Raw genomic sequence first — 40,533 nt, 5'->3', positions numbered from 1 at the left:
ATTTAAAAGCGGGGGCGCGTTGCGCCCCTTTCGCGACACAAGGCCGCTCCTACGCCGACCGCGTAACGTACTGTTAGGAGCGGCCTTGCCGGGGCGCCGGACCGGTCGGAAAGGGCCGCAACGCGGCCCCAGCAATCTCCCTGCAAAACCCCAAATGCAAATACCGACCCACACCACCGCTCGTTTATGATATTAAGTCTCATTCATGACTTACATGTCCATCTGCCCATGCCCTCTGTAGATTCCGCCCAACTCACCCAGTTATATGAGCAGCAGCACCGCTGGTTACGCCGCTGGCTGAGCCTGCAGCTGGACTGCTCGCACCGCGCCGCTGACCTTATGCAAGATACCTTCATGCGTCTGCTCACCAGCCGTGAAGCATTCGAGATTCGTCAGCCGCGCCCATTTCTGGCCAAGGTCGCGCGCAGTGTGCTGTCGAACCATTACCGCCGCGCGCGCCTGGAAAAAGCCTACCTTGAGACCTTGCAGGCAGACCCAGAGCTGATCGGGCCGGACCTGGCAACACAGCTGATTCTGTTCGAGACGCTGGTACAGCTGGATGAAGCCCTGGCTGAGCTGGCAATACCGGTCAGGCAAGCCTTTCTCTGGTCGCAACTGGACGGCATGTCCCATGCTGATATTGCCGAGCGCCTGCAGATATCGATAGCCACGGTCAAACGCCATATCGTGAAAGCTGGAGCTCGTTGCCTGTTGATCGCTTCCCCCGCGACGGGCTGGCAATGAGCCGAACCGGGATGGCCGCACCAGGCCTCGAGACGCCCTTGTCACTTGAAGTCTGCGAGCAGGCCATGCAGTGGTGGCTGGAAATGCAGGACACCCCTGTCGACGCCCCCACCCTGAGCGCCTTCGAGCATTGGCGCAGCACCAGCCACGCACATGAAGTCGCCTGGCAACGCGCTCAAGCGCTTGCCGCCAAGATGGGTGAGTTTCGCCACGCAGGGGATGTGACGCTGGCCAAGCGAGCGCTATTGGCACCTGCTGGCAACGCTATCAACAGACGTCGGGCCATCACCGGTATGGCACTGTTACTGGTCGCTGGCTGCGGCGCCTGGAGTACCCGCAATACCGCGCTGGTGCAACAACTCCGGGCCGACTACAGCACCGGCATCGGCGAGCAGCAGCGAGTAACCCTGAGCAGTCAGCTTGAGGTAGTGCTCAACACCCGCAGCGCGCTCAACGCCCGTCGTATTGATCATCGATGGCATATCGATCTGCTCGATGGTGAAGTGCTTATCGACACCAGCGCCCCTGTGCCACTGCTGTTGCGCATTGAGCAATTAAACGCCAGCACGACCCGCGCGCGCTTCAGCGCCAGGCTGATGACCAATGGCACAACGCAACTGGCGGTATTGAACGGCACTCTGCAAATCGCCTCGCCCTACACGACAGCAACTGTCGAGCTGAAAGAGGGAGAGCAGGCGCGGTTCGGCCCACGGGCGATGCTTGAACGGCAAACCCTGCAGCCGTCTATTGCAGCCTGGTCGCAGGGCATGATCGTCGCCCATGGCCAAGCACTCCAAGCCTTCCTCAACGAGCTTGCACGTTACCGGCGGGGCCACCTGGGCTGCGATCCATCTTTGGCCAAACTGCCAGTATGGGGAACCTACCCCCTGGCCGACAGTGAGCAGATCATCGAAGCGGTAGCGACGACGCTCAACCTGGATGTCCAGCGCTTCACCAGGCTATGGGTCAACCTGCGCGCGCCTGCAAACAATGTCTGACTATTTTTCATTTCGATGAGCTGTTTCGATTTCTGGCGAGACTCATAGGCCAGAGATCCGCATTTACAGGAAACGGCCCGTCATGCACTACAGCAATCGATCGTCCCTCCACGCACCCTCGACAGTTTGCGCGCTGCGCCCACTTGCCCTGGCCTGCAGCGCTCTGATGCCCTGCTGGGCCATTGCTGCCGACACTACCGTGCGCCATTACGATATCCCGGCCGCACCGCTGGCGACTGCCCTTAATCAATTGGGGCAACAGGCGCAATTGCTGCTGTCGTTTCCTGAAGAGTTGGCAAGCGGCCAGACCAGCTCGCCCGTGCAAGGTGAATACACAGCTGAAAGCGCCTTGCAGACCCTGCTGCAGGGTACGCAGGTAGTGGTCGTCCGCCAGGCCGACGGCCGCTATTTGTTCATGCGCGCCAGCGACTCTTCGTCGATCCAGCTGCAACCCACGTCCATTTCCGGCATGGCGCTGGGCCTGACCACCGAAGGCACCGGGGCCTACACTACCGGCGCCACGACCACTGCGACCAAGCTGCCGCTGACCCTGCGCGAGACGCCGCAGTCGGTCACCGTCGTGACTCGCCAGCAGATCGACGATCACGGCGCCCTGGATATTGGCGACGTTCTACGCAACACACCGGGCGTCTCCCGCCAGGCTTACGACAGTGAGCGCATGGAGTACTCGGCCCGTGGTTTTGCCATCACCAACTATCAGTACGACGGCATCAACACCATCTACGACGGTGTCTATGACGAAGGCACCACCCATGTCGACATGGCGACAATCGACCGCGTTGAAGTCATCAAGGGTGCCACTGGCCTGATGACCGGCTCCGGCGACCCGTCAGCCACCGTCAACCTGGTACGCAAAAAGCCCACCCACGACTTCAAGGCATCGCTGAGTGCCAGTGCCGGCAGCTGGGATAACTACCGCAGCGAGGCGGATCTTTCCGGGCCCCTTGACCCCGATGGCAACGTTCGTGGCCGTCTGGTCGCAGCGTATCAAGACCGCAAGTCGTATCAGGATCATTACTCGCAGAAGAAAAATGTCTTCTACGGCGTGCTCGAGGCCGACCTGTCGCCCGACACCACCGTCACCTTCGGCATCGACCAGCAACAGGTGACCCCTCGTGGTTCGACCTGGACCGGCAACCCGGTGTATTACGCCGACGGCAGCCGCACCGATTTCTCCCGTAGTTTCAACCCAGGTGCAGATTGGAGCCGGCGCGATTTCGATTCGCTGACCTACTTCGCCAACCTGGAGCAGACACTGGTCAACGACTGGAAGCTCAAAGTCAGCCTCGAGCAGCGCACCACTGACCACGACACCCGTCTGGCGTCGGCCAGCGGTGGTAATCCAGACCCCGTCACCGGCGAAGGCATGTTCCTCTACTGGGGACGCTGGGAAGGGCATCGAGTGCAGAACTCAGCCGACATCAACGTTTCTGGCCCCTTCACCCTGGGTGGGCGGGAGCATGAGTTGGTGGCCGGGTTCGCCGCATCGCACTCGCGCCAGACCGGCGCTACCTACGACAGCTCGGCATTCAGCATGGTACCGGGCAGCATCTTCAAGTGGGACGGCCATCTCCCCAAGCAAGACTTTCCAAAAAACGGCAAGTACCAGCGCACTCAGAGCCAGAATGGCGTCTACCTGGCAACTCGCCTGCGCCCGACCGATGATCTGTCAGTTATCCTCGGCGGCCGCGTGAGTACCTTCAAGTACAACGAAAACTACAGCTACAACGCCAACAGCAGCCTTGACGACACGCAGTCGGCCTACCAGCAGCACGGCGTGGTGACACCCTACGCCGGGGTGATCTACGACCTCGACGACGTGTACTCGGTGTATGCCAGCTACACCTCGATCTATCAGCCACAGGTCGCCAAGGACGCCAATGGCTCGACCCTCGATCCGGTTCAGGGCAACAGCTACGAAACCGGCCTGAAAGCGGCCTATCTCGACGGCAGACTCAATGCCAGCCTGGCGTTGTTCCGCATCGAGCAGGACAATGTCGCCGAGTCCATCGGCACCAACCCGGTCACCAACGAGGGCATCTACCGCGCCATCGATGGTGCAACCACCAAGGGTGTCGAACTGGAGCTGGCCGGCGAGCTGACGACAGGCTGGAACCTGTCTGCTGGCTATACCTACGCCCGTACCCGGGATGCCGACCAGCAACGCATCTACGGCTATCCACTGACCACCACCAAGCCTGAACATGTCGTACGGCTGTTCACCAGCTATCGCCTGCCTGGTGTGCTGGAGGACGTTACCGTTGGCGGCGGCATCAGCTACCAAAGCGGCTTCTACGGGCAGATCTACAGCAGCACCGTCGGCGACTACACCCGCATCAAGCAGGGCGGCATGACCCTGGTGGACCTGATGACCCGCTATCAGTACAACGAGCACCTCAGCTTCACCGTCAACGCCAACAACGTGTTCGACAAGCGTTACCTCAGCGGCCTGGGCAACTTTGACACCAGCTATTACGGCGAGCCGCGCAACCTCATGCTCAGCACCAAGTGGGATTTTTGAGCGGCAGGGTGTTGCGTGAGCGTTGAGGTGGTGGAAGGGGCGAAGACGGCGGCGAAGCGAGCCGTAAAACGGGGGGCAACAAATGTTCCGGCATGAGTGATAATCAAAGTATTACAGGCAATGATTCCTATTTGCTACAGTGTCGTGGCCCATCTCTCCCACCACGACCAGCAGGTCCGCTCATGCCTATTCAACATTTCTCCCGCAGAAACGCGTTCAGTTCAATGTGGCTGCCCATTGGGCTGTTCGCGAGCATGACAGCGCCATTCGCCTTGGCGCAGACCACGCTGGAGAGCCCACAGCCGGCAAGCGCCAGCCCCGGCGCCGTGCTGGAACTTGAGGAAACCGCGATCTCGGCAAGCGCCGACGCCTCGCGCGAAGGTCTGGTACTCGAGTACGAGGGCGGTCAGGTAGCCCGCGGCGGGCGTGTAGGCATCCTTGGCAACAAGGACTACATGAGTACGCCATTCACCTCCACGTCCTATACCAATCAGCTGATTCAGGATCAGCAAGCGCAAAGTGTCGCCGACATTCTGCAGAACGACCCTTCTGTGCGCGTCGCCCGCGGTTTCGGCAACTTCCAGGAACTGTACGTAATGCGCGGCTTCCCGCTGTATTCAGACGACATCGCCTACAACGGCTTGTACGGGCTGCTGCCACGCCAGTATGTCGCTGCTGAGTTCATCGAACGGGTGGAAGTATTCCGCGGTGCCAACGCCTTTCTCAACGGTGCAGCGCCGGGTGGCACCGGGATCGGCGGTGCGATCAACATTCTGCCCAAGCGCGCACCCAATGAGCCGCTCACTCGCCTGACTGTGGGGGCCGAGAACAGGGGCTTTGGTACCGTTTCGGCGGACGTGGCACGACGCTTTGGCGAGGAAGATCGCTTTGGCGTGCGCGTCAACGTCGCCAAGCGTGGCGGCGAGACCGCTGTTGAAGAACAGGACCGTAGCCTGGACATGTTCGCTCTGGGCCTGGACTATCAAGGGGAGCGCCTGCGCTTGTCCGCTGATGTAGGCCATCAATACCATTTCATCGACAACCCACTGCCCAGCGTCACGCCGACCGGCAGGGTGCCCAGCCCGCCCGATGCCGACAAAAACTATGGGCAGTCGTGGACCTATTCCAAAGAGAAGCAGACGTTCGGTACCTTTCGTGCGGAGTACGACCTGAGCGACACCGTTACCACCTGGGCGGCCATTGGTATGCGCAAAGGCGAGGAGAAGAACGTACTCGCCAACCCTTCTTCCAACGCCGCGGGTGTAACCACTTCCAACCGTTTCGACAACTACCGCGAAGAAACCATCACCACCGGCGAAGTAGGCATGCGCTTCAACCTGCAGACCGGCCCGGTGTCCCATCAATGGGTAGTGTCGGGGTCGATGTTCGACAGCAAGGATCGAAACGCATGGGCGGGCAACTTCGGCGGGTTTGCTGGTGATCTTTACAACCCCGTTGACTTCGCGAAACCGGATAATGTGAGCTTCAGCGGTTCCATGTCCGATCCACACATCACCGCCCGCACGCACACCCAAAGCCTGGCCATCGCCGACACGCTGGGCTTCTTCGATGATCAATTGCTGGTCACGCTTGGTGCTCGCCGTCAGGGTATGGACGTAACGGGCTATGACTACAACAGCGGTGATAAAACGTCGAAGTACAACCGCTATGAGACCACCCCGGTTGCAGGCGCGGTGTATCAGTTCAACGAGCAGTTCTCGATCTATGCCAACTACATCGAAGGCTTGACCAAAGGCGACACGGCCGGCGCCACCACAACCCTGCCAGACGGCTCCACTGCTCCGGTTCTGAACGCTGGTGAGTCGCTTGCCCCCTATGTTGCCAAACAGACCGAGCTCGGCCTGAAATACGACGGCGGTACCCTTGGTGGCAGCCTGGCAGTGTTCGAGACGCGCAAGCCGGTAGGCATTGTCGAGAACCAGGTGTTCAAAGACGGCGGCGAGCAACGCAACCGCGGTGTCGAGTTGTCGCTGTTTGGCGAACCAACCCAAGGTGTCCGCCTGCTAGGTGGTGTAACGCTGCTGGACGCAGAGCTGAGCAAAACTCAGTACGGCGAAAACGATGGCAATGATCCTATCGGCGTGCCGAAGGTTCAAGCCAACATCGGCGGCGAATGGGACGTGCCCGGTGTAGAAGGTCTGACCCTTACAAGCCGCGTTATCTATACCAGCAGTCAGTACGTAAACAATGCCAACAGTCTCGAGATCCCTTCCTGGACCAGGCTTGACCTAGGTGCGCGATATGGCTTCAAGCTCGATGACAAGGACGTGACCTTGCGCGCACGGCTGGATAACGTGGCAGGTCGCGACTACTGGGCTTCAACGGGCGGCTACCCAGGCTCGAACTATCTGGTCCTGGGCGCACCACGTACGCTTTCGGTCAGCGCTTCGGTGGATTTCTGATCATTCAGTGAGCTGGCAGCTTTTGCCACGCCGGTAGTTCCTGCTGTAAAAAATGCCCCGCTTGGATATCACTCTTCCAGAGTAAATACCCAAGCGGGGTATTTTCGCTAAACAGTGGAAGCAGACAACTGATTCCTTGATCGATGAGAAGAAGTCAGTGCTCATGCGCGTGTTCTCAGGGGTGAATCCGGATCGCCTGTGCCTTCCCCCATTGTGGAATGAGTGTTTCCCTACTAATATTGTTAATAATTCCTATTCGTAAGCGTTTGCGATGTCTTATCCAACTGACCTAGCTGCTGCGCCTTACAGCGTTGCAAGTTTGTATGCCGCCCATCACGGCTGGATACAGCGCTGGCTGGCACGAAAACTCGGCAATTTCAGTGACGCCGCAGAACTCGCCCACGATGTGTTTGTGCGCTTGTTACGCCAGCCTCGCGAGTTTGACAGCGACGAACATGCGCGTGCTTATCTGGGCACTCTGTCGCGCAATGTGTGCGTGGATTTCTTCCGGCGCAAGCAGGTTGAGCAGGCCTGGCTGGAGGCATTGGCCAGTCGGCCCGAGGAATTCGCGCCTTGCGAAGAACACCGCGCCCTGGTGCTGGAAGCGCTGATGCATCTGCAGGCCATGCTTGATCGCCTGCCGGCCAAAGTGTCGCAAGCGTTTTGCCTGGCTCAGATCGAAGGGCTGAACTACCGCGAAATCGCCCTGCGCATTGGCGTCAGCGAGCGCACCGTTACCAACTACATCGCCCAGGCCATGTTCCAGTGCATGGTGCTGGAAGCTGAGCTGGACGGCGCCCTTTCATGAGCAGCAATCGTGGCAGCCTTGACCGTGCCACCCTGCAACAAGCCGCCGACTGGTTCGCGCGGCTGAGCGCTGAGCCCAATGCCTTGCCGCTGCAGGAGGCATGGCGCCAGTGGCATGCCCACAGTGAGCTCAATCGCCTGGCCTGGCGTTACGTCGAACGGGTAGGGCAGCGCTTTGCGCCGCTGCAGGAAGATATCCCCGCTGCCAGCCGAACGCTGGAAACGTTACGCCAGTCCCAGCGCTCGCGCCGGCAGGCACTGCGCGGCTTGTCGGTATTGCTGGGGTGCGCCGTTCTGGGCTGGGGCAGTTGGCAGCAGCGTTGGCTGCCCGGACGCTGGAGCAGCGACTTCTCTACCGACACCTCGCCTCTGGGCGAGCAGGTTCTGGCCGATGGCACCCGCTTGTGGCTCAACAGCGGCACGGCACTGGATGTGAACTTCAGCAACGACCAGCGCGAGCTCAAGCTTTATCGTGGCGAAGTCCTGATCAACACCGGCAACGACCGGCGCCCTTTCGTAGTGGATACCCCGCAAGGACAGCTACGTCCGATCGGCACGCGCTTCAGCGTACGCGAACAAGGCGATCGGACCTTGCTCAACGTCTATCAAGGCAGCGTCCAGGCAAGCTGTGCCGATAGCCAGCAAACCCGCATCGTGCCAGCAGGGCAGGGCATAAGCTTCGACCGTCGCAGCCTGTCCGCGCTACAGCCTGCCCAGCCAGGGCGCGAAGCGTGGATAAACGGGGTGCTGATGGCCAACGACATGCGCCTGGGCGACTTCATCGATGAGTTGGCCAGCTACCGCCAGGGCCATCTCGGGATCGACCCGCAGGTCTCCAACCTGCGCGTGATGGGGCTCTACCCGTTGCACGACACCGATCAGGTGCTGGCAATGCTCGAGCAGGTCCTACCCGTGCGCATCGAGCGCCGATTTGCCTGGTGGGTGACGGTGGTTGCGCGTTGATATTTTTTGCCAGCCTGCTTCCGGTTTTGAATTTTCATTCGAATTAGAGAGGGACCACGGCTTGATGCCGCCTTCGACCGGAACTGTTTATGCTCACTTTCCTGCGCAACTCACCACAATCCCTGAGGTTGACCTTCACGTTGGCCTTGGCCCTACCGGCCAGCCTGAGCGTGACATCACTGGCGACCGCTGCTGACCAGGCAAGCACGCTGCGCTTGGATCTGGCCGCCGGCGCCCTCGGCGAGCAACTCAACCAGCTCGCCGCCCAGAGCGGGATCTACCTGGCCGGCGATGCTGCGCTGGTCGCCGGCAAGAGCGGCCCGGCGCTGCATGGCAGCTACACCGTGGACCAGGCTTTGCAGGCCTTGTTGGCAGGCAGTGAGTTGAGCGTGGTGCAGACCGGCGAGCGCCGTTATCAGCTGCAGCCAACGGTGGCCGGCGCTCTGGAACTGGGCGCCATATCGATTTCCGGCATGGCGCCGGGGGCGACCAGCGAAGGTTCGGGCTTGTACACCGCACTTTCATCGAGCAGCTCGACGCGGCTGAACCTGACGCAGAAGGAAACCCCGCAGTCGGTCACCGTGATAACCCGACAACGGCTCGATGATCAGAAACTCGCCAACCTGACCGAAGTGCTCGAAGCGACCCCCGGCATCACTGTACTGCGGGTCGGCGTAGGGGCCGAGAACGATACCTACTGGTCCCGCGGTTTCCAGATCAACAACTTCGAAATCGACGGTGTGCCCACGTCTTCGCGGCTGGATGTCACCACCCAGAACACCGCGATGTACGACCGTGTGGAAGTGGTGCGTGGCGCCACTGGCCTGATCAGCGGCTCGGGTACGCCGTCGGCGACCATCAACCTGATCCGCAAACGCCCCACTGCGGATGTTCAGGCCAGCATCACCGGCGAAGCCGGCAGCTGGGATCGCTACGGCACAGGCTTTGACGTTTCCGGCCCGCTCAACGACAGCGGCAACGTCCGTGGGCGTCTGGTGGTGGACTACAAGACGCAGAATTCCTGGGTCGACCGGGTCGATAACGACTCGCAGCTGGTCTACGCCATCACCGAGTTCGACCTCAGCGATGCAACCATGCTCACCGCAGGTTTCAGCTACATCAACAACCAGGTCAATGACCCGCTGCGCACCGGCTTTCAGATGTTCTACAGCAACGGCAACCGCACCGACTTCAGTCGTTCGGCCAACAGCGCGCCGGACTGGGCATATAATGACCGCAAACAAACCAACGTCTTCACCTCCATCGAACATCAGTTCGACAATGGCTGGAGCGGCAAGGTCGAGATCAGTCACACCGAGAACCAGTTCGACGAGCTGATCAATTACATGAACGGCGATATCGACCAGGCCTCCGGCGCGGGCGCTTACCTGTACCCGAATCGCTGGTCCGGCACGCCGCGGCAGAACAACCTCGATGCCTACCTCACCGGCCCGTTCAACCTGCTTGGCCGCGAGCATGAACTGATTGCCGGTGTGACCATGTCCCAGTACCACGAAAACACCCCGAGCCACGGTGGCTGGTTCGGCCCGTGGACCGGCTACGATGGCACCGTGCCGAATATCTACCACTGGAACGGCAGCGGCGCCAATCGCCCCGACACCACCACCGTGGGCAAGACCCACATCGAGGAAAACCAGTACGCGGCCTACCTCACCTCGCGCCTGCACGTGACTGACGACACAGCGGTCATCCTGGGCGGCCGGGTTACCGACTGGAAGCGCAGCAACGAGGTGCTCAGCTACAGCGATGCCACGCAGAATGCCGAGAGCACCGAAACCCGCAATGGCGTCTTCCTGCCTTACGCCGGTGTCGTATATGACCTGAACAGCACCTGGTCGGTGTACGCCAGCTACACCAAGATCTTCAACCCGCAGGCCTATGGCATCAAGGATGCGAACAACAAACCGCTCGATCCGCAGGAGGGCACTGGCTACGAAGTCGGCGTCAAAGGCAGCTTCAATGAGGACCGGCTCAACGCCAGCCTGGCGCTGTTCAAGATCGATCAGGACAACCTCGCGGTGTATGTTCGCGCGCCGGATGTGTACCGGGCAGAACAAGGCACGACCACCAAAGGCGTCGAACTGGAGCTCAACGGTGAACTGAGCGAAGGCTGGCAGTCCTCCGCCGGCTACGCCTACAGCGTCAGCACCAACGCCGAAGACCAGCGCATCGTCACCACCAGCCCACGGCACAGCTTGAAGACCTTCACCACGTACCGCCTCGGCGGTGTACTGGACAAGCTCACCGTGGGTGGCGGCGTCAACTGGCAGAGCAAGACCGGCATGGACCTGCGCACGTTCGAGCAAGGCAGCTACGCCCTGACCAACCTGATGGCCCGCTACGACATCAGCAAAAATCTCAGCGCCACGCTCAACGTCAACAACGTCTTCGATCGGTCTTACTACGCCTACGCCGACAGCTGGAGCGTGTATGGCGCGCCGCGTAACTTCATGGCGAGCTTCAAGTACAGCTTCTGATTTTCAAACCGTGTCGGTGCAGACGACCGCTCCAGTCTTCGCCGCTTCGGCAATGGCCTCAGTGACGATCAGGTTTCTGAGGCCATCGCGCACTGTGACCAACGGCGCTTCTAGCCCCTGAATAACCCGGCAGAAGTGCTCGAGCTGAAGCTCCAGTGGATCCCGACGATCAACATCGGCGGTCGCCGTTTGAAAAGGCTTGAACCAGGAGCGGTCCTCCGCGCGGGCATAGTATTTGAGGCGCATTGTCGGCACCGCAAGCGACCCGTTCTTGCCGCTGATGACGTAGCAGTCTTCATCGGCGTAGGAGGCGTAGTTCGCGTTCTCCTGGGACGTCTGCTCCCAACTGCGCGCACACCCCGCAGAGTCAGATAGCAGAAACGAGCCGAGGGCTCCGTTGGCAAAGCGCAGGCCGATACACACCGTGTCTTCGACTGGAAAGTTTCGCGCGGCACTCGATTGCATGGCCTGGACAGCAACGATCTCTCCGCACAGCGAACGCAGGTTGCCGATCTCGTGAATCATGTTGATCAGGATCGGGCCGCCACCTTCCTGGCGGCGCCATACGGCCGCGTCGAAGTAGTCATCCGGCTTGTAGAACAGTGCGCTGCCCTGCACGGCAACAATGTCGCCGAGCACGCCTTCGCCGATGATCTCCCGTGCCTTGGCCAGCACAGGGCTGTGTGCGCGATGATGCCCGACCAACAAACGCGCACCCTTTGCGGTTGCCGCAGCGAGCAGACGCTCACCCTCTGCAACGCTGTGGGCGACGGGTTTTTCGATCAATGCGGCAACGCCTGCGTCGACGCATTGCAAAGCCTGCGCTACATGCAGCGCATTGGGCGTGGCAAGGATCACGCCGTCCGGTTTGATGTTGTCGAACAAAGCCGCCAGATCAGCGTATTGAGGAACGCCAAGCGCGGTCAGGTAATCGTCCGGAATCGTCATCGGGTCAACAACGGCAACCAGCTCACAAGACAGGCTCGCTTGCACGAGTTCGATATGGCGGCGACCGATCATGCCGACGCCGGCCACCGCAATTCTGATTCTGGACATGATTTGATCTTCACAGGATTTGTTTTTGTGTTCCTGACGGGCAGCGCTGGCTCATCAGGTGCTGTTAGGATCCAGCCTACTATCGCCGGCGAAGGTCATAATGGGCTCAAATGGAATATCAGAATTCTCAATTACTGAACAATGACCCATTCCTGCGTGACCTTCTGCTCTTCACCGCCATCGCCCGGTGCTCGAGCTTCGTCAGCGCAGGGGCTGAGTTGGGTATCTCGCCAGCGCACGTCAGCAAGCGCATCGTGACACTCGAGCAAAGCCTCAACTGCAAGCTGTTCAACCGCACGACCCGCCGCGTCACAATCACCCGTGAGGGCGAGGCGATGCTGGCCTGGGCCAAACAAATTCTGGAAAACGTCCATGGCATGCTTGAGACCTCCCACGGCGACAGGGTCGAGCCCAGAGGCCTCCTGCGGATCAGCACCAGTCAACGACTGGGCCGTTTCCACGTGGCACCCATTCTCGGCCTGCTGCGCAAACTCTACCCAAAACTCGAGGTCTGGATCGAGTTGATGGACAGGCGCACGGACCTGATCGGTGAACAGTTCGATATCGATATTCGAGTAGGCGAGGTGACCGAGCAGCATCTGATTGCCCACAAGATCGCCAACAGCCAGAGGATTCTGTGCGCCGCCCCGAGCTATGTGGCGGAGCGAGGCCATCCCGTTTCGTTAGCAGACCTTGCGCAGCACGACTGCCTGCTGCTGCGCGACAGGGACAGTAGTTTTGGTTTGTGGCGACTAGAGGGGCCAAGTGGCATGGAGACCGTCAAGGTGACCGGGCCTATGGCATCAAACAACAGCGACATCGTGCGCGAGTGGGCGCATGAGGGGCTAGGCATCATCATGGCCTCCACATGGGACGTCGCCCCCAGTTTCGCCGAGGGCAAGCTCATGCGACTGCTGCCTGCTTGGCATCAGGTTGCGGATATTTCCGCGGTCACGACGGTGCGTGCTTCGCAGTCGGAAAAGATCAGGGTGTGCCTTGAGTTTCTGACCGAGCAGTTGACGGCTGGTGCTTATGCGCTTGGGGGCATAACTGACTGAGCACCACAGCAAAGAGCACCGATTTGCTGGAGAAAACGCTCAAACTGTAGAAACTAAAAAGCCCGCAATCAGCGGGCTTCAGGGATGTTACATAGACGCTGGTAGTCGTCTACTTGTTGCGTTTGGTGCCCCGAGGGAGACTCGAACTCCCACTCCTTTCGAAAACGGATTTTGAATCCGCCGCGTCTACCAATTCCGCCATCAGGGCTTGTCGGGCGGCAGTATAGAGAGGCTCCGCGGGTCGGTCAATCGGCTTTCATGGAGAATTTTCACAGGTTGGGCTAAACTTTGCGGCCCTGTCGAACCGAACACAATCATGCGCGTCGCCGATTTTTCCTTCGAACTCCCCGATTCCCTGATCGCCCGCCACCCACTGGCCGAGCGCCATGGCAGCCGACTGCTGGTTCTTGATGGACCGAGCGGCGCGCTGGCTCATCAGCAATTCACCGACCTGCTCGAACACTTACGTCCAGGTGACCTGATGGTGTTCAACAACACCCGGGTGATCCCGGCGCGGTTGTTTGGCCAAAAAGCCTCCGGCGGCAAGCTCGAAGTGCTGGTCGAGCGCGTGCTCGACAGCCACCGGGTGCTGGCCCATGTGCGTGCAAGCAAGGCGCCCAAGGTCGGTACGCAGTTGCTCATCGACGGTGGTGGCGAGGCCGAGATGGTCGCCCGTCACGACACGCTGTTCGAGCTGCGCTTCAACGAAGAAGTGCTGCCGCTGCTCGATCGCGTTGGCCATATGCCGCTGCCGCCGTATATCGATCGCCCGGACGAGGGCGCCGACCGTGAGCGCTATCAGACTGTTTATGCCGAGCGCGCAGGTGCCGTTGCGGCGCCAACTGCGGGCCTGCACTTCGACCAGCCGCTGCTCGAGAAAATCGCAGCCAAGGGCGTCGAGAGCGCGTTCGTTACCTTGCATGTGGGCGCCGGCACCTTCCAGCCGGTGCGGGTCGACAAGATCGAAGACCACCATATGCACAAGGAATGGCTCGAAGTCAGCCAGGAGGTAGTCGATGCCGTGGCCGCCTGCCGTGCGCGTGGCGGCCGTGTGGTTGCTGTCGGTACCACCAGCGTGCGCTCGCTGGAGAGCGCTGCGCGTGATGGCCAGCTCAAGGCGTTCAGCGGCGATACCGACATCTTTATCTTCCCGGGCCGGCCGTTCCACGTGGTCGATGCCCTGGTCACCAACTTCCATCTGCCGGAGTCCACGCTGCTGATGCTGGTCTCGGCCTTCGCCGGTTACCCCGAGACCATGGCGGCCTATGCCGCTGCGGTCGAACATGGCTACCGCTTCTTCAGTTACGGTGATGCGATGTTCATCACCCGCAATCCGGCGCCGCGCGGCCCCGAGGATCAAGCATGAGTCGCACCTGTCGTATGTCCTTCGAACTGCTGGCCACCGACGGCAAGGCCCGTCGTGGCCGCCTGACCTTCCCCCGTGGCACGGTCGAGACCCCGGCGTTCATGCCAGTGGGCACCTATGGCACGGTCAAGGGCATGCTGCCGCGTGACATCGAGGCCACCGGCGCCGAGATCATTCTCGGCAACACCTTCCACCTGTGGCTGCGCCCGGGCACCGAAGTGATCAAAAAGCACAACGGCCTGCACGACTTCATGCAGTGGAAAGGCCCGATCCTGACCGACTCCGGTGGCTTCCAGGTGTTCAGCCTGGGCGCCATGCGCAAGATCAAGGAAGAGGGCGTGACCTTCGCCTCGCCAGTCGATGGTTCCAAGGTGTTCATGGGCCCGGAAGAGTCGATGCAGGTCCAGCGTGATCTGGGCTCGGACATCGTCATGATCTTCGACGAGTGCACGCCGTACCCGGCCGAGCATGACGTCGCGCGCACCTCGATGGAGCTGTCGCTGCGCTGGGCACAGCGCTCCAAGAACGCCCACGGCGACAACACCGCGGCGCTGTTCGGCATCGTTCAGGGCGGTATGTATCAAGACCTGCGGGAACGCTCGCTGGAGGCGCTGGTCAACATCGACTTCGATGGCCTGGCGATTGGTGGCCTGTCGGTCGGTGAGCCGAAGCACGAGATGATCAAGGTGCTCGATTACCTGCCGGCAATGATGCCCGCTGACAAACCTCGTTACCTTATGGGGGTAGGCAAACCCGAGGATCTTGTGGAGGGTGTGCGCCGCGGCGTCGACATGTTCGACTGCGTGATGCCGACGCGCAATGCGCGCAACGGCCATCTGTTCATCGACACCGGGGTGATCAAGATCCGCAACGCGTTCCATCGCCATGATGATTCGCCGCTGGATCCGACCTGCGATTGCTATACCTGCAGCAACTTCTCGCGCGCCTATCTGCACCACCTGGACAAGTGCGGCGAAATGTTGAGCAGCATGTTGAATACAATCCATAACTTGCGTCATTACCAGCGCCTGATGGCCGGTTTACGCGAGGCTATTCAACAAGGTAAATTGGCCGCCTTTGTCGACGCCTTCTATGCCAAACGCGGGCTTGCTGTGCCGCCTTTGGACTGACTGACTGTAACCGTTTGCCAACCCAACACGTTGCAACATAACAACTGGAGTGTCACATGAGCTTTTTGATCCCCGCCGCCTACGCGGACGCCGCAGCCCCTGCCGCCGGCCCTATGGGTGGTGGTTTCGAATGGATTTTCCTGGTCGGCTTCCTGGTCATCTTCTACCTGATGATCTGGCGTCCACAGGCCAAGCGCGCCAAAGAGCAGAAGAACCTGCTGGGCAACTTGCAGAAAGGTGACGAAGTTGTCACCAACGGCGGCATCGCCGGCAAGATCGTCAAGGTTTCCGATGACTTCGTGGTACTGGAAGTGTCCGACACCGTCGAGATGAAGTTCCAGAAGGGCGCCGTGGCTGCGACCCTGCCTAAAGGTACGCTCAAGGCTATCTGAGGTACCGGTTTTACTTTTTCCAGTCGGGGCGCGCAAAGCGCCCCGCGTCTTGAACGGGCGGCGTGATGCTGAACAAATATCCTCTGTGGAAATACGCACTGATCGTGCTGGTGCTGGCGATCGGTTTCATTTATTCCGCTCCCAACCTCTATCCGGATGATCCGGCTGTACAGATCAGTGGTGCCAGCTCGGCGCTGCAGGTCAACCAGGCCGACCTCGATCGCGTCAACAAGGCGCTGACCGAGGCGGGTATCGCCGTGAAGGGCACTAGCCTGGGCGAGAAGGGCAGTGGCTTGGTACGCCTGACCGACCAGGAAGACCAACTGCCAGCCAAGGATGTGGTGCGCAAGGCCCTGGGCGATGATTACGTCGTGGCCCTGAACCTGGCTCAGACTACTCCGCAGTGGCTGCGTAACCTGGGTGCAAGCCCGATGAAGCTCGGTCTGGACCTGTCCGGTGGTGTGCACTTCCTGCTCGAAGTGGACATGGACAAGGCCATGAGCGCGCGCATGAAGGTCTACGAAGGCGAAGTGAAGACCCTGTTGCGCAAAGAGCGCATCCGCTACCGCAGCCTGCCTCAGCAGGATGGCGGCATTGTGCTGGGCTTCTCTGACGACGCCACCCGCGAACAGGCCCGTGCCCTGATTCGCAAGAGCTTCACCGATTTCGACCTGACCACCACCGAGCGCAATGAGCTCGCCGTGCTGCGTCTGGCGCTGACCCCGGCCAAGGTTGCCGAGATCCGCGAATATTCGATCAAGCAAAACCTGACCACCGTGCGTAACCGGGTCAACGAACTGGGTGTGGCCGAGCCGCTGGTGCAGCGTCAGGGCGCCAACCGTATCGTGGTCGAGCTGCCCGGCGTGCAGGACACTGCCGAAGCCAAGCGCATCCTCGGCAAGACCGCCAACCTCGAGTTCCGCTTCGGTGCCGAACCAGGTGCCTCCAAGGCCACTACCGAGGTCTTCGAATTCCGTGACGGCGGCCGTTCGGCGCCGGTCGAGCGTGGTTTGATCATCACCGGTGACCAGGTCACCGACGCCCAGGCCAGCTTCGACGAGCAAGGCCGTCCGCAGGTCAACATCCGTCTCGATGGTCATGGCGGCGAGTTGATGAGCCGCGCGACCCGCAGCAACGTCGGCCGCAGCATGGCAGTGATCTTCATCGAGCAGAAGCCGATCACCCGCTACGTCAAGCAGACCGTCGACGGCGTCGAGAAGGAAGTGGCCGTACAGAGCTTCCAGGAAGAGAAAAAGATCATCAGCCTGGCGACCATTCAATCGCCACTGGGCAGCCAGTTCCGCATCACCGGCCTCAATGGCCAGGGTGAATCGTCCGAACTGGCTCTGCTGCTGCGTGCCGGTGGTCTGGCCGCGCCGATGTACTTCGCTGAAGAGCGCACCATTGGTCCAAGCCTGGGTGCCGACAACATCACCAAAGGTGTCGATGCGTCGCTGTGGGGCATGCTGTTCGTGTCCATCTTCATCATCGCCATCTACCGTGGTTTCGGCGTGATCGCGACCGTTGCCCTGACCGGCAACATGATCCTGCTGCTGGCCTTGATGTCGCTGCTGGGTGCCACCCTGACCCTGCCAGGCATCGCCGGTATCGTGCTGACCATGGGTATGGCGGTCGACGCCAACGTGCTGATCTTCTCGCGGATTCGCGAGGAGCTTAAAAACGGCATGTCGGTGCAGCGCGCTATCCACGAAGGCTTCAGCCGTGCCTACACCGCGATCATCGACGCCAACCTGACCAGCCTGCTGGTCGGCGGTATCCTGTTCGCGATGGGCACCGGGCCGGTCAAAGGCTTCGCGGTAACCATGTCCCTCGGGATTTTCACCTCGATGTTCACCGCCGTCATGGTGACCCGCGCAATGGTCAACCTGACCTGCGGCGGGCGTGACATCAAGAAGCTGTGGGTTTGAGGGAATAACCATGAAAACCATCAACTTCATGGGCGTGCGCAACGTTGCGTTCGCCATCACTGTCCTGCTGACCATCCTGGCGTTGTTCAGCTGGTGGCAGAAGGGTTTGAACTTCGGTCTGGACTTCACCGGCGGTACGCTCATCGAGCTGACCTACGAGCGTCCAGCAGACCTCAAGCTGGTCCGCGCCGAGCTCGCTCAGTCGGGCTTCGAGGACGCCATCGTGCAGAGCTTCGGTGCCACGACCGACCTGCTGGTGCGCATGCCGGGCGACGATCCGCAGCTGGGCAGCAAGGTTGCTGCGGCGTTGCAGAAAGTCGGCGGCGACAACCCGGCCACCCTCAAGCGGGTCGAGTTCGTCGGCCCGCAGGTAGGTGAAGAACTGCGTGACCAGGGCGGCCTGGGCATGCTGCTGGCGCTGGGCGGGGTACTCATCTACCTGGCCTTCCGCTTCCAGTGGAAATTCGCCGTGGGCGCGATCATCTCGCTGATCCACGACGTGGTCGTGACCGTGGGTATCCTCTCGTTTTTCCAGATCACCTTCGATTTGACGGTGCTGGCAGCGGTGCTGGCGATTATTGGTTACTCGCTGAACGACACCATCGTTGTATTCGACCGCGTGCGGGAAAACTTCCGCGTCATGCGTAAGGCGTCGCTGATCGAGAATATCAACGTCTCGACCACGCAGACCCTGCTGCGCACCATCGCCACTTCGGTTTCGACCTTGCTGGCCATCGCCGCACTGTTGATCTTCGGGGGTGACAACCTGTTCGGCTTCTCCCTGGCCCTGTTCATCGGGGTCATGGCTGGTACCTACTCGTCGATCTACATCGCCAGCGTGGTACTGATCTGGCTGAACCTGAACAGCGAAGACCTGATTCCACCGGTCAAGGCCGAGGGTGTGGACGAGCGTCCATAACCGCAAGCCGCCGCCGTTTGGCGCCAAGAAAGCCGCGAGTGTTGAACTCGCGGCTTTTTTTTTGCTCCAAGGCTGGACAAGCGCGGGTTATGGCCCGCTGGTACGATCAGGAGGTTCACGTGAATAAATCAATGCTGGTGGGTGCGGTGCTCGGTGCCGTCGGTGTAACTGCCGCAGGCGCAATGGCGACCTACAGCTTGGTGAACAAAGGCCCAGAGGTCGCCGAGGTGACCGACGTGCAGCCGATCAAGCAGCAGGTCAAGACGCCGCGTGAAGTGTGCAAGGACGTGACCGTGACGCGCCAGGCGCCGGTCAAGGATCAACATCAGATCGCCGGTACTGTGGTCGGTGCGCTGGCCGGTGGCCTGCTCGGTAATCAGATTGGCGGCGGCACCGGCAAGAAGATTGCCACCGTGGCTGGCGCGGTCGGCGGCGGCTATGCCGGCAACAAGGTGCAAGAGGGCATGCAAGAGCGTGACACCTACACCACCACCCAGACCCGCTGCAACACCGTGCATGACCTGAGCGAGAAAGTGGTCGGCTACAACGTCACCTATTCGATTGGCGACAAGGTCGGCAAAGTGAAGATGGACCACGAGCCGGGTTCGACCATTCCGCTGGACGAGAATGGCAAGCTGGTGCTGAGCAAGGCTCAGACTGGGCAGTGATCTTTGTAGGGGCGGCCTCGCGGGGACGCCCCCGCAGTCAGGGCGTCACGCAGGGTTCAACCAGTTCTCCTCACGACGCTGGATGGTCAGGCTAAGAGTGCCGCGTCCAGCAGTAGCGTGACAGGCCAGGAAGGCGCCCACGGGGTACATCGCGTGAATCTCCAGCGGATAGCCTTCGTCACTGATCAGATGAACTTCAAGGTCGTCGGGCTGATGTTGCGTGATATCGATCTTGTCGCCCGTCTGTGCATCGACCAGTGACCATAGGGCAGGGTCCCTGGAGGTAATCGGCCTGACTTCGACCTGACGGTCTTGGCCAATGAACACCCCTTCGCCAAAATGCTCGCCACTGCGCAGATAAATCCGATAGCCCTCCTCGAAATGGCGGAAGTAAAACACCCAGGGGGTCGGCGCACTGCCTTGCTGGAAGGTAATTAGGCCCAGCTCTTCACCGTGCGCCCAGTCACCATCGGTGCAGTTGAACATGCCAAGGGTGCGCCTGCCATCAATCCCATAGGCAGGGGTACTGCCCGGGCTGTCCAGTATCACGGGGCCGATGCTGATGCTTTCCAGGGTATTGATTGGGCATCCGTTCGCCATCACAACGGCAGTGAACGAATGTTTAGTGTGATCAGCCATACAATGCATCCGGTTGTAGTAGAGGAGTCGGCAGGCTATTTGGATAACAGCCCACATCCCATCCGGAACAGATTCCGCCAAACCCACTGCCACACTGGCCCCCGTAGGAGCGGCCTTGTGTCGCGAAAGGGCTGCGAAGCGGCCCCGACTTTCTGCGGTGCTACGCAAATCCTGGGGCCGCTACGCAGCCCTTTCGCGACACAAGGCCGCTCCTACGCCGAGCGGTGTAGTTCTTGCGGGCACAAAAAAAGCACCCCGTGGGGTGCTCCTTTTTCACAGCTGACCAGCGATCAACGCTTCAGCGAGTGCGGCACGTGCGGCTGGATGGCAGTCAGCACGGCTTTGAAGCACTTGATATTGCCAGCAACGATGTGGCCTTTCTCGAGGAATTCGTGGCCACCGTTGAAGTCGCTGACCAGGCCGCCAGCTTCCTGCACCAGCAGTACGCCTGCAGCCATGTCCCACTCGGACAGGCCCGACTCCCAGAACGCATCGAAACGACCGGCCGCTACATAGGCCAGGTCAAGGCTGGCGGAACCGGCGCGGCGGATGCCGGCAGTCTGGCCAGTCAGGGCGCGGATCATGCCCAGGTAGTTGTCGAGGTCGGCCATCTGGTTGTCGCGGAACGGGAAGCCAGTACCCAGCAGGGCGCCTTCAAGGCTGGTGCGCGAGCTGACGCGCAGGCGGCGGCCGTTGATCTGGGCGCCACGGCCACGGCTGGCGGTGAACTCTTCCTGGCGAACCGGATCCAGTACCACTGCGTGTTCCAGGCGACCGCGGTATTTGCAGGCGATGCTCACTGCAAAGTGTGGAATGCCACGCAGGAAGTTGGTGGTGCCATCGAGCGGGTCGATGATCCACAGGTAGTCTTTGCCTTCTTCACCGGAACCTGCGTGGAAGCCGGTCTCTTCACCCTGGATCGAGTGGTTCGGGTAAGCCTTGCGCAGAGCATCGACGATTTTCTGCTCGGCAGCGCGGTCAACCTCGGACACGTAGTCCTTGGCGTCCTTTTCGTCCACCTTGATGGTGTCCAGGCGTTCGATGGAGCGGAAAATCAGTTCACTGGCGCTGCGGGCAGCGCGCAGGGCGATAGTCAGCATAGGCTGCATGGTCGGTTCACCTGGAGATGTTAAAGAAGTAAAGCCGGCCATTTTAGCAGAGTTTTTTGACAACGGCAGCGCCGCATTTGCTTTCATGGCGTAACGTCCGTCGGTTCTGTAAGATCGACCGCCCTGATATCTGCCTTTGAGAGCACCCCACCGTGCTGCAAAATATTCGTGTTGTTCTGGTCAATACCAGCCACCCCGGCAACATCGGCGGCGCTGCGCGTGCCATGAAAAACATGGGCTTATCACGCCTGGTGCTGGTCCAGCCGCAGGAGTTTCCGGCAGCTGACGCCAGCGCCCGAGCTTCTGGCGCAGACGACGTGCTCAGTGGCGCACTGGTGGTCGACTCGCTGGAAGAGGCGCTGGTCGGCTGCAGCCTGGCGATCGGCACCAGTGCCCGCGACCGCAGCCTGCCGTGGCCGATGCTGGATCCGCGAGAGTGCGGCGCCAAGTCGGTCGAGCGTGCCGCCATGGGTGAAGAAATCGCCCTGGTGTTCGGTCGCGAACATGCCGGGCTGACCAACGACGAATTGCAGCGATGTCACTTCCACGTGCACATTCCCTCGAACCCTGACTTCAGCTCGCTCAATCTGGCCGCCGCCGTGCAGGTGCTTGGCTACGAGGTGCGCATGGCCTGGCTGGCCGCGCAGGGCGCGCCGTCGATCAACGACAAGGCCGACGCCGTCGAACTGGCGACCCTGGACGAAATGGAACGCTTCTACGACCACCTGGAAAAAACCCTGGTGGACATTGCCTTCCTCGATCCAGACAAACCCAAGCACCTGATGGCGCGCCTGCGTCGTCTGTATGGGCGCAGTTCGGTTGAGCGTACTGAAATGAGCATTTTGCGCGGCATCCTCACCGAGACCCAGAAGGTCGCCCGGGGCGAGTCGCATAAGCGGAAGGATTGAGCAATGTTCGAACGTCTGCGTGAAGATATCCAGAGCGTATTCCATCGTGATCCGGCGGCGCGTAACGCCTTTGAAGTGCTGACCTGCTATCCCGGCATGCACGCGATCTGGCTGCACCGTGCGGGTCATGCCCTGTGGAAGCGTGACCTGAAATGGCTGGCGCGGCTGGTGTCGAACTTCGGCCGCTGGATGACCGGCATCGAAATCCACCCCGGCGCGACCATCGGCCGACGCTTCTTCATTGACCACGGCATGGGTATCGTCATTGGCGAGACCGCCGAAATCGGTGACGACGTCACCCTCTACCAGGGCGTGACCCTCGGTGGGACCAGCTGGAACGCCGGCAAGCGCCACCCGACCCTGGGCAACGGCGTGGTGGTCGGTGCCGGCGCCAAGGTGCTCGGCCCATTCACTGTCGGCGCCGGAGCCAAGATCGGCTCCAATGCCGTGGTCACCAAGGAAGTCCCGCCGGGAGCGACGGCGGTAGGTATTCCTGGGCGCATCATCGTCAAGGTGCAGGAAGACAGCGAGGTCGAAGCCAAGCGCAAGGCCATGGCCGAGAAGATCGGTTTCGACGCCTATGGCGTCAGTGGCGACATGCCTGATCCGGTCGCCCGCGCTATCGGTCAGATGCTCGATCATTTGCAAGCGGTCGACGAGCGTCTGCAGGGCATGTGCGGCGCGTTGACCAAGCTGGGGAGCGACTATCACGGCAAGGCGCTGCCGGCACTGCCCGAGGAAGACTTCGTTGAAGTCACCCCGGTCGAAGCCAGGCAACCGGCGCAGAGCGACACCCAGCCACATTGACAGCGACGATGGCAAGGGCTGCGGGCGTGTGCTCGCGGCCAGTGTCTGCTACACTCGCGCCCGCCCTTCGAGTGCAAACCCGACTAAAGCAGTAGGTCTAATAGTTGACTTAAATGCTCGGGAATCGCATACTTGCTCACATTCTGTAACTCCCGTGGTACCCATACGCCATGCGACTGACTACCAAAGGCCGATACGCAGTGACCGCCATGCTTGACCTGGCGTTGCACGCGCAGCATGGGCCGGTGTCACTGGCCGATATTTCCGAGCGCCAGGGCATCTCCCTCTCTTATCTGGAGCAGCTGTTCGCCAAGCTGCGCCGCAGCAGTCTGGTTTCCAGCGTGCGCGGTCCAGGCGGCGGCTATCAGCTGTCGCGCGGCATGGAAACCATCCAGGTGGCTCAGGTCGTCGACGCGGTCAACGAATCGGTCGACGCTACCCGTTGCCAGGGCCTGGGTGACTGCCATGCCGGTGATACCTGCCTGACCCACCACTTGTGGTGTGATCTCAGCCAGCAGATCCATGAATTCCTCAGTGGCATCAGCCTGGCCGACCTCGTCAAGCGCCGTGAGGTGCAAGAAGTTGCTCATCGCCAGGACCTGCGCCGTGTCGCCGGTCGATCCGCCCAGCTGGACAAGATTGAGACGTCCGCCGTCGACTGACATTGGTCACGAGCGACGCCACCGCCTGATAGGAGATATTCAATGAAGTTGCCGATCTACCTCGATTACTCCGCGACCACGCCGGTCGACCCACGCGTTGCCCAGAAGATGGCCGAATGCCTGCTGGTCGACGGCAACTTTGGTAACCCGGCGTCGCGCTCCCACGTGTTCGGCTGGCGCGCTGAAGAAGCGGTCGAAAACGGCCGTCGCCAGGTGGCCGAGCTGATCAACGCCGACCCGCGTGAGATTGTCTGGACCAGCGGTGCCACCGAGTCCGACAACCTCGCGATCAAAGGTGTCGCGCACTTCTATCAGACCAAGGGCAAGCACATCATCACCTCCAAGATCGAGCACAAAGCCGTGCTCGATACCGCTCGCCAGCTCGAGCGTGAAGGTTTTGAAGTGACCTATCTCGAGCCAGGCGAAGACGGCATCGTCACCCCGGCCATGGTTGAAGCGGTGCTGCGCGACGACACCATTCTGGTCTCGCTGATGCACGTCAACAACGAAGTTGGCTCGATCAACGACATCGCTGCAATCGGTGAACTGACCCGTGCTCGCGGCGTGCTGTTCCACGTTGACGCTGCGCAATCGGCCGGCAAGGTCGAGATCGACGTGCAGAAGCTCAAGGTCGACCTGATGTCGTTCTCGGCGCACAAGGCCTACGGCCCTAAAGGTATCGGCGCGCTGTACGTCAGCCGCAAGCCGCGCGTGCGTCTGGAAGCAATCATTCACGGCGGTGGTCACGAGCGCGGCATGCGTTCCGGCACCCTGCCTACGCACCAGATCGTCGGCATGGGTGAGGCATTTGCCATCGCCAAACAGGAAATGGCCAGCGAGAACGCCCGCATCAAGGCGCTGAGCGACCGCTTCTTCAAGCAGGTTTCCAACCTCGAAGAGCTGTACGTCAACGGTAGCCAGACTGCGCGCGTGCCGCACAACCTGAACCTGAGCTTCAACTACGTTGAAGGCGAGTCGCTGCTGATGGCCCTCAAGGACATCGCGGTGTCGTCCGGTTCGGCCTGCACCTCCGCTTCGCTCGAGCCGTCGTACGTACTGCGCGCCCTGGGCCGCAACGACGAGCTGGCACACAGTTCGATCCGCTTCTCCTTCGGCCGCTTCACCAGCGAAGAAGAAGTCGATTACGCCGCGCAGGAAGTCTGCAAGGCTGTCACCAAGCTGCGCGAACTCTCGCCGCTGTGGGACATGTACAAAGACGGCGTCGATATCTCCAAGATCGAGTGGGCCGCCCACTAAGCAGTCGCCGGCAAGAGCGGCTACCTGATGAGGAAGGAATTGCACCATGGCATACAGTGAAAAGGTCATCGACCACTACGAAAACCCGCGCAACGTCGGCAAGATGGACGCTGAAGACCCGGACGTCGGTACCGGCATGGTCGGCGCGCCGGCTTGCGGTGACGTGATGCGTCTGCAGATCAAGGTCAACGAGCAGGGCGTTATCGAAGACGCCAAGTTCAAGACCTACGGCTGCGGTTCGGCGATCGCTTCCAGCTCCCTCGCCACCGAGTGGATGAAGGGCAAGACCCTGGACGAAGCCGAGACCATCAAGAACACCCAGCTGGCTGAAGAGCTGGCGCTGCCACCGGTCAAGATCCACTGCTCGGTACTCGCCGAGGATGCCATCAAGGCAGCCGTGCGCGATTACAAGCAGAAAAAAGGCTTGATCTGAGTCGTTTGACTGGACGCTAAGGAGTTCTGATGGCTATCAGCATGACAGAAGCCGCCGCCAACCACGTGCGGCGCTCCCTCGACGGGCGTGGCAAGGGTGAAGGCATTCGCCTGGCCGTACGCACCACCGGTTGCTCGGGCCTGGCCTACGTGCTGGAGTTCGTCGACGAAGTGGCAGGCGAAGACGAGGTCTTCGAGAACCATGGCGTGAAGGTCATCATTGACCCGAAAAGCCTGGTCTACCTCGACGGCACCGAGCTCGATTTCGTCAAGGAAGGGTTGAACGAAGGCTTCAAGTTCAACAACCCCAACGTGCGCGGTGAATGTGGCTGCGGCGAAAGCTTCAATGTTTGAGGCTTGATGTGGGTACTCCTTGTCATTTTGCCCTGTTCAATCTGCAGCCGGGCTTTCGTCTGGATCTCGAGCAACTGGCCGTTCGTTACCGCGAACTGGCTCGTGAGGTTCATCCGGACCGCTTCGCCGATGCTTCCGAGCGCGAGCAGCGGGTCGCCCTGGAAAACTCGGCAGCGTTGAACGACGCCTATCAGACCTTGCGCAGCGCCCCCCGTCGGGCGCGCTATCTGCTGGCCATCAGTGGCCACGAAGTGCCGCAGGAAGTCACCGTGCATGATCCGGCCTTCCTGTTGCAGCAGATGGAGCTGCGTGAAGAGCTTGAAGAGCTGACCGACCTCGACGGTGTCGCGGTATTCAAGAAGCGCCTCAAGCTCGCGCAAGATACGCTGTTCGAGGAATTCGCCGCCTGCTGGGATGATCCTGCGCAGCGTGAACAGGCCGAGCGCCTGATGCGCCGCATGCAGTTTCTCGACAAGCTCGCCCAGGAAGTGCGCCAGCTCGAAGAGCGCCTCGACGATTAACCCGGTGTTGCCGTGACAACGCCTAAGGTAGCTAGATAAGCATGGCCCTACTGCAGATCGCCGAACCCGGTCAAAGCCCCCAGCCGCACCAGCGTCGCCTGGCGGTAGGGATTGACCTGGGTACTACCAATTCTCTGGTTGCTGCCGTGCGCAGCGGCCGCAGCGAACCGCTGCCCGATGCCCAGGGGCAGGTCATCCTGCCGTCGGCTGTGCGCTACCTGGAGGCGGCTGTCGAAGTCGGCCAGGCTGCGCGCGAAGCAGCGCCAAGCGACCCGTTCAACAGCATCCTTTCGGTCAAACGTCTGATGGGACGCGGCCTGGCCGACGTCAAGCAGCTCGGTGAGCAACTGCCATACCGCTTTGTCGGTGGCGAGTCGCACATGCCGTTCATCGAGACCGTACAAGGCCCGAAAAGCCCGGTCGAAGTGTCTGCCGACATCCTCAAGGTGCTGCGTCAGCGCGCCGAGGAAACCCTCGGTGGCGATCTGGTAGGTGCCGTCATCACGGTTCCGGCCTACTTCGACGATGCTCAGCGCCAGGCGACCAAAGACGCCGCCAAGCTTGCCGGGCTGAACGTGTTGCGCCTGCTCAACGAGCCGACTGCTGCGGCCGTGGCCTATGGCCTGGACCAGAATGCTGAAGGCCTGGTGGCGATCTTCGACCTGGGCGGCGGTACTTTCGATATCTCCATCCTGCGCCTGACCGCGGGTGTTTTCGAAGTGCTGGCCACCGGCGGCGACACCGCGCTGGGTGGTGACGACTTCGATCACGCGATTGCCAGCTGGACCATCGCCCAGGCCGCTTTGTCGGCTGATCTGGATCCAGCGACTCAGCGTCAACTGCTGCAGACCGCTTGTGCGGCCAAGGAAGCCCTGACCGATGCCGCCAGCGTGCACGTTGCCCACGGTGACTGGCAGGGCGAACTGAGCCGGGCAGACTTCGAAGCGATGATCGAGCCGATGATCGCCCGTAGCCTCAAGGCTTGCCGCCGCGCCGTGCGCGACAGCGGCGTAGAGCTGGAAGAAGTGGTTGCTGTGGTCATGGTCGGTGGTTCGACCCGCGTGCCGCGTGTGCGTGAAGCAGTCGGCGGCCTGTTCGGCCGCGCTCCGCTGACCTCGATCGACCCTGATCAAGTGGTTGCCATTGGCGCCGCGATCCAGGCCGATACCCTCGCCGGCAACCGCCGCGAAGGTGGCGAGTTGCTGTTGCTCGACGTCATCCCGCTGTCGCTTGGTCTGGAGACCATGGGCGGCCTGATGGAAAAGGTGATCCCGCGCAACACCACGATCCCGGTGGCTCGCGCTCAGGAATTCACCACCTACAAAGATGGCCAGACGGCCATGATGGTCCACGTCCTGCAGGGCGAGCGTGAACTGATCAGCGACTGCCGCTCGCTGGCGCGCTTCGAACTGCGCGGGATTCCGCCGATGGTCGCCGGTTCGGCGAAGATCCGCGTGACCTTCCAGGTCGACGCCGATGGCCTGCTCAGTGTCGCTGCACGCGAACTGGGCTCGGGCGTGGAAGCAAGCATTCAGGTCAAGCCGTCGTACGGCCTGACCGACGGTGAAATCGCCCGCATGCTCAAGGATTCGTTCGAGCACGCCGGCACCGACAAGCAGGCTCGCCAGTTGCGCGAGCACCAGGTCGACGGCGAACGCCTGCTTGAAGCGGTGCAGGGTGCGCTGGACGCCGACGGCGAGCGCCTGCTGAGCGCCGAAGAGCGCGAAGCCATTGGCTTCCAGATGCAACAACTACGTGATTTGCTGGCCGGCACCGATGGCCCTGCCATCGAGCAACAGACCAAGCGTCTGTCGCAGGTGACCGATGCATTTGCCGCCCGTCGCCTTGATTCGACGGTCAAAGCCGCACTGGCCGGGCGCAACCTGAATGAGATCGAGGAGTAATTGATGCCGAAAGTGACTTTCCTGCCGCATGAGAAGTTCTGCCCCGAAGGGCTGAGCGTGGAAGTCGCAACCGGGACCAACATCCTGGAGCTGGCCCACGACCATCACATCGAGATGGAAAGCGCCTGCGGCGGCGTCAAGGCCTGCACCACCTGCCACTGCATCGTGCGCAAGGGCTTTGACTCGCTCGACGAAGCCGACGAGCTCGAAGAAGACATGCTCGACAAGGCCTGGGGCCTGGAAGCGCAGTCCCGGCTGGGTTGCCAGGTGGTCGTCGGTGATACCGACCTGACCATCGAAATTCCCAAGTATTCGCTCAACCACGCCGCCGAAGCGCCGCACTGAAGCCTGGAGGCTGGCATGAGTCTGAAATGGGTTGATGTACTTGAGATCGCCATCCAGCTTGCAGAAAGCAAGCCGGAGGTCGATCCTCGTTATGTGAATTTCGTCGATCTCAAGAACTGGGTGCAGGCACTTCCCGACTTCAGCGACGATCCGTCGCGCTGTGGCGAGAAGGTGCTGGAAGCCATCCAAGGGGCCTGGATCGAGGAAGCCGACTGAGCGTTCATCAGCAGGTTAGGCAATCCCCTGGAACCCGCGTATAATTCGCGGGTTTAATTTTTCGTAATACTCAATTTTCTGGAGTTACCATGGCTGTTCAACGTACTTTCTCGATCATCAAGCCTGACGCAGTTGCCAAAAACGTCATCGGCAAGATCACTTCGCGCTTCGAAGAAGCTGGCCTGAAAATCGTCGCTTCGAAACTCAAGCAACTGTCCAAAGCCGAAGCCGAAGGCTTCTACGCTGAGCACAGCGAGCGCGGTTTCTTCGGTGACCTGGTTGCCTTCATGATCTCCGGCCCGGTTGTTGTTCAGGTTCTGGAAGGCGAAAACGCCATCGCTCTGAACCGTGAGCTGATGGGCGCTACCAACCCTAAAGAAGCTGCTGCCGGCACCATCCGTGCTGACTTCGCTGAATCGATCGACGCCAACGCCGTCCACGGTTCGGACTCCGAAGCTGCAGCCGCTCGCGAAATCGCTTACTTCTTCGCAGCTACCGAGGTAACCGCTCGCTAAGCGAAAGCTTACGGGTGAGGGTGAATCCATGACGACATCTACTGGCAAAATCAACCTGTTGGGTCTGACCCAGCCGGAAATGGAACAATTCTTCGACTCCATTGGCGAGAAGCGCTTCCGTGCCGGTCAAGTAATGAAATGGATTCACCATTTTGGCGTCGATGATTTCGCCGCCATGACCAATGTTGGCAAGGTCTTGCGCGAAAAGCTCGAGGCTGTTGCCGAGATTCGGCCACCGGAAGTGGTCAGTGAAGACATTTCCGCCGACGGCACCCGCAAATGGGTGATCCGCGTTGCCTCCGGCAGCTGCGTCGAAACCGTCTACATCCCGACCGACGACCGTGGCACCTTGTGTGTATCGTCGCAGGCGGGCTGCGCCCTGGACTGCAGTTTCTGCTCCACTGGCAAGCAAGGCTTCAACAGCAACCTCACCGCCGCCGAAGTCATCGGTCAGGTGTGGCTTGCGAACAAATCCTTCGGCACTATCCCGGCCAAAGTCGACCGCGCGATTACCAACGTGGTGATGATGGGCATGGGCGAGCCGTTGCTCAATTTCGATAATGTCATCGCCGCCATGAAGATCATGATGGACGATCTGGGCTATGGCATTTCCAAGCGTCGCGTCACCTTGTCGACCTCAGGCGTCGTGCCGATGATCGACGAGCTGGCCAAGCACATCGACGTTTCCCTGGCACTGTCGCTGCACGCGCCGAACGACGAGCTGCGTAACAAGCTGGTGCCGATCAACAAGAAGTACCCGCTCAAGGTCCTGCTCGAGTCGTGCATGGGCTACATGGCCACCCTCGGCGGCAAGCGTGTACTGACCGTCGAGTACACCCTGCTCAAGGACGTCAATGATCAGCCCGAGCATGCCACGCAGATGATCGAGCTGCTGCGCGACATCCCGTGCAAGATCAACCTGATCCCGTTCAACCCGTTCCCGCACTCCGGTTACGAGCGGCCGAGCAACAACGCAATCCGCCGCTTCCAGGACCTGCTCCACCACGGTGGTTACAACGTCACCACCCGTACCACCCGCGGCGAGGATATCGATGCTGCCTGTGGTCAGCTGGTTGGTCAGGTCATGGACCGTACCCGCCGCAGCGAGCGTTACATCGCCGTGCGTCAGCTCAATGACGACGTGCAGATCGCCGACAACGCTGCGCGTCACTGAGCGGGCCGGCAGCGATGATCCTGCGCGCAGCGCTGTCGCTGCTGACCCTGTTGCTGCTGGCCGGCTGCGTGTCGGGCGGCAGCAATGACCCGCTGGCCACCCAGCAGGGTCGGGCCGAGGCGGGCAGGGCGTATGTGCAGTTGGGGCTGGGCTATTTGCAACAAGGTCTGACCGAGCAGGCCAAGGCGCCGCTGGTAAAGGCACTTGCCCTGAACAGTCGTGATGCCGATGCGCATGCCGCGCTGGCGCTGGTGTTTCAGGCCGAGGGCGAGCCGACGCTGGCCACCGAGCATTTCCACAAGGCGCTGGCGCAAACCCCGAATGACACCCGGATTCGCAACAACTACGGCAGTTTCCTATATGCTCAGGAACGTTTTGCCGAAGCCGAGTCAGTGTTTCGCCTGGCTGCCGCCGATACCCTGTATCCTGAGCGCTCGCGCGTCTTCGAAAACCTTGGCCTGACCGTTCTCAGGCAAGGTCGCCGCGATGACGCCCAGGCGCATCTGCACAAGGCTTTGCAGCTCAACCCGCGACAACCGCGAGCGTTGTTCGAAATGGCTGAGTTGTCCTACGAAAACAGGCATTATGTGCCAGCCCGGGATTACTACGATCGTTTCAGCCAACTGAGCGCCCCGGATGCTCGCAGCCTGCTGATGGGCAGCCGCCTGGCGCGGGTGTTCGAGCAACCGGCAACGGTGGCCGAGCTGGGCCAGCAACTACAACGACTTTATCCCGGTACGCCGGAATATCAGCAATACCTGTCGGAGCAATGATGAAAGCCGCGCATCCCGAAGTAGCAGCAGCGACTCACCAGCACCCCGGTGAGACCTTGCGCCAGGCCCGCGAAAACCGCGACTGGACGCAGGCCGAGGTAGCCCGCAAGCTCAACCTGACTCTGAGCTCGCTGAACAATCTCGAATCCGGCGCCTTCGACAAGCTGCCAGGGCACACCTTTGCCCGTGGTTACATCCGTGCCTATGCCAAGCTGATGGACATGGACCAGGCGCCTCTGGTCGCCGCCTTTGATCAGGTCACCGGCACCCACGCGCAAGGCAGCCAGGTGCACTCGCTGGGCCGTATCGAAGAGCCGGTGCGCCTGTCGCACAACGTCATGCGCGTTGTCAGCCTGGTGCTGCTGGTAGCAGTAGTAGGTGGTGGCTTCTTCCTCTGGAAGGACCAAACCAGCCTGCGCAACAGCGACCTTGGCAAAATCGCCCTAGAGCACGTCGAAGTCGAGAGCGCCGACGGCACCACCCAGATTCACCCGCTGGATGAGCCAGAAGACCAGGCTGTCAGCGAAGCCCAGCAAGGCCAGAGTGCGCCGCTGCCATTGGAGCAGGCTGCCACTGGCGAGAGCAGTGGCTCGGCCAACGAAGAAGCCATTCCGGCAAGCCCGACGGTCGCCGAGAGCACTGCTGCCGCGCCGGTCACCCCAGCTGCAACCAACAGCGTCGCCCCCGCACCGACTGCACCTGCGCCAGCTGCGCCGGTCAGCGCACCAGCCGTAGCCGCCGCAGCCCCCAGCGCACCTGTCGCAGCAGCGCCAGTGCCCGCCGGCAGTGGCCGTGTCGCGATCCAGTTCTCGGCGGATTGCTGGACCCAGGTCACCGACGCCAACGGCAAGCTGCTGGTCAACGCGACCAAGCGCAAGGGCGACAGCCTGGAAGTCACTGGCACACCACCGTTCGCGGTACGCCTGGGCTTCGCCCGTGGCGCTCAGATCAGCTACAACGGCCAGGCCGTTGATGTTGCACCGTTCACCAGTGGCGAAACCGCTCGCCTGAAGTTGGGGCAGTAACTCATGCACGGCGAATCTCCAATCAAGCGTCGCGAAACCCGCAAGATCTGGGTGGGCAATGTGCCGGTGGGCGGTGATGCGCCTATCGCGGTGCAGAGCATGACCAACACCGACACCAATGACGTCGCCGCCACGGTCGGGCAAATCCAGCGCCTGGTCGATGCCGGCGTCGACATCGTCCGCGTCTCGGTGCCAGACATGGACGCCGCCGAAGCCTTTGGCCGGATCAAGCAGCAGGTCAGCGTACCGCTGGTTGCGGACATCCACTTCGACTACAAGATCGCCCTGCGTGTGGCTGAGCTGGGCGTTGACTGCCTGCGCATCAACCCGGGCAACATCGGCCGCGAAGACCGCGTGCGCGCGGTGGTCGATGCTGCGCGCGATCGCGGCATCCCGATCCGCATCGGGGTCAACGCCGGTTCTCTGGAAAAAGACCTGCAGAAGAAGTACGGCGAACCGACCCCAGCAGCGCTGGTAGAGTCGGCCCTGCGCCATGTCGAGCATCTCGACCGCCTGGATTTCCAGGACTTCAAGGTCAGCGTCAAGGCGTCCGACGTGTTCATGGCCGTCGAAGCCTACCGTTTGCTTTCCAAGCAGATCATCCAGCCGCTGCACCTGGGCATCACCGAAGCCGGTGGTTTGCGCTCGGGGACGGTGAAATCTGCGGTCGGCCTCGGTATGCTGCTGGCCGAAGGTATCGGCGACACGATCCGGATCTCCCTCGCCGCCGACCCGGTCGAAGAAGTCAAAGTCGGCTACGACATCCTCAAGTCGCTGCGCCTGCGCTCACGTGGGATCAACTTCATCGCCTGCCCGAGCTGTTCGCGGCAGAACTTCGATGTGGTCAAGACCATGAACGAACTCGAAGGCCGCCTCGAAGACCTGCTGGTTCCGCTGGACGTCGCCGTGATCGGTTGTGTGGTCAACGGCCCGGGTGAAGCCAAGGAAGCCCATGTAGGCTTGACGGGCGGCACGCCGAACCTGATCTACATCGACGGCAAGCCTGCGCAGAAACTGAACAACGACAACCTGGTCGAGGAGCTGGAAAAGCTCATTCGCCAGAAAGCGGCCGAAAAGGTCGAAGCCGACGCGGCGCTGATCGCCCGCGGCTGATACACAGATTCGAAAGGACTTTTCGTGAGCAAATCGCTGCAAGCCATTCGTGGCATGAACGACATCCTGCCTGACCAGTCGCCACTGTGGCGTTACTTCGAAGGCACGGTCGCCAGTTTGCTGGACGGCTACGGTTACAGCCAGATCCGCACGCCGATCGTTGAATTCACCGAGCTGTTCAAACGCTCGATCGGTGAAGTCACTGACATCGTCGAAAAAGAGATGTACACCTTCGAGGACCGCAACGGCGATTCGCTGACACTGCGTCCCGAGGGCACCGCTGCCTGCGTGCGCGCTGTGCTCGAGCATGGCATCACCGGCAACGGCCAGGTGCAGAAACTCTGGTACACCGGCCAGATGTTCCGCCACGAGCGCCCACAAAAAGGCCGTTATCGCCAGTTCCACCAGATCGGCGTCGAGGTGTTCAACCTGGATGGCCCGGACATCGATGCCGAGCTGATCATGCTGACCTGGCGCCTGTGGGGCCAGTTGGGCATTCAGGACGCGGTCAAGCTCGAGCTGAACAGCCTGGGTACCAGCGAAGCCCGTGCACGCTATCGCGACGCGCTGGTCGAGTTTCTCTCGGCGCGCCTCGAGCAGCTTGACGAAGACAGCCAGCGCCGGCTCAAGAGCAACCCGCTGCGCATTCTCGACAGCAAGGATCAGGGCACTCAGGCCGTGCTGGTCGGCGCGCCGAAGCTGGAAGATTATCTGGACGAAGAATCCCGTGTGCACTTCGAGGGCCTCAAGGCTCGCCTGAACGCTGCCGGTATTCCCTTCGTGATCAACACTAAACTGGTGCGTGGCCTCGACTACTACAGCAAGACCGTGTTCGAGTGGGTCACCGACAAGCTCGGCGCCCAGGGCACCGTGTGTGCCGGTGGTCGTTACGACGGCCTGGTCGAGCAGATGGGCGGCAAGCCGACTACTGGCGTTGGCTTTGCCATGGGCATCGAGCGGCTGATTTTGCTGCTGGAAACCCTGGGCAAGGTCCCGGAGTCGATCAGCCGCCAGATCGACGTTTACCTGTGCGCCTTTGGCGAGCAGGCCGAGCTGGCCGGTCTGGGCCTGTCCGAGCGGTTGCGTGACCAGGTACCGGGCCTGCGCCTGGCGGTCAACGCCGGTGGCGGCAGTTTCAAGAGCCAGTTCAAGAAGGCCGACAAGAGCGGGGCGTTGTTTGCCCTGATCATGGGGGACGACGAACTGGCGCAACAAGTGGTAGGTTTCAAACCCCTGCGTGGCCAGGGCGAACAACAGAACATAGCCTGGGATGCTCTGGCCGAGCACCTGCAAGCTGCCCTCGCGAACGCGTGAAGCAGTCAAACAGCCGAATTTGCTGAATAGGAGTATTGGGGTGTCGAGTACCGATGATGATGGCCTGAGCGCGGCCAAGGACTGGTGGGATCGCAACGGCAAGCCGCTGCTGACCGGCGCCCTGTTGGCTGCTGCTTTGGTAGCTGGCTGGCAGACCTGGCACAAGTACCAGAGCAATCAGTCACAAGGCGCTTCGGTGCTGTACCAGAACCTGCTGGAAACGGCCCTGACGCCGACCGGCGAGCCTGATGCAAGCAAGGTTGCCGAGTTGGCTGGCAAGCTCAAGAGCGAGTTTGGCGGCACCGCCTATGCCCAGTACGGCAGCCTGTTCGTGGCCAAGGTCGCGGTCGACAGCGGCAAGCTGGACGACGCAGCCAACGAACTCAACAGCGTGCTGGCAAAGCCTGCCGATGCCACCCTGGGCGAAATCGCCCGTCAGCGTCTGGCTCGTGTACTTGCCGCTCAGGAAAAGGCTGATGAAGCACTGAAGCTGCTCGATGGCGACGCTGACAAGGCGTTCCAGGCCAGCCGCGAAGAGCTAAAGGGCGATCTGCTGGTACAGTTGGGCCGCGCTGGCGATGCCCATAGCGCATACGAAAAAGCCAAGGCCGCGTTGTCTGATGAAGCAGCGGTCGGTGGCCTGCAACTGAAGCTGGATGACCTGGCCAAAGGGGACGCTTGACGTGATCGGTTGGAAACAAGCAGCAGTGCTGAGCCTGGCCGTACTGGTCGTGGGTTGCAGCAGCAACAGCAAGAAGGAACTGCCTCCGGCCGAGCTGACCAAGTTCACCGAAGAAGTCGTGCTGAAAAAGCAGTGGAGCCGTTCGATCGGTGACGGCCAGGGTGAAACCTACAACACCCTGGTGCCGGCCATCGAAAACGACCGCATCTACGCTTCCGACGTCAACGGCGAAGTCTTCGCGCTCGATCGCAACACCGGCGACATCATCTGGAAGCAGGACCTCGATCTGCCGGTCTCCGGCGCAGTCGGCGTCGGCTATGGCCTGGTCATGCTCGGCACCCTCAAAGGTGAAGTGATCGCCCTGGACAGCAGCACCGGTGAGGAGCGCTGGCGCTCGCGTGTTACCAGTGAAGTGCTGGCACCGCCGGCCAACAACGGTGATGTGGTGGTGGTGCAGACCCAGGACGATCGTCTGATCGGTCTGGACGCCGCGACCGGCGACCGTCGCTGGATCTACGAAAGCACTCCAGCGGTACTGACTCTGCGTGGTACCGGTGCACCGATCGTGACCAATCGCATGGCCGTTGCCGGCCTGTCGACCGGCAAGGTTGTTGCTGTCGACATCCAGAACGGCGTGCCGGTCTGGGAAAGCCGCGTCGCGATCCCGCAAGGTCGCTCCGAACTCGAACGCGTCGTCGATATCGACGGCGGTTTGCTGCTGTCTGGTGGTACCCTGTACGTCGGTACCTATCAGGGCCGGGTTGCCGGTCTGGACCTGGAAAGCGGCCGCGTACTGTGGCAGCGTGATGCGTCCAGCTACGTCGGTGTCGCCCAGGGCTTTGGCAACGTCTACGTCAGCGAAGCTTCCGGCACCGTTGAAGGCGTCGATGAGCGTTCGTCGAGCGCACTGTGGAGCAACGATTCCATGGCGCGCCGTCAGCTGACCGCCCCTGAAGTGTTCTCCAGTTACGTCGCAGTCGGTGACTTCGAAGGCTACCTGCACCTGCTGAGCCAGGTCGATGGTCGCTTCGTTGGCCGTGAGCGTATTGACAGTGATGGCCTGCGCGCCCGCCCGTTGGTGGTCGGCGACACCATTTATGTCTTCGGCAACAGCGGCAAGCTCGAGGCATTGACCATCCGCTGAGGCTAAGCTTGAAGCCGTGAGGCTTCGAGCAGTGGCGCATGATGCGCCGCGCGAACTCCGGCCGCTGCTCTGCAGCGGCCTTTGCATTTTCAAGAATTCAAGAGTGGAGAGCCGTATGGTTCCCGTAATCGCCCTGGTGGGGCGGCCGAACGTCGGCAAGTCCACCATGTTTAACCGCTTGACCAAAACCCGCGACGCCATTGTCGGCGACCTCTCGGGCCTGACCCGTGACCGCCAGTACGGCGATGCCATGTGGCAGGGCCGTTCGTACATCCTGATCGACACCGGCGGTATCACCGGTGACGAAGTGGGCATGGACGAGAAGATGGCCGAACAGTCGCTGATGGCCATCGAAGAGGCCGACTACGTGCTGTTCCTGGTCGATGCCCGCGCCGGCATGACCGCGGCCGACCAGATGATCGCCGACCACCTGCGCAAGCGGAACAAGTCTGCGGTGCTGGTCGCCAACAAGATCGACCATATCGATCCTGACCTGGCACGTGCCGAGTTCTCGCCGCTGGGCATGGGCAACGCGATTCCGGTCGCTGGCTCCCAGGGCCGCGGTATCAACGCCCTGATGGAAGAGCTGCTCGGGCACATTCCGCGCGATCAGGAAGAAGACGCGCTCGATCAGGAAGTTGCCGAAGGCGAAGAAGCCGTTCGGATTCCAGGCCCAAGCGAAAAAGACGGCATCAAGATCGCCATCATCGGCCGCCCCAACGTGGGCAAGTCGACCCTGGTCAACCGCATGCTCGGTGAAGAGCGCGTGGTGGTCTATGACGAGCCAGGCACCACTCGCGACAGCATCTACATCCCGTTCGAGCGTGATGGTGACAAGTACACCTTCATCGACACCGCCGGGGTGCGCAAGCGCGGCAAGATCCACGAGGAAGTCGAAAAGTTCTCGGTGGTGAAAACCCTGCAGGCGATCAAAGACGCCAACGTGGTGATCTTTGTCATGGACGCCCGCGAGGGTGTGGTCGACCACGACCTCAACCTGCTTGGCTTTGCCCTTGAGGCCGGCCGCGCCATTGTCATCGCCCTGAACAAGTGGGATGGCATGCAGCCGGGCGAGCGCGACTACGTCAAGACCGAGCTCGAGCGCCGGTTGTTCTTCGTCGACTTCGCCGACATCCACTTCATCTCGGCGCTGCACGGCACCGGCGTGGGCAACCTGTACAAGTCGGTGCAGGCCGCGTTCAAGTCGGCGGTCACCCGCTGGCCGACCAGCCGCCTGACGCAGATTCTGGAAGACGCTATCGGCGACCACCAGCCGCCGCTGGTCAATGGCCGCCGGATCAAGCTGCGTTACGCTCACCTGGGTGGCGCCAACCCGCCGATCATCGTGATCCACGGTAACCAGACCGAGAAGATTCCACGCTCGTACTCGCGTTACCTGGAGAACACTTACCGCCGCGTGCTGAAGCTGGTCGGTACGCCGATCCGCATCGAGTACAAGGGCGGCGAGAACCCGTACGAGGGTAACAAGAACACCCTCACCGATCGCCAGGTCAACAAGAAGCGCCGCTTGATGTCGCACCACAAGAAGGCCGAGAAGAAGCGCAAAGACAAGCGCTGATTCTGGCCTGACCCTGCATTGGGGCTGCTTTGCAGCCCTTCGCGGGCAAGCCCGCTCCCACAGGTTTTTGCGGTGCTGCCGTAGCCTGGGAGCGGGCTTACCGCGACGCTGGACCGCCGTGAGGTCTGCTGCGCGGTCCCGGTTGCATCGGTACATTGTTTCACCCTTTTTCCTGATTGCTCGATCCGCTATGCTCGGACTCCAATCCGTGCCGGATACCCCCAGGAAAGAGGGCTTCATGATCCGCAGCAAACTGCCGAACGTCGGCACGACCATCTTTACCACCATGTCGCAGCTGGCCGTGCAAACCGGCGCGCTCAACCTGTCCCAAGGCTTCCCCGACTTCAACGGCCCGCAAGCGCTGCTGGATGCCGTAGGCCGGCACGTGGCTGCCGGGCACAATCAATACGCGCCCATGACCGGCCTGCCGGCCCTGCGCCAGCAAGTGGCTGCGAAGGTGGCTCGGCTGTATGGCGTCAGCGTGGATGTCGAGCAGGAAATCACCATCACCCCAGGCGCTACAGAGGCGATCTTCTGCGCGATCCAGGCAGTGATCAATCCAGGTGACGAGGTAATCGTTTTCGACCCTTGCTACGACAGCTACGAGCCTTCGGTAGAGTTGGCCGGCGGGCGCTGCGTGCATGTGCCGCTGAGCAACGACGATTTCGCCATCGACTGGCAGCGCTTCAGCGATGCCCTCACGCCCCGCACGCGCATGGTCGTGCTCAATTCGCCGCACAACCCAAGCGGTGTGCTGATCAGCCGTGCTGATCTCGACCAGCTGGCAGCATTGATTGCCGACCGCGATATCTACCTGGTCAGCGATGAAGTGTACGAACACCTGATCTACGACGGCGTGGCGCATGCCAGTGTGCTGGCCCATGAACAACTTTATCAGCGCGCCTTCGTCATCAGCTCGTTCGGCAAGACCTACCACGTCACTGGCTGGAAGACCGGCTACGTGATCGCGCCGCCGCAGCTGAGCGCCGAGCTGCGCAAGGTACACCAGTACGTCAACTTCTGCGGAGTAACGCCGCTGCAGTGCGCGCTGGCAGACTTCATGGCCGAACACCCTGAGCACATCGAGCAGTTGCCGGGCTTCTATCAGGCCAAGCGCGATCTGTTCTGCGACCTGTTGCAAGGCTCGCGCTTCAGCTTCAAGCGTACCCCAGGCACCTACTTCCAGTTGGTCGACTACAGCGCCATCCGCCCTGATCTGAACGATGTCGACATGGCCCTGTGGCTGACCCGCGAGCATGGCGTGGCAAGTATTCCGGTGTCGGTGTTCTATCAGACGCCAGTTGCGCAGCAACGCTTGATCCGCCTGTGCTTTGCCAAACGAGAGGAGACGCTGCAGCAGGCAGCGGAGAAACTATGCGCGATCTGACCGCACTGCCAAACCTGAAAATCGCCATGGTGCAGACCACGCTGGCCTGGCATGACCGCGAGGCCAACTACGCCCATTTCGAAGAGTTGCTCAAGCAAGTCGGCAGCCCTGACCTGGTGATTTTGCCAGAGATGTTCACCACCGGTTTTTCGATGGAGTCCGAGCGCCTCGCCGAGCCCGAAAACGGCCCTACCGGCAAATGGCTCAAAGCCCAGGCGAAGAAGCTCAACGCAGTGATCACCGGCAGCGTGATCATCCAGGCCGCTGACGGCAGCCACCGTAACCGGCTGCTGTGGGCGCGCCCTGACGGTGAAATCCTGCACTACGACAAGCGCCACCTGTTCCGTATGGCCGGCGAGCACAAGCACTACACCCCGGGCGAGCGCCAGGTGCAGTTCGAGCTGAAGGGTTGGCGGATCCGCCCATTGATCTGCTACGACCTGCGCTTCCCGGTATGGAGCCGCGATGCCCATGACACCGACCTGCTGCTGTACACCGCCAACTGGCCGGCAGCGCGGCGGCTGCACTGGAACCGGCTGTTGCCGGCGCGGGCGATCGAGAACCTGTGCTTCGTGGCGGCGGTCAACCGGGTCGGCACCGACGGCAAAGGCTTTGCCTACTCAGGCGACAGTCAGGTGCTGGATTTCCAGGGCGAGAGCCTGCTCAGTGCGGGCGAGGCGGATGGTGTCTTCACCGTCGAGCTGCGCGCGGCGGAACTGGCGGCGTACCGCAGCCGCTTCCCGGCCAACCTGGATGCCGATACCTTCGACCTGCATTGAGCGTTGCCGGCCGGGTTATAACGCCCGGCCGGTCGACTGACTCAGTACACGTCGCGTCGGTAGCGACCTTCTTCTACCAGCTGTTGCAGCATGGCCTCGCCGAGGATGCCCGTGAGCGCCGCGTCGACTGCCGCGGCCATGCCCTGCAGGCTGCCGCAGACATAGATACAGGCGCCGTCGGCAACCCAGTGACGAACCTCGTCGGCTTGCGCCAGCAGCAGATCCTGAACATAGACCTTCTCGGCCTGGTCACGCGAGAACGCCAGGTCCAGCTTGCGTAGCTCACCGCGCGCCAGCCAGCCTTGCAGTTCATCGGCACAGAGCAGATCGCTGGCGCGATTGCGCTCACCGAACAGCAGCCAGTTGCGCTGGTCACCTTCGCTGATACGTGCCTTGAGCAAG

General features: G+C 61.3%; 39 protein-coding genes and 1 tRNA gene (1 of these 40 running past the window's edge). 35 read left to right on the top strand and 5 right to left on the bottom strand.

The genetic code is table 11. From position 1 onward, the window contains the following. The first annotated feature begins 228 nt into the window (after positions 1-228). The 7 genes from ACQZ2L_RS22695 (at position 229) to ACQZ2L_RS22665 (ending at position 10,975) form a co-directional block, all read left to right on the top strand. Positions 229-744 carry a sigma-70 family RNA polymerase sigma factor gene (locus ACQZ2L_RS22695; RefSeq protein WP_430327947.1) on the top strand — a complete coding sequence of 172 codons (516 nt, stop codon included), beginning with the start codon at positions 229-231 and terminating at the stop codon, positions 742-744. Between the two features lie 11 nt (positions 745-755). After that, the gene (locus ACQZ2L_RS22690; RefSeq protein ID WP_430327946.1) at positions 756-1,742 is read left to right on the top strand and encodes a DUF4880 domain-containing protein; all 987 of its coding nucleotides are present in this window, start codon (positions 756-758) and stop codon (positions 1,740-1,742) included. 82 nt (positions 1,743-1,824) lie between these two features. Then, positions 1,825-4,284 carry a TonB-dependent siderophore receptor gene (locus tag ACQZ2L_RS22685; protein WP_430327945.1) on the top strand — a complete coding sequence of 820 codons (2,460 nt, stop codon included), beginning with the start codon at positions 1,825-1,827 and terminating at the stop codon, positions 4,282-4,284. Between the two features lie 182 nt (positions 4,285-4,466). Next, a complete protein-coding gene (locus tag ACQZ2L_RS22680; RefSeq protein ID WP_430327944.1) occupies positions 4,467-6,707 on the top strand; it encodes a TonB-dependent receptor in 2,241 nt (746 codons plus the stop codon). A gap of 271 nt (positions 6,708-6,978) precedes the next feature. Next, positions 6,979-7,515, top strand: coding sequence for a sigma-70 family RNA polymerase sigma factor (locus ACQZ2L_RS22675; protein ID WP_430327943.1), 537 nt, complete (start codon positions 6,979-6,981; stop codon positions 7,513-7,515). Next, positions 7,512-8,477, top strand: a complete 966-nt coding sequence (locus ACQZ2L_RS22670) for a FecR domain-containing protein (protein WP_430327942.1) — start codon at positions 7,512-7,514, stop codon at positions 8,475-8,477. Before ACQZ2L_RS22675 ends, ACQZ2L_RS22670 begins: the two co-directional genes overlap by 4 nt. Positions 8,478-8,566: 89 nt before the next feature. Then, positions 8,567-10,975, top strand: coding sequence for a TonB-dependent siderophore receptor (locus ACQZ2L_RS22665; protein ID WP_430327941.1), 2,409 nt, complete (start codon positions 8,567-8,569; stop codon positions 10,973-10,975). 3 nt (positions 10,976-10,978) lie between these two features. Here the strand turns inward: ACQZ2L_RS22665 and ACQZ2L_RS22660 are convergent, their stop codons facing one another. Next, entirely contained in the window at positions 10,979-12,031 is a 1,053-nt protein-coding gene (locus ACQZ2L_RS22660; protein WP_430327940.1) for a Gfo/Idh/MocA family protein, read from the bottom strand. Between the two features lie 110 nt (positions 12,032-12,141). Here ACQZ2L_RS22660 and ACQZ2L_RS22655 point away from each other — a divergent pair, with 110 nt between their 5' ends. Continuing rightward, positions 12,142-13,089 (top strand): LysR substrate-binding domain-containing protein, encoded by a 948-nt coding sequence (locus tag ACQZ2L_RS22655; RefSeq protein ID WP_430327939.1) that lies wholly within the window; start codon positions 12,142-12,144, stop codon positions 13,087-13,089. Positions 13,090-13,212: 123 nt separating this feature from the next. Here the strand turns inward: ACQZ2L_RS22655 and ACQZ2L_RS22650 are convergent. Continuing rightward, positions 13,213-13,297 (bottom strand) — tRNA-Leu (locus tag ACQZ2L_RS22650). A gap of 108 nt (positions 13,298-13,405) precedes the next feature. On the opposite strand from ACQZ2L_RS22650, the gene queA reads away from it, so the two are divergent. From queA to ACQZ2L_RS22620, 6 genes are all read left to right on the top strand, one after another. Further along, entirely contained in the window at positions 13,406-14,455 is a 1,050-nt protein-coding gene (gene queA, locus ACQZ2L_RS22645; RefSeq protein ID WP_314877958.1) for a tRNA preQ1(34) S-adenosylmethionine ribosyltransferase-isomerase QueA, read from the top strand. A 14-nt stretch (positions 14,456-14,469) separates the two neighbouring features. Then, entirely contained in the window at positions 14,470-15,585 is a 1,116-nt protein-coding gene (gene tgt / locus ACQZ2L_RS22640) for a tRNA guanosine(34) transglycosylase Tgt (RefSeq protein ID WP_430327948.1), read from the top strand. Positions 15,586-15,641: 56 nt separating this feature from the next. Then, positions 15,642-15,977, top strand: a complete 336-nt coding sequence (yajC, locus tag ACQZ2L_RS22635; RefSeq protein ID WP_103436107.1) for a preprotein translocase subunit YajC — start codon at positions 15,642-15,644, stop codon at positions 15,975-15,977. Positions 15,978-16,042: 65 nt separating this feature from the next. Beyond that, positions 16,043-17,905: a protein translocase subunit SecD gene (gene secD, locus ACQZ2L_RS22630; RefSeq protein ID WP_430327938.1), complete on the top strand. Its 1,863-nt coding sequence runs from the start codon at positions 16,043-16,045 to the stop codon at positions 17,903-17,905. Positions 17,906-17,915: 10 nt separating this feature from the next. Then, positions 17,916-18,824 carry a protein translocase subunit SecF gene (secF, locus tag ACQZ2L_RS22625; RefSeq protein WP_430327937.1) on the top strand — a complete coding sequence of 303 codons (909 nt, stop codon included), beginning with the start codon at positions 17,916-17,918 and terminating at the stop codon, positions 18,822-18,824. A 119-nt stretch (positions 18,825-18,943) separates the two neighbouring features. Next, positions 18,944-19,492, top strand: a complete 549-nt coding sequence (locus ACQZ2L_RS22620) for a glycine zipper 2TM domain-containing protein (RefSeq protein WP_430327936.1) — start codon at positions 18,944-18,946, stop codon at positions 19,490-19,492. 45 nt (positions 19,493-19,537) lie between these two features. Here the strand turns inward: ACQZ2L_RS22620 and ACQZ2L_RS22615 are convergent, their stop codons facing one another. Together ACQZ2L_RS22615 and suhB are read right to left on the bottom strand one after the other, a co-directional pair. After that, positions 19,538-19,978 (bottom strand): hypothetical protein, encoded by a 441-nt coding sequence (locus ACQZ2L_RS22615; protein WP_430327935.1) that lies wholly within the window; start codon positions 19,976-19,978, stop codon positions 19,538-19,540. A gap of 443 nt (positions 19,979-20,421) precedes the next feature. Next, positions 20,422-21,240: an inositol-phosphate phosphatase gene (suhB, locus tag ACQZ2L_RS22610; protein WP_430327934.1), complete on the bottom strand. Its 819-nt coding sequence runs from the start codon at positions 21,238-21,240 to the stop codon at positions 20,422-20,424. 152 nt (positions 21,241-21,392) lie between these two features. Here suhB and trmJ point away from each other — a divergent pair, with 152 nt between their 5' ends. The 21 genes from trmJ to ACQZ2L_RS22505 all read left to right on the top strand — a co-directional run bounded on the left by trmJ (position 21,393) and on the right by ACQZ2L_RS22505 (position 40,131). Beyond that, positions 21,393-22,148, top strand: a complete 756-nt coding sequence (gene trmJ / locus ACQZ2L_RS22605) for a tRNA (cytosine(32)/uridine(32)-2'-O)-methyltransferase TrmJ (protein WP_430327933.1) — start codon at positions 21,393-21,395, stop codon at positions 22,146-22,148. Positions 22,149-22,151: 3 nt separating this feature from the next. Next, positions 22,152-22,955 carry a serine O-acetyltransferase gene (gene cysE / locus ACQZ2L_RS22600; RefSeq protein ID WP_430327932.1) on the top strand — a complete coding sequence of 268 codons (804 nt, stop codon included), beginning with the start codon at positions 22,152-22,154 and terminating at the stop codon, positions 22,953-22,955. A 170-nt stretch (positions 22,956-23,125) separates the two neighbouring features. Next, entirely contained in the window at positions 23,126-23,617 is a 492-nt protein-coding gene (gene iscR / locus ACQZ2L_RS22595) for a Fe-S cluster assembly transcriptional regulator IscR (protein ID WP_101316682.1), read from the top strand. Between the two features lie 42 nt (positions 23,618-23,659). Continuing rightward, a complete protein-coding gene (locus tag ACQZ2L_RS22590) occupies positions 23,660-24,874 on the top strand; it encodes an IscS subfamily cysteine desulfurase (RefSeq protein WP_188035431.1) in 1,215 nt (404 codons plus the stop codon). 46 nt (positions 24,875-24,920) lie between these two features. Beyond that, positions 24,921-25,307, top strand: coding sequence for a Fe-S cluster assembly scaffold IscU (iscU, locus tag ACQZ2L_RS22585; protein ID WP_027619655.1), 387 nt, complete (start codon positions 24,921-24,923; stop codon positions 25,305-25,307). Positions 25,308-25,336: 29 nt separating this feature from the next. Then, on the top strand, positions 25,337-25,660 hold the full coding sequence (gene iscA, locus ACQZ2L_RS22580; protein WP_101316686.1) for an iron-sulfur cluster assembly protein IscA: 324 nt from the start codon (positions 25,337-25,339) through the stop codon (positions 25,658-25,660). 8 nt (positions 25,661-25,668) lie between these two features. After that, entirely contained in the window at positions 25,669-26,181 is a 513-nt protein-coding gene (gene hscB / locus ACQZ2L_RS22575; RefSeq protein ID WP_411563767.1) for a co-chaperone HscB, read from the top strand. Between the two features lie 41 nt (positions 26,182-26,222). Next, positions 26,223-28,085, top strand: a complete 1,863-nt coding sequence (hscA, locus tag ACQZ2L_RS22570; RefSeq protein WP_430327931.1) for a Fe-S protein assembly chaperone HscA — start codon at positions 26,223-26,225, stop codon at positions 28,083-28,085. A gap of 3 nt (positions 28,086-28,088) precedes the next feature. Beyond that, complete coding sequence (fdx, locus tag ACQZ2L_RS22565; protein ID WP_430327930.1) at positions 28,089-28,430, top strand: ISC system 2Fe-2S type ferredoxin; 342 nt, start codon at positions 28,089-28,091, stop codon at positions 28,428-28,430. Between the two features lie 15 nt (positions 28,431-28,445). Next, the gene (gene iscX, locus ACQZ2L_RS22560; RefSeq protein WP_430327929.1) at positions 28,446-28,646 is read left to right on the top strand and encodes a Fe-S cluster assembly protein IscX; all 201 of its coding nucleotides are present in this window, start codon (positions 28,446-28,448) and stop codon (positions 28,644-28,646) included. Between the two features lie 89 nt (positions 28,647-28,735). Further along, positions 28,736-29,161: a nucleoside-diphosphate kinase gene (ndk, locus tag ACQZ2L_RS22555; RefSeq protein WP_101316696.1), complete on the top strand. Its 426-nt coding sequence runs from the start codon at positions 28,736-28,738 to the stop codon at positions 29,159-29,161. A gap of 28 nt (positions 29,162-29,189) precedes the next feature. Then, positions 29,190-30,335, top strand: a complete 1,146-nt coding sequence (gene rlmN, locus ACQZ2L_RS22550) for a 23S rRNA (adenine(2503)-C(2))-methyltransferase RlmN (protein WP_101316699.1) — start codon at positions 29,190-29,192, stop codon at positions 30,333-30,335. 14 nt (positions 30,336-30,349) lie between these two features. Then, on the top strand, positions 30,350-31,108 hold the full coding sequence (gene pilW / locus ACQZ2L_RS22545; protein ID WP_430327928.1) for a type IV pilus biogenesis/stability protein PilW: 759 nt from the start codon (positions 30,350-30,352) through the stop codon (positions 31,106-31,108). Continuing rightward, positions 31,108-32,133, top strand: a complete 1,026-nt coding sequence (locus ACQZ2L_RS22540) for a RodZ domain-containing protein (RefSeq protein WP_430327927.1) — start codon at positions 31,108-31,110, stop codon at positions 32,131-32,133. Before pilW ends, ACQZ2L_RS22540 begins: the two co-directional genes overlap by 1 nt. A 3-nt stretch (positions 32,134-32,136) precedes the next feature. Further along, complete coding sequence (gene ispG / locus ACQZ2L_RS22535; protein WP_101316705.1) at positions 32,137-33,246, top strand: flavodoxin-dependent (E)-4-hydroxy-3-methylbut-2-enyl-diphosphate synthase; 1,110 nt, start codon at positions 32,137-32,139, stop codon at positions 33,244-33,246. Between the two features lie 24 nt (positions 33,247-33,270). Further along, entirely contained in the window at positions 33,271-34,560 is a 1,290-nt protein-coding gene (gene hisS, locus ACQZ2L_RS22530; protein WP_340613068.1) for a histidine--tRNA ligase, read from the top strand. Between the two features lie 40 nt (positions 34,561-34,600). Further along, positions 34,601-35,242, top strand: coding sequence for a tetratricopeptide repeat protein (locus ACQZ2L_RS22525; protein ID WP_430327926.1), 642 nt, complete (start codon positions 34,601-34,603; stop codon positions 35,240-35,242). A gap of 1 nt (position 35,243) precedes the next feature. Then, complete coding sequence (gene bamB / locus ACQZ2L_RS22520; protein ID WP_430327925.1) at positions 35,244-36,386, top strand: outer membrane protein assembly factor BamB; 1,143 nt, start codon at positions 35,244-35,246, stop codon at positions 36,384-36,386. A gap of 115 nt (positions 36,387-36,501) precedes the next feature. Beyond that, complete coding sequence (der, locus tag ACQZ2L_RS22515) at positions 36,502-37,965, top strand: ribosome biogenesis GTPase Der (protein WP_103436120.1); 1,464 nt, start codon at positions 36,502-36,504, stop codon at positions 37,963-37,965. Positions 37,966-38,203: 238 nt separating this feature from the next. Beyond that, positions 38,204-39,352, top strand: coding sequence for a pyridoxal phosphate-dependent aminotransferase (locus tag ACQZ2L_RS22510; protein WP_430327924.1), 1,149 nt, complete (start codon positions 38,204-38,206; stop codon positions 39,350-39,352). Beyond that, positions 39,340-40,131, top strand: a complete 792-nt coding sequence (locus ACQZ2L_RS22505; protein ID WP_430327923.1) for an amidohydrolase — start codon at positions 39,340-39,342, stop codon at positions 40,129-40,131. Before ACQZ2L_RS22510 ends, ACQZ2L_RS22505 begins: the two co-directional genes overlap by 13 nt. 41 nt (positions 40,132-40,172) lie before the next feature. On the opposite strand, the gene ACQZ2L_RS22500 is transcribed toward ACQZ2L_RS22505, so the two are convergent. Further along, positions 40,173-40,533 carry the end of a PepSY domain-containing protein gene (locus ACQZ2L_RS22500; protein WP_430327922.1) on the bottom strand. 2,195 nt of this gene lie beyond the right edge of the window, so 361 of the gene's 2,556 nt are visible here — the last part of the coding sequence; its start codon lies off the right edge, out of view; its stop codon occupies positions 40,173-40,175.

Source organism: Pseudomonas shirazensis, assembly GCF_050496565.1.
Lineage (GTDB): Bacteria > Pseudomonadota > Gammaproteobacteria > Pseudomonadales > Pseudomonadaceae > Aquipseudomonas > Aquipseudomonas shirazensis_A.
The sequence above is the reverse complement of the archived record's forward strand: the minus strand, read 5'-3'. Positions and strand labels throughout refer to the sequence as shown.

Excerpts from the sequence above, each read along its gene's own strand:
- ACQZ2L_RS22695 (WP_430327947.1), top strand. The coding sequence starts at position 229 with ATGCCCTCTGTAGATTCCGCCCAACTCACCCAGTTATATGAGCAGCAG.
- ACQZ2L_RS22690 (WP_430327946.1), top strand. The coding sequence starts at position 756 with ATGGCCGCACCAGGCCTCGAGACGCCCTTGTCACTTGAAGTCTGCGAG.
- ACQZ2L_RS22685 (WP_430327945.1), top strand. The coding sequence starts at position 1,825 with ATGCACTACAGCAATCGATCGTCCCTCCACGCACCCTCGACAGTTTGC.
- ACQZ2L_RS22680 (WP_430327944.1), top strand. The coding sequence starts at position 4,467 with ATGCCTATTCAACATTTCTCCCGCAGAAACGCGTTCAGTTCAATGTGG.
- ACQZ2L_RS22675 (WP_430327943.1), top strand. The coding sequence starts at position 6,979 with ATGTCTTATCCAACTGACCTAGCTGCTGCGCCTTACAGCGTTGCAAGT.
- ACQZ2L_RS22670 (WP_430327942.1), top strand. The coding sequence starts at position 7,512 with ATGAGCAGCAATCGTGGCAGCCTTGACCGTGCCACCCTGCAACAAGCC.
- ACQZ2L_RS22665 (WP_430327941.1), top strand. The coding sequence starts at position 8,567 with ATGCTCACTTTCCTGCGCAACTCACCACAATCCCTGAGGTTGACCTTC.
- ACQZ2L_RS22660 (WP_430327940.1), bottom strand. The coding sequence starts at position 12,031 with ATGTCCAGAATCAGAATTGCGGTGGCCGGCGTCGGCATGATCGGTCGC.
- ACQZ2L_RS22655 (WP_430327939.1), top strand. The coding sequence starts at position 12,142 with ATGGAATATCAGAATTCTCAATTACTGAACAATGACCCATTCCTGCGT.
- queA (WP_314877958.1), top strand. The coding sequence starts at position 13,406 with ATGCGCGTCGCCGATTTTTCCTTCGAACTCCCCGATTCCCTGATCGCC.
- tgt (WP_430327948.1), top strand. The coding sequence starts at position 14,470 with ATGTCCTTCGAACTGCTGGCCACCGACGGCAAGGCCCGTCGTGGCCGC.
- yajC (WP_103436107.1), top strand. The coding sequence starts at position 15,642 with ATGAGCTTTTTGATCCCCGCCGCCTACGCGGACGCCGCAGCCCCTGCC.
- secD (WP_430327938.1), top strand. The coding sequence starts at position 16,043 with ATGCTGAACAAATATCCTCTGTGGAAATACGCACTGATCGTGCTGGTG.
- secF (WP_430327937.1), top strand. The coding sequence starts at position 17,916 with ATGAAAACCATCAACTTCATGGGCGTGCGCAACGTTGCGTTCGCCATC.
- ACQZ2L_RS22615 (WP_430327935.1), bottom strand. The coding sequence starts at position 19,978 with ATGTTCAACTGCACCGATGGTGACTGGGCGCACGGTGAAGAGCTGGGC.
- suhB (WP_430327934.1), bottom strand. The coding sequence starts at position 21,240 with ATGCAGCCTATGCTGACTATCGCCCTGCGCGCTGCCCGCAGCGCCAGT.
- cysE (WP_430327932.1), top strand. The coding sequence starts at position 22,152 with ATGTTCGAACGTCTGCGTGAAGATATCCAGAGCGTATTCCATCGTGAT.
- iscR (WP_101316682.1), top strand. The coding sequence starts at position 23,126 with ATGCGACTGACTACCAAAGGCCGATACGCAGTGACCGCCATGCTTGAC.
- ACQZ2L_RS22590 (WP_188035431.1), top strand. The coding sequence starts at position 23,660 with ATGAAGTTGCCGATCTACCTCGATTACTCCGCGACCACGCCGGTCGAC.
- iscU (WP_027619655.1), top strand. The coding sequence starts at position 24,921 with ATGGCATACAGTGAAAAGGTCATCGACCACTACGAAAACCCGCGCAAC.
- iscA (WP_101316686.1), top strand. The coding sequence starts at position 25,337 with ATGGCTATCAGCATGACAGAAGCCGCCGCCAACCACGTGCGGCGCTCC.
- hscA (WP_430327931.1), top strand. The coding sequence starts at position 26,223 with ATGGCCCTACTGCAGATCGCCGAACCCGGTCAAAGCCCCCAGCCGCAC.
- fdx (WP_430327930.1), top strand. The coding sequence starts at position 28,089 with ATGCCGAAAGTGACTTTCCTGCCGCATGAGAAGTTCTGCCCCGAAGGG.
- iscX (WP_430327929.1), top strand. The coding sequence starts at position 28,446 with ATGAGTCTGAAATGGGTTGATGTACTTGAGATCGCCATCCAGCTTGCA.
- ndk (WP_101316696.1), top strand. The coding sequence starts at position 28,736 with ATGGCTGTTCAACGTACTTTCTCGATCATCAAGCCTGACGCAGTTGCC.
- rlmN (WP_101316699.1), top strand. The coding sequence starts at position 29,190 with ATGACGACATCTACTGGCAAAATCAACCTGTTGGGTCTGACCCAGCCG.
- pilW (WP_430327928.1), top strand. The coding sequence starts at position 30,350 with ATGATCCTGCGCGCAGCGCTGTCGCTGCTGACCCTGTTGCTGCTGGCC.
- ACQZ2L_RS22540 (WP_430327927.1), top strand. The coding sequence starts at position 31,108 with ATGAAAGCCGCGCATCCCGAAGTAGCAGCAGCGACTCACCAGCACCCC.
- ispG (WP_101316705.1), top strand. The coding sequence starts at position 32,137 with ATGCACGGCGAATCTCCAATCAAGCGTCGCGAAACCCGCAAGATCTGG.
- der (WP_103436120.1), top strand. The coding sequence starts at position 36,502 with ATGGTTCCCGTAATCGCCCTGGTGGGGCGGCCGAACGTCGGCAAGTCC.
- ACQZ2L_RS22510 (WP_430327924.1), top strand. The coding sequence starts at position 38,204 with ATGATCCGCAGCAAACTGCCGAACGTCGGCACGACCATCTTTACCACC.
- ACQZ2L_RS22505 (WP_430327923.1), top strand. The coding sequence starts at position 39,340 with ATGCGCGATCTGACCGCACTGCCAAACCTGAAAATCGCCATGGTGCAG.